57 protein-coding genes (1 of these 57 running past the window's edge) are annotated in these 57,671 nt (G+C 30.1%); 36 read left to right on the forward strand and 21 right to left on the reverse strand.

The window, feature by feature from the left end; translation table 11 throughout:
• The 6 genes from MHN29_RS17460 to MHN29_RS17485 form a co-directional block, all read right to left on the reverse strand.
• Positions 1 to 964, reverse strand: a 964-nt coding sequence (locus MHN29_RS17460; protein WP_235276273.1) for a hypothetical protein, incomplete at its 3' end; no start/stop codon positions are given.
• Between the two features lie 940 nt (positions 965 to 1,904).
• Positions 1,905 to 2,519 (reverse strand): YigZ family protein, encoded by a 615-nt coding sequence (locus MHN29_RS17465; RefSeq protein WP_235273665.1) that lies wholly within the window; start codon positions 2,517 to 2,519, stop codon positions 1,905 to 1,907.
• Entirely contained in the window at positions 2,519 to 3,382 is an 864-nt protein-coding gene (locus MHN29_RS17470; RefSeq protein ID WP_235273666.1) for an EamA/RhaT family transporter, read from the reverse strand. Before MHN29_RS17470 ends, MHN29_RS17465 begins: the two co-directional genes overlap by 1 nt.
• 1 nt (position 3,383) lies before the next feature.
• On the reverse strand, positions 3,384 to 3,992 hold the full coding sequence (locus MHN29_RS17475) for an HAD-IA family hydrolase (protein ID WP_235273667.1): 609 nt from the start codon (positions 3,990 to 3,992) through the stop codon (positions 3,384 to 3,386).
• Positions 3,985 to 5,037, reverse strand: coding sequence for a bifunctional diaminohydroxyphosphoribosylaminopyrimidine deaminase/5-amino-6-(5-phosphoribosylamino)uracil reductase RibD (gene ribD / locus MHN29_RS17480; RefSeq protein ID WP_235273668.1), 1,053 nt, complete (start codon positions 5,035 to 5,037; stop codon positions 3,985 to 3,987). The genes MHN29_RS17475 and ribD overlap by 8 nt, the downstream gene beginning before the upstream one ends.
• Positions 5,038 to 5,043: 6 nt before the next feature.
• Positions 5,044 to 5,523 carry an LEA type 2 family protein gene (locus tag MHN29_RS17485; protein WP_235273669.1) on the reverse strand — a complete coding sequence of 160 codons (480 nt, stop codon included), beginning with the start codon at positions 5,521 to 5,523 and terminating at the stop codon, positions 5,044 to 5,046.
• 38 nt (positions 5,524 to 5,561) lie between these two features.
• Between MHN29_RS17485 and MHN29_RS17490 the strand changes: the two genes are divergently transcribed.
• The 6 genes from MHN29_RS17490 to MHN29_RS17510 all read left to right on the forward strand — a co-directional run bounded on the left by MHN29_RS17490 (position 5,562) and on the right by MHN29_RS17510 (position 8,563).
• Positions 5,562 to 6,053, forward strand: coding sequence for a GNAT family N-acetyltransferase (locus MHN29_RS17490; protein ID WP_235273670.1), 492 nt, complete (start codon positions 5,562 to 5,564; stop codon positions 6,051 to 6,053).
• The gene (locus MHN29_RS18390) at positions 6,050 to 6,625 is read left to right on the forward strand and encodes a YIP1 family protein (protein WP_150898799.1); all 576 of its coding nucleotides are present in this window, start codon (positions 6,050 to 6,052) and stop codon (positions 6,623 to 6,625) included. Before MHN29_RS17490 ends, MHN29_RS18390 begins: the two co-directional genes overlap by 4 nt.
• Positions 6,626 to 6,636: 11 nt before the next feature.
• Complete coding sequence (prmC, locus tag MHN29_RS17495) at positions 6,637 to 7,518, forward strand: peptide chain release factor N(5)-glutamine methyltransferase (RefSeq protein WP_235273671.1); 882 nt, start codon at positions 6,637 to 6,639, stop codon at positions 7,516 to 7,518.
• A 71-nt stretch (positions 7,519 to 7,589) separates the two neighbouring features.
• Positions 7,590 to 7,937, forward strand: a complete 348-nt coding sequence (locus MHN29_RS17500; RefSeq protein WP_235273672.1) for a hypothetical protein — start codon at positions 7,590 to 7,592, stop codon at positions 7,935 to 7,937.
• 22 nt (positions 7,938 to 7,959) lie between these two features.
• Positions 7,960 to 8,334, forward strand: coding sequence for a hypothetical protein (locus MHN29_RS17505; protein WP_150898803.1), 375 nt, complete (start codon positions 7,960 to 7,962; stop codon positions 8,332 to 8,334).
• Positions 8,321 to 8,563: a hypothetical protein gene (locus tag MHN29_RS17510; RefSeq protein ID WP_235273673.1), complete on the forward strand. Its 243-nt coding sequence runs from the start codon at positions 8,321 to 8,323 to the stop codon at positions 8,561 to 8,563. The genes MHN29_RS17505 and MHN29_RS17510 overlap by 14 nt, the downstream gene beginning before the upstream one ends.
• 77 nt (positions 8,564 to 8,640) lie before the next feature.
• Here MHN29_RS17510 and MHN29_RS17515 read toward each other — a convergent pair whose 3' ends face one another.
• Positions 8,641 to 10,122, reverse strand: a complete 1,482-nt coding sequence (locus MHN29_RS17515; RefSeq protein WP_235273674.1) for a PLP-dependent aminotransferase family protein — start codon at positions 10,120 to 10,122, stop codon at positions 8,641 to 8,643.
• Positions 10,123 to 10,202: 80 nt separating this feature from the next.
• On the opposite strand from MHN29_RS17515, the gene MHN29_RS17520 reads away from it, so the two are divergent.
• From MHN29_RS17520 to MHN29_RS17585, 14 genes are all read left to right on the forward strand, one after another.
• A complete protein-coding gene (locus tag MHN29_RS17520; protein WP_235273675.1) occupies positions 10,203 to 10,721 on the forward strand; it encodes a DinB family protein in 519 nt (172 codons plus the stop codon).
• Complete coding sequence (locus tag MHN29_RS17525; RefSeq protein ID WP_235273676.1) at positions 10,721 to 11,011, forward strand: DUF1272 domain-containing protein; 291 nt, start codon at positions 10,721 to 10,723, stop codon at positions 11,009 to 11,011. Before MHN29_RS17520 ends, MHN29_RS17525 begins: the two co-directional genes overlap by 1 nt.
• Positions 10,989 to 11,534: an N-acetyltransferase gene (locus MHN29_RS17530; RefSeq protein WP_235273677.1), complete on the forward strand. Its 546-nt coding sequence runs from the start codon at positions 10,989 to 10,991 to the stop codon at positions 11,532 to 11,534. The genes MHN29_RS17525 and MHN29_RS17530 overlap by 23 nt, the downstream gene beginning before the upstream one ends.
• Positions 11,531 to 12,190 carry a pyridoxamine 5'-phosphate oxidase family protein gene (locus MHN29_RS17535; RefSeq protein ID WP_235273678.1) on the forward strand — a complete coding sequence of 220 codons (660 nt, stop codon included), beginning with the start codon at positions 11,531 to 11,533 and terminating at the stop codon, positions 12,188 to 12,190. The genes MHN29_RS17530 and MHN29_RS17535 overlap by 4 nt, the downstream gene beginning before the upstream one ends.
• Before the next feature lie 39 nt (positions 12,191 to 12,229).
• Positions 12,230 to 12,697 carry a CAP domain-containing protein gene (locus tag MHN29_RS17540; RefSeq protein ID WP_235273679.1) on the forward strand — a complete coding sequence of 156 codons (468 nt, stop codon included), beginning with the start codon at positions 12,230 to 12,232 and terminating at the stop codon, positions 12,695 to 12,697.
• A gap of 22 nt (positions 12,698 to 12,719) precedes the next feature.
• On the forward strand, positions 12,720 to 13,619 hold the full coding sequence (locus MHN29_RS17545) for a RimK family alpha-L-glutamate ligase (RefSeq protein ID WP_235273680.1): 900 nt from the start codon (positions 12,720 to 12,722) through the stop codon (positions 13,617 to 13,619).
• A gap of 2 nt (positions 13,620 to 13,621) precedes the next feature.
• On the forward strand, positions 13,622 to 14,308 hold the full coding sequence (locus MHN29_RS17550; RefSeq protein ID WP_235273681.1) for a hypothetical protein: 687 nt from the start codon (positions 13,622 to 13,624) through the stop codon (positions 14,306 to 14,308).
• A 61-nt stretch (positions 14,309 to 14,369) separates the two neighbouring features.
• Positions 14,370 to 15,548: an RsmD family RNA methyltransferase gene (locus tag MHN29_RS17555; RefSeq protein ID WP_235273682.1), complete on the forward strand. Its 1,179-nt coding sequence runs from the start codon at positions 14,370 to 14,372 to the stop codon at positions 15,546 to 15,548.
• A gap of 162 nt (positions 15,549 to 15,710) precedes the next feature.
• Positions 15,711 to 16,511: a formate dehydrogenase accessory sulfurtransferase FdhD gene (gene fdhD, locus MHN29_RS17560; protein ID WP_235273683.1), complete on the forward strand. Its 801-nt coding sequence runs from the start codon at positions 15,711 to 15,713 to the stop codon at positions 16,509 to 16,511.
• On the forward strand, positions 16,504 to 18,798 hold the full coding sequence (locus MHN29_RS17565; protein ID WP_235273684.1) for an FdhF/YdeP family oxidoreductase: 2,295 nt from the start codon (positions 16,504 to 16,506) through the stop codon (positions 18,796 to 18,798). Before fdhD ends, MHN29_RS17565 begins: the two co-directional genes overlap by 8 nt.
• A 54-nt stretch (positions 18,799 to 18,852) precedes the next feature.
• A complete protein-coding gene (locus MHN29_RS17570) occupies positions 18,853 to 19,521 on the forward strand; it encodes an SPOR domain-containing protein (RefSeq protein WP_235273685.1) in 669 nt (222 codons plus the stop codon).
• 15 nt (positions 19,522 to 19,536) lie between these two features.
• The gene (locus MHN29_RS17575; RefSeq protein WP_235273686.1) at positions 19,537 to 21,051 is read left to right on the forward strand and encodes a hypothetical protein; all 1,515 of its coding nucleotides are present in this window, start codon (positions 19,537 to 19,539) and stop codon (positions 21,049 to 21,051) included.
• 168 nt (positions 21,052 to 21,219) lie between these two features.
• Complete coding sequence (locus tag MHN29_RS17580) at positions 21,220 to 22,047, forward strand: M57 family metalloprotease (RefSeq protein WP_235273687.1); 828 nt, start codon at positions 21,220 to 21,222, stop codon at positions 22,045 to 22,047.
• A 104-nt stretch (positions 22,048 to 22,151) separates the two neighbouring features.
• Positions 22,152 to 23,864 (forward strand): AraC family transcriptional regulator, encoded by a 1,713-nt coding sequence (locus MHN29_RS17585; RefSeq protein WP_235273688.1) that lies wholly within the window; start codon positions 22,152 to 22,154, stop codon positions 23,862 to 23,864.
• 8 nt (positions 23,865 to 23,872) lie between these two features.
• Here MHN29_RS17585 and MHN29_RS17590 read toward each other — a convergent pair whose 3' ends face one another.
• Positions 23,873 to 24,070, reverse strand: coding sequence for a hypothetical protein (locus MHN29_RS17590; protein ID WP_235273689.1), 198 nt, complete (start codon positions 24,068 to 24,070; stop codon positions 23,873 to 23,875).
• A gap of 275 nt (positions 24,071 to 24,345) precedes the next feature.
• Here MHN29_RS17590 and MHN29_RS17595 point away from each other — a divergent pair, with 275 nt between their 5' ends.
• The 4 genes from MHN29_RS17595 to MHN29_RS17610 all read left to right on the forward strand — a co-directional run bounded on the left by MHN29_RS17595 (position 24,346) and on the right by MHN29_RS17610 (position 26,500).
• Entirely contained in the window at positions 24,346 to 24,552 is a 207-nt protein-coding gene (locus tag MHN29_RS17595) for a hypothetical protein (protein WP_235273690.1), read from the forward strand.
• Between the two features lie 149 nt (positions 24,553 to 24,701).
• On the forward strand, positions 24,702 to 24,935 hold the full coding sequence (locus MHN29_RS17600; protein WP_235273691.1) for a hypothetical protein: 234 nt from the start codon (positions 24,702 to 24,704) through the stop codon (positions 24,933 to 24,935).
• A 67-nt stretch (positions 24,936 to 25,002) separates the two neighbouring features.
• Positions 25,003 to 26,235 carry a radical SAM protein gene (locus MHN29_RS17605; protein ID WP_255689120.1) on the forward strand — a complete coding sequence of 411 codons (1,233 nt, stop codon included), beginning with the start codon at positions 25,003 to 25,005 and terminating at the stop codon, positions 26,233 to 26,235.
• A gap of 91 nt (positions 26,236 to 26,326) precedes the next feature.
• Positions 26,327 to 26,500, forward strand: coding sequence for a hypothetical protein (locus MHN29_RS17610; RefSeq protein ID WP_235273693.1), 174 nt, complete (start codon positions 26,327 to 26,329; stop codon positions 26,498 to 26,500).
• Positions 26,501 to 26,561: 61 nt separating this feature from the next.
• Here MHN29_RS17610 and lon read toward each other — a convergent pair whose 3' ends face one another.
• A complete protein-coding gene (lon, locus tag MHN29_RS17615; protein WP_235273694.1) occupies positions 26,562 to 29,015 on the reverse strand; it encodes an endopeptidase La in 2,454 nt (817 codons plus the stop codon).
• A 227-nt stretch (positions 29,016 to 29,242) separates the two neighbouring features.
• On the opposite strand from lon, the gene MHN29_RS17620 reads away from it, so the two are divergent.
• Positions 29,243 to 29,926, forward strand: a complete 684-nt coding sequence (locus MHN29_RS17620) for a lipopolysaccharide assembly protein LapB (RefSeq protein WP_235273695.1) — start codon at positions 29,243 to 29,245, stop codon at positions 29,924 to 29,926.
• A gap of 1 nt (position 29,927) precedes the next feature.
• Here the strand turns inward: MHN29_RS17620 and MHN29_RS17625 are convergent, their stop codons facing one another.
• The 4 genes from MHN29_RS17625 to pheT are packed head-to-tail and all read right to left on the reverse strand — an operon-like array spanning position 29,928 to position 35,202.
• On the reverse strand, positions 29,928 to 30,542 hold the full coding sequence (locus MHN29_RS17625; RefSeq protein WP_235273696.1) for a LysE family translocator: 615 nt from the start codon (positions 30,540 to 30,542) through the stop codon (positions 29,928 to 29,930).
• A 3-nt stretch (positions 30,543 to 30,545) separates the two neighbouring features.
• A complete protein-coding gene (locus MHN29_RS17630; protein ID WP_235273697.1) occupies positions 30,546 to 31,580 on the reverse strand; it encodes a quinone-dependent dihydroorotate dehydrogenase in 1,035 nt (344 codons plus the stop codon).
• 6 nt (positions 31,581 to 31,586) lie between these two features.
• Positions 31,587 to 32,729, reverse strand: a complete 1,143-nt coding sequence (locus MHN29_RS17635) for a lipopolysaccharide assembly protein LapB (RefSeq protein WP_235273698.1) — start codon at positions 32,727 to 32,729, stop codon at positions 31,587 to 31,589.
• Between the two features lie 46 nt (positions 32,730 to 32,775).
• Positions 32,776 to 35,202, reverse strand: coding sequence for a phenylalanine--tRNA ligase subunit beta (gene pheT, locus MHN29_RS17640; protein WP_235273699.1), 2,427 nt, complete (start codon positions 35,200 to 35,202; stop codon positions 32,776 to 32,778).
• 170 nt (positions 35,203 to 35,372) lie between these two features.
• Between pheT and MHN29_RS17645 the strand changes: the two genes are divergently transcribed.
• A complete protein-coding gene (locus tag MHN29_RS17645; RefSeq protein ID WP_235273700.1) occupies positions 35,373 to 37,934 on the forward strand; it encodes an endonuclease in 2,562 nt (853 codons plus the stop codon).
• Positions 37,935 to 38,115: 181 nt separating this feature from the next.
• The gene (locus tag MHN29_RS17650; RefSeq protein ID WP_235273701.1) at positions 38,116 to 40,959 is read left to right on the forward strand and encodes an endonuclease; all 2,844 of its coding nucleotides are present in this window, start codon (positions 38,116 to 38,118) and stop codon (positions 40,957 to 40,959) included.
• A gap of 61 nt (positions 40,960 to 41,020) precedes the next feature.
• Here MHN29_RS17650 and MHN29_RS17655 read toward each other — a convergent pair whose 3' ends face one another.
• Positions 41,021 to 41,323 (reverse strand): hypothetical protein, encoded by a 303-nt coding sequence (locus tag MHN29_RS17655; RefSeq protein WP_235273702.1) that lies wholly within the window; start codon positions 41,321 to 41,323, stop codon positions 41,021 to 41,023.
• Positions 41,324 to 41,426: 103 nt separating this feature from the next.
• Between MHN29_RS17655 and MHN29_RS17660 the strand changes: the two genes are divergently transcribed.
• The 7 genes from MHN29_RS17660 to MHN29_RS17690 all read left to right on the forward strand — a co-directional run bounded on the left by MHN29_RS17660 (position 41,427) and on the right by MHN29_RS17690 (position 48,429).
• Positions 41,427 to 42,056 carry a CoA pyrophosphatase gene (locus tag MHN29_RS17660; RefSeq protein WP_235273703.1) on the forward strand — a complete coding sequence of 210 codons (630 nt, stop codon included), beginning with the start codon at positions 41,427 to 41,429 and terminating at the stop codon, positions 42,054 to 42,056.
• A gap of 54 nt (positions 42,057 to 42,110) precedes the next feature.
• Entirely contained in the window at positions 42,111 to 42,935 is an 825-nt protein-coding gene (locus tag MHN29_RS17665) for a 1-acyl-sn-glycerol-3-phosphate acyltransferase (protein ID WP_150898832.1), read from the forward strand.
• A gap of 21 nt (positions 42,936 to 42,956) precedes the next feature.
• A complete protein-coding gene (locus tag MHN29_RS17670; RefSeq protein ID WP_235273704.1) occupies positions 42,957 to 44,048 on the forward strand; it encodes a M42 family metallopeptidase in 1,092 nt (363 codons plus the stop codon).
• A 37-nt stretch (positions 44,049 to 44,085) separates the two neighbouring features.
• Positions 44,086 to 44,625, forward strand: coding sequence for an NUDIX domain-containing protein (locus MHN29_RS17675; RefSeq protein ID WP_235273705.1), 540 nt, complete (start codon positions 44,086 to 44,088; stop codon positions 44,623 to 44,625).
• Between the two features lie 28 nt (positions 44,626 to 44,653).
• Positions 44,654 to 45,277 (forward strand): hypothetical protein, encoded by a 624-nt coding sequence (locus MHN29_RS17680; protein WP_235273706.1) that lies wholly within the window; start codon positions 44,654 to 44,656, stop codon positions 45,275 to 45,277.
• Positions 45,278 to 45,363: 86 nt separating this feature from the next.
• The gene (locus tag MHN29_RS17685) at positions 45,364 to 46,980 is read left to right on the forward strand and encodes a class I SAM-dependent methyltransferase (RefSeq protein WP_235273707.1); all 1,617 of its coding nucleotides are present in this window, start codon (positions 45,364 to 45,366) and stop codon (positions 46,978 to 46,980) included.
• 501 nt (positions 46,981 to 47,481) lie between these two features.
• The gene (locus MHN29_RS17690; protein WP_235273708.1) at positions 47,482 to 48,429 is read left to right on the forward strand and encodes a hypothetical protein; all 948 of its coding nucleotides are present in this window, start codon (positions 47,482 to 47,484) and stop codon (positions 48,427 to 48,429) included.
• On the opposite strand, the gene priA is transcribed toward MHN29_RS17690, so the two are convergent.
• On the reverse strand, positions 48,426 to 50,870 hold the full coding sequence (gene priA, locus MHN29_RS17695; RefSeq protein WP_235273709.1) for a primosomal protein N': 2,445 nt from the start codon (positions 50,868 to 50,870) through the stop codon (positions 48,426 to 48,428). The genes MHN29_RS17690 and priA overlap by 4 nt on opposite strands.
• Positions 50,870 to 51,580, reverse strand: coding sequence for a hypothetical protein (locus MHN29_RS17700; RefSeq protein ID WP_150898844.1), 711 nt, complete (start codon positions 51,578 to 51,580; stop codon positions 50,870 to 50,872). The genes priA and MHN29_RS17700 overlap by 1 nt, the downstream gene beginning before the upstream one ends.
• Before the next feature lie 57 nt (positions 51,581 to 51,637).
• On the opposite strand from MHN29_RS17700, the gene MHN29_RS17705 reads away from it, so the two are divergent.
• A complete protein-coding gene (locus tag MHN29_RS17705; protein ID WP_235273710.1) occupies positions 51,638 to 52,489 on the forward strand; it encodes an alpha/beta fold hydrolase in 852 nt (283 codons plus the stop codon).
• Between the two features lie 7 nt (positions 52,490 to 52,496).
• Here the strand turns inward: MHN29_RS17705 and MHN29_RS17710 are convergent, their stop codons facing one another.
• The 3 genes from MHN29_RS17710 to MHN29_RS17720 are packed head-to-tail and all read right to left on the reverse strand — an operon-like array spanning position 52,497 to position 54,914.
• Positions 52,497 to 52,715: a VF530 family DNA-binding protein gene (locus MHN29_RS17710; RefSeq protein ID WP_150898846.1), complete on the reverse strand. Its 219-nt coding sequence runs from the start codon at positions 52,713 to 52,715 to the stop codon at positions 52,497 to 52,499.
• 31 nt (positions 52,716 to 52,746) lie between these two features.
• Positions 52,747 to 53,292, reverse strand: coding sequence for a TlpA disulfide reductase family protein (locus tag MHN29_RS17715; RefSeq protein ID WP_235273711.1), 546 nt, complete (start codon positions 53,290 to 53,292; stop codon positions 52,747 to 52,749).
• Positions 53,292 to 54,914 (reverse strand): aminopeptidase P family protein, encoded by a 1,623-nt coding sequence (locus MHN29_RS17720; RefSeq protein ID WP_235273712.1) that lies wholly within the window; start codon positions 54,912 to 54,914, stop codon positions 53,292 to 53,294. The genes MHN29_RS17715 and MHN29_RS17720 overlap by 1 nt, the downstream gene beginning before the upstream one ends.
• A gap of 163 nt (positions 54,915 to 55,077) precedes the next feature.
• Here MHN29_RS17720 and gcvT point away from each other — a divergent pair, with 163 nt between their 5' ends.
• On the forward strand, positions 55,078 to 56,160 hold the full coding sequence (gcvT, locus tag MHN29_RS17725) for a glycine cleavage system aminomethyltransferase GcvT (RefSeq protein WP_235273713.1): 1,083 nt from the start codon (positions 55,078 to 55,080) through the stop codon (positions 56,158 to 56,160).
• Positions 56,161 to 56,232: 72 nt separating this feature from the next.
• Here the strand turns inward: gcvT and MHN29_RS17730 are convergent, their stop codons facing one another.
• Positions 56,233 to 57,357, reverse strand: coding sequence for an efflux RND transporter periplasmic adaptor subunit (locus MHN29_RS17730; protein WP_235273714.1), 1,125 nt, complete (start codon positions 57,355 to 57,357; stop codon positions 56,233 to 56,235).
• A 37-nt stretch (positions 57,358 to 57,394) separates the two neighbouring features.
• On the reverse strand, positions 57,395 to 57,671 hold the final stretch of the coding sequence (locus MHN29_RS17735) for an ABC transporter permease (RefSeq protein ID WP_235273715.1). It continues 941 nt past the right edge of the window; only the last 277 of its 1,218 coding nucleotides appear in the window; its start codon lies beyond the right edge, outside the window; the stop codon is at positions 57,395 to 57,397.

Genomic DNA, 57,671 nt, shown 5'->3' on the forward strand with positions numbered 1-57,671 from the left:
ATTGCCAGTAATAAGTAATACCACCTGGCTGACTCCCTTTAGTTAACACTGTATTACCACAGTTTTTGGTTACCGTTGCTGCTGATGGAGTTGATGGAACTGTATTGATACTATAACTTACTGTTCTGACTGGACTCCAACATCCTGTACTGTTATTGCGTGCTCGTAAGTAATATACCGAACCACTGGTTCTGGTTATACTACTTGATGAGTTACTCGTTGATGTTCCACTTGCACTTGATTGCCAATACCATGTAATACCTCCTGGCTGACTTCCCTTGGTTAATACGGTACTTCCACAGTTTTTAGTTAACGTTGCTGCTGATGGAGTTGATGGAACTGTTTTAACAGTAACTTGTATAGATGATGAACTGGTACTCCATAATCCACTACTATTATTTCGTGCTCGTAAATAATATCGTCCTGAACTAGTTACCGTATAACCACTATATGAATTACTAGCTGTAGTTCCATTACTATTAGTTCCTTGCCAATACCAAGTAACTCCACTTGGTGGAGTCCCTCTTGATAAAACTACACCTCCACATTTATCTTGTGAAATTGTGGGCACTGAAGGTGTTGAGGGTACTACTGATTTTACTGTAACATTATTTATTCCCATAAACGATCGGGAACCTGATCGACCTCTATAGGTAATTTGTTTACTTCCTAAGCTAGTCCATTTTATCGTTGCTCGAGTTGCCGAACTATTAATTATTATTCCTCCTGAAACCTGCCATGTTCCTCTTTTTGGCAATCTACTCCCCATAGGTATTAATTTATAAGTATACGTACTATTTAAACCTACATTAGTTGGACCATTAATTCTGATTAATCTTATAAAACCTCTTAAGTATTTTCGTGATCCTACATCATTTAAATATCCTCTTTCTCTAAATTGCCCATAAATTACTCCTCCTAACAACAATAAGAGTAGTAATAATTGTTTTTCTAGTCTTTTCATAGCCTACTAGTTTTTATAATTATATGTTATCTCTTTTAATAGCTTTACTTCGTTGCTTTTTACAAATTTTAACTGGTAAAAACTCTCATATTAGTAATACAAGGAGAGGCTCTCTTTAGTCTGTAACACTTGTTACTCCTACTAATGAATCGTAAGCAAATGTGGTTATTTGTATATGTAAAAAAACACTTTTAAAGCTCACTTAATCAATACCTAAAACCTCTTTCCTTAGCATAAAATCCTTGATATCAGAATTTAATACTGTGATAACACAGTTGAATCAAGTTTTGTTTGTAAAATGTTATAATTGGTATAGTTACAAATAGGATTAAAAGCATTGTAACAATGCTTACTATAATAGATTTTTTCATAAGAATTATATTGAAGTTAGCAATTCACTTTCTTTTATCAAAACTAAGTTAAAACACTAATTATCAACACACAAAAACCTGTAGTTTTAAATAATCGCTAGAAGTTTTAAATTATCCCTAATAGTTTTAATTCATATGAAATAACTTTTTTCTTGTCATCTTCGTTTTAAAAATTAGCTGTTTTTTTTGCATAAAAAAACTACCTTAATTTCCATTAAAGTAGTTTTTATATTTAAAGCTAACCTAAACTAAATCTCCTGTCAAATAGTAAAGGAAAAAGTTCTTATCTACATCCTAATAATTTCACTCAATTCTCCATTTCAAACTTTATTATGAAGAAATTTTAATCCGCTATATCATTTACCATATAAGATATATGTTTTAACACCAGAAAGTTCATATCGATTATCTTTTTTTCTTCCAAATAAATATTTTAAGGTTCCATTATTAGTATACTTTTAGTTTAAAACCAAACTTATGCGTGATTACAATAAATTAGAATACCTAATCAAAGATATTTAGCATATTCAAAAAGAGTTTAAAAATCAAACGAAAAACAAACACTAAGTCTATTCTAGCCCTTCAATCTCCACCTTAAACAATGTATCAAAAATTTCAAATATGGTTTGTGATTCTTTTTTACGGACAGAAATAGTATACTCGCAATTCATTTCTAATTTTTGAGCCACGATAGTTAAATTTCTTTCTTTTATAATACGTTGAACTTTATTCATCATATCATATTCAAAAGTCAATTTATATCGAATATCTATTGTTTTCTCTATAATTTCTGATGCTTCTAAAGCAAATTGAGCTGAAGTTCGATAAGCATTTATTAAACCTCCTACTCCTAGTTTAGTTCCTCCAAAATAACGAACAGATACTATTAATATATTAGTTACTTCAAAGGCTTGAATTTGCCCATAAATTGGTTGTCCTGCCGAATTACTTGGTTCACCATCGTCATTAGCTCTAAATCTAATCTTTTCAGTACCAAGTTGCCAAGCATAACAAAAGTGACGTGCAGAATGATGTTTCTTTTTTACCCCCTCTAAAGCTTCTTTGATATCTTCTTCAGAAAATACAGGAAATGCATAACCAAAAAACTTACTGTTTCTATCTTTAAATAAGGTTTCCTCTGAAGGAACATCAATTGTTTTATATATGTCTTTAATCTCTTCCATTATGCCGAAGCTACTAATAAAATACTAATTATCGCTAATCCTATACCCACCCAATTCTTTTTAATCAATCTTTCCTTAAAAAATAACAAAGCAAAAACAGTAGTCAAAATTACAATTGACACATTGTTGATGGTAAATATAGTAGAACTCTCTAATCCTTTTGTTTGCAATGCTTTAATTAAAAACTCCATTGAATAATAATTTGGAATACCCAAAGCTATCCCTCCTATTAAGTTTTTCCAATGAAACTGAAACTTACCGTTAATCATTTGGATAATTACAAAGAAAGTTCCTAATATAAATGCACAACCGAATATTGTTCCTAAAAACATAGGTACTGTTCCGTCTGGTACAGATGTACTCTCTACATATTTCAATCCTGCATCAATACATCCAGAACCAACAAATAACAATAATGGAAATACTAAATTTTTAAACTTTACGGGTGAAGTATCACTTTTTGCTGATGATAAATAAACTGCTACTAAAGCCATCAAAATTCCCACAACCTTTACAAAACCAACACTTTCTTTATAAACAACAATTCCTACAATTATAGGAATAACTACCGACATTTTTCCTGCAACTGAAGCTACCGAAAGTCCGTTTTTCTGTGCTGTAAGCCCCATAACATTGAACACTGTTATGAATAAAAACCCTAAACAAAATGCTCCAAAAAACCACGGCTGTTCAGGTATTTCCACTACTGACATTGATATTTCGGAAGTAAATAAACCAAAAGATAAGGCTATAGCATAATTTACTACGATAGCTTGTAATGTATTAATCTTAAAAACATCAAATAGTTTAAAGATTACAAACAATAAACTAGAGACTAAAACACTTAATATTAAATAATCCACTTTAAAATTCTTTCCTCTTTAATAAATCAACTACATCTTCTTTTCCAGGAGCTAAATTCCAAACGTGTATTCCTAATTCTTTTGCTGCATTTGTATTTTCCTCTGTATCATCAATAAAAATTGTTTCAGATGGATTCAAATTATTTTCATTCAACACAAATTCATAAATATTCGCATTCGGTTTTCTAAAGTTTATTTCATGCGATAAATAAAATTGCTCAAAACAACTTTTAAATTCATTATATAATGTTGTTCCCCAATCGTTTTGAATCCACGAAATATGCAAATCGTTCGTATTACTTAATAAAAATATTCGGTATTTTTTTGAAGCAACAAGTTCTTTAAGAAACTCTAGCCTATGCAATGGAAAATCTAACAAAATTGCATTCCATGCATTTACTAAATCTTCTCTATTTAATTGCGGAAATTTTACTTGATAAAAATCAACAAATTCATCAGTAGAAATTAGCCCCATCTCATATTTATAATAGGTTTCTATCATATCTTGAGAAATATCAGTTACTCCTAATTTTGCTAATTCTCTGTAGGTTGCTTCCTTATCTAAATTGATGAATATATCACCAAAATCAAAAATGATGTTTTTAATCATTTAAATATATCTTTAACACATCGTTATCGATGCTTTCTTTATTTATTATTTTTCCTTTTATCTCTGGAGCCTTAACTCCATTTCTAAATTCTGTATTACCTATAAAAACTCTAGCTTCATCCCATAATTCAGCATCTATAAATGTTTGCAAAGTTTTTGTACCTCCTTCTACAATTACCGATTGTATATGGTGTTTTTGTAAAACTTCACATATCTGCTGAGCAATATTTGTTTTGAAATCTATTTCCTCGTAAATAACATTTTCTTTTTCTTCTGAAATCTGCCTCTCCTCTTCTCTAGTTTCTGTTACAAGAATAGTTTTCACGTTAGCATCAAACACATTTGCTTCTTGTGATATTCTCAAGTTTTTATCCAACACTATTCTTATAGGATTACGCCCCGTCCAACTGCGTACAGTTAACGAAGGATTATCAGCTATTACCGTATTAGTTCCAACCAAAATGGCATGTTCTTCACTTCTCCATTTATGAACTAATTGTTGTGAATATTTATTTGAAATCCAAACAGGTTTTTGTTCATCTTTGGTTAAAGGAGCTACAAAACTATCATTGGTTTCTGCCCATTTTAATATGATATACGGACGCTTTTTGTTTTGCACTGTAAAAAACCGTTTATGTTGCTCTTTACACTCTTTTTCTAATACTCCTACAGTTACAGAGCATCCTGCTTTTCTTAATCGCTCTACACCTTTTCCTGCTACCAAACTATTCGTATCTATACAACCAATTACCACATTAGGTATTTGACTTCTAACAATTAAATCTGCACAAGGTGGTGTTTTTCCATAATGCGAACATGGCTCTAGCGTTACATATATAGTGGCTTCCTTTAGTTGTTCTTTATTCTTAACTGCATGAATTGCATTTACTTCTGCATGATTTCCTCCATAAGCGCTTGTATATCCTTCACCTATGATACGGTCTTGATAAACAACCACTGCCCCTACAGATGGATTAGGGCGAGCAGTACCTATGCCTTTCTCTGCTAATTCTAAACAGCGTTTTATGTATTTTTCGTGATTCAAAAAAAGCTATAGTTTTATTTTAATATCTTCAGTTTTATCAATGGAATAAATATGTGAAAAGCCTAAGACTTTATATTTTATATCTCCTTTAAACTGAACTTTTACACTTTTACTTTTGCTTAGAAATGAATTAATCAATCCTCCTAAAATCCCACCACCTTCACTAGAAAATACTTTCTTAGTAGGAATAACAACTTTTAATGGAATTGCAAACTCCTTTCTTGCTGGAACTTTAAACACTTCTGAAGACACCTTAGCCATTTCATCTCCATTAACCAAAACTTTTATTTCATCTGTAGATATTTTCCCTCCAATATCGTTAGGATTTTTAAAAAAAGCATTTGCATTTAAATGTATTGTATCTGGTGTTATAGACATAATCTTTACATCATCAACCTTAATAAATACTGGTTTTTCTTTAACAGAACAACCAATAATAAGTAATACCACTACAAAAAACACCAATTTCTTCATACGAATTCTCATTTTTTAGCTAATTTGCAGTGCAAAAATAAGGTATTCCTATGACACCCTCTGATTTTATTATTCGAGAAATACAACCTAATGACAATCAACAAGTAGCACAAATAATCCGTGAAGTATTAATTGAACTTGGAGCTCCTAAAGTAGGCACTGCTTATGAAGACAAGGCTACCGATCAAATGTTTGAAACTTACGAAAAAGAAAATGCTTCTTATTTTGTAATTGAACATAATAACAAAATTGTTGGAGGCGCAGGTTTTGCAAAATTAGATGGTACTGAAGAGGCTATTTGTGAATTTCAAAAAATGTATTTCTTACCTATTACTAGAGGAAAAGGATTAGGAAGTAAACTAATAGATCATTGTTTGACCGAAGCTAAAAAACAAGGTTATACCCAGTGTTATTTAGAAACCATGCCTTACATGGAAGCTGCTAGAGCTTTGTATAAAAAAAATGGTTTTACAAATCTAGACAAGCCAATGGGAAATACAGGACATTACTCTTGTAATGTTTGGATGATTAAAAAGTTATGAAAACATTAATATTATTGATTTTATCTCCAAATAATGGAGCCATTAACTTTCAAAATAGATTTAGAGACGACCTTTATAAGGAAGGTATATTTTTAGCTTTCTTATACGGTATAATATATAGTTTCAATAGTGAATCAGTAGTACCGGATGATAAAACTCTCTTAATTTATTTTAAGCTTTTTGAAAAAATTATTCAGGTTTGTTTATGGTTATTAATTTCTACAACACTAAGTTTTGTTATCTATAAATTAGGATTGTTTTTAAAAGGAAATTCATACTACAAAGAAACATTTGCTCTATTAATGTATTCTTACTTTCCTATATTTTGCTATGTATTTATTTTGAATTTGTTAAATCACCCACATTTATATAATTCTGAATTCTCCACATATTATTTTAAAACTCTTCTCTTTATTATAAGTTGGTTTATTTCCTTAAGGACTTTATTGATAGGATTTAAAGAAATCTATAATATTAGTTTGAAAAAAGCAATTATCGTAATACTTCCAATACTAATTCCATTTTTTAGCTTAATAGTATTCCAATTATATTTACGCAACTTTTACCTTTAAGAAATTACACTTTGAATACATTAAAAACATATAAAACCTATTTTTCAAAACAACTTTCATTTATATATCCTAAAACAGAAATTGACACCTTTTTTACCTATTTGGTTGAAGAGTATTTGGAACTACAGAGAATTGATATAATCATGAAACCAGATTTTGAAATTCCTGCAGAAAAAGAAACAGTTTTAAATAATGCCTTAGAAAGACTTTTAAATGAAGAACCTATACAATACATTATTGGGCATACTGAGTTTTTTGGATTACTATTTAAAGTAAACAATCACACACTAATTCCTCGCCCTGAAACCGAAGAACTTGTAGAATGGATTATTCAAGAGGTCAATTCTATGAGAAAAGAGTTCGATTCTGATAAAAAGCTATCAATTTTAGACATTGGAACCGGTTCAGGATGCATTCCTATTAGTTTAAAAAAGAATTTATCTAATGTTGATGTTACAAGCATAGATATTTCTGAAAAAGCATTAGAAACAGCCAAACAAAATGCTAAACTTAATCAGGTAGATATTGAGTTTATTGAAAAAGACATCCTTAACACCAATTCTTTACCTAAACAATACGACATTATTGTTTCTAACCCTCCTTATATTAGAAATTTAGAAAAAGTAGAGATTAAAAACAACGTCTTACAAAACGAACCTCATTTGGCTTTATTTGTTGATGATGATAACCCTTTAGTTTTTTATGAAAAGATAGCTGATTTAGCTAAAATCCATTTAACTGATAATGGACTTTTATTCTTTGAAATAAATCAATATTTAGGTCAAGAAACTTTAAAAATGTTAGAGGATAAAAAGTTCACAACTAATGAGCTTAGAAAGGATATTTTTAACAATGATAGAATGATTAAAATATCCAAAAAAAACGACTTATAAAAGCGAATTTCATTTTTTTTATAATCTTAATTTTCTGTATATTAGCTAATAAGACAAAAGATTAAGAAAAATTGGATTTACAAAAACTACTTACGGATACAAACAGCAAAGCTATTTTTTTAATAGATCATGAAGGGCAAATAGTAGACTTTTTCCCAAAGGAAAATGAACTAATAGACCTTAAAGAAAAAATAGCAGCTTTTGATGCTGTTATCTTTAATATGTCCGAAAACTTTTTTAATCTGTTCTTCAATACAGAATTAAACGAAATAATTTTAAAATCTACTAATGAAACGCTCTTACTTTTTAAACACGAAGAGTATGTTTTATGTTTTTTGACAGACAAAGCCACCAACATTGGATTACTAAGTTTAATGTTAAAAAAACAAATGAAAAACACTCAAAAATTAATTATTTAAAAACACTTAAGTCCCCCAGACCATGGAACAAATTTTAAAAGATTTAATCAAAAACGTAAAAGAAAACATCCCTGGATTTATTGCAATTAGTGTTGCAGAAATGTCAACAGGAGAATCATTAATGTCTGATTCAGTTGATCCAGATTTTGACCCAGCATTAGCATCTGCTTTTAACGTATCTATCATTAACTCCAAAAGAGAAGCTATTAAAACTCTTGGTTTAGACGAAAACCTAAGAGACATCCATTTTAAATTAGACAACCACATTCACGTTATTAATATGTCACCAGGTGGTGATTACTTTATTTACCTGGCAGTAGATAGCAAAAAAGCAAATTTAGCTTTAACTAGAACTATGCTAAACAAATATAAAATCGAGTTAAATGCAGTCTTATAAAGCCATCAACATTCAGCAAACCAATACTGATGATGAATTCAAAAGCTTTATTAAATCATTTCAACAAGAGTATCAACTAAAAGTTTTAAATAACAGTACAACTTCTAGTGAACAGCAAAAAAAATCAGAAGAAAATTCTACGAGTTTATTAAGCTTGTTATTTAAAGAATATGATAGTATTAATGATTTAATGAAGGATTTTTCACATCAACTTAAAAATGCCATTTAAAACTTAAATTAAGTTTAACTTACAAAGCATTAAAATATAATTATATCAAAACCACAATAAAAGCGCAATAAATAACATTATTGTGCTTTTAACTTTTTAAAAACCAAAACTAATTTATCAATCAAGTCATATATTTCTTTTTCATTATAACTCGCAAACCCCATTCTTATAGAATTATGTCCTGTTTTTGCTATATCATATCGATACCACTCTCCTATCTCTAACTGATATTTATGTCCTTCTTCATAAACCTGTTTCCATGAATATTTTTTATTCAAGCGAATCCACACAGCCATACCTCCTTTTGGTATTTCAAATTGAAAACAGTCTGATAACTTCTCCTTTAACAAACCACAAAATAAATCTCGACGTGCTTTATAAATCTTCAATACTTTTCTAATATGTCTATCCAAATCTCCCGACTTAATAAAATCGGCAAAAGTAAGTTCTAATAATGCATCACCTTGTCTATCTACAAAACCACGCAATTTAGAAGCTTCATCAACAAACTCTTTTGAAGCAATTAAATAACCTATTCTAAACACCGGAGCTACAGTTTTACATACAGAGCCTATATAAATTACATTCCCATTAACATCATGACTTGCTAAAGGTAAAATTGGCGCATGATTATAATTAAAATCGTAATCATAATCGTCTTCAATTATCGCAAACTTATATTTTTTAGCTAAGTTTAATAAATGAATCCTCCTTTCTGCTGATAACGTAACCGTTGTTGGATGATGATGATGTGATGTTACATACACAGCTTTAATCTGCTGTTTTTTACACTGTTTTTCAATTTCTTCAGTTACAATACCATTTTCATCTACCAATACACGCAGCAAATTTGCTTTTTGATGTAAAAAAGTTACATCAGCTGAGACATAATTAGTTTCGCCAACTATAATATTATCTCCTTCTTTTAATAATAGTTTCGACGATAACCAAATTCCCATTTGGCTACCACGAGTAATTAAAATATTCTCTTTTGAAATCTGCAATCCTCTCGTCTCATTCAAATAACCAACTAGTATTTCTCTTAGCTTATTATTTCCAAAAGTTGAACCATAGCCAAATTCTTTATAAACACTTTGTTTTGACGCTATTCTTCTATACGTTCTAACTATTTCTTCTATCGGAGTTAATCTTTCATCAGAAGTTCCATCGTTTATATATATCATATCTGATGATTCTCTTCCCCTTTTTGACAGCAACTCATTGTTTTCATAAAAAGAAAACCCTGTCTTCAACTTTTCTTTCTTAATACTTTCTTTTACAATACTAGTTGTATTTAACAAAGGAAGATTACCATGTACAAATGTTCCTTTTTTCGGAATGCTTTCAACCCAACCTTGCAATGCCAATTCTTCATAACAAGCTACAATTGTTTTTCGATGCACATTCAACAATTCAGCAAAACTTCTTGTTCCTAATAATTTTGTGCCAGATGAAAGATTTCCTTCCTTTATAAAAACAATAAATTGATTTGCTAATTGCAAATACAAAGGCTCTTTTATATCTCTATTAATTTTGAAACTAGTTTTATACGGAAACATCTGGACTACAAACTCTTTTTATTCTGGACTAATATAATAGTCCATAAAAATAGTATTTTTGGATAACAAAACAACAAAACATGCTTAAACAAGATTTAAAAACTACTGAATACAACGAATACTTTTCTAGATACATCAATAAGGTTACTGATAATACAGACCTTTCAAAAGGCTTTGAAGAAGATAAGAATATGGTCATTAATTTCTTTTCTTCCATACCAGAAGATAAATTAGAGTATCGCTATCAACCAGAAAAATGGAGCATTAAAGAAGTATTACAACACATTATAGATACTGAACGAATTTTTATGTATCGATTCTTACGAATTGCCAGAAACGATAAAACTGCTTTAGCTGGCTTTGATCAAAACATATACATTTCTCCGTCGCAAGCTAACAACAAATCATTAGAAGAATTAATTCATGAATTTACTACAACTCGTTTGTATTCAATAAACCTGATAAATAGTATTTCAGAAAATAACTTACAAAACATTGGAACTGCCAGTGAATCTCAAATATCAGCTAGAGCTTGTGCTTTTGTTTTATTAGGACATAGCATTTGGCATATAGAAATTATCAAAGAACGCTATTTATAATGTTAGAAATTAGACCAAATTGCGAGCATTGCAATAAAGATTTACCTAATACATCAACCGAGGCTATGATTTGCTCTTTTGAATGCACTTATTGTAAAACTTGCGCTTTAGAAATTTTTGAAAATGTTTGCCCAAGTTGCTCGGGAAATTTTATGGAAAGACCTATTCGACCTTTAAAAATGATTGAAAAATATCCTGCTTCATCTAATCGTATTTTCAAGCCAAAAGAAATCTCAAAAACAAAAATAAACTCAGAAAAATTTAAAAATGTTAAACCAGAAAGAAGATAAAACAATACATATTAGGAAAGCAACAGAAACCGATGTTGAAGTTTTAGCTTTACTTGGGAGAATAACTTACAGTGAATCTCACGGTCATTTTATTAATGATAAAAATGACCTATTAGCCTACAATAATAAAGCATTTTCTATCGCAAAAATTAAAGAAGATATAGATAACGATAACAACTTATTCTACATCTTATATATAAACAACTTACCTGTTGGATATGCAAAATTAGTACTTAATGCAACACATGAAAGTATAACGTCTACCAATAATTGTAGACTAGAAAGAATATACATTTTAAATGATTTTATTCCTTTAAAAATTGGACAACAACTTTTAACCTTCATCGAATCGAAAGCTAAAGAATTACAATTAGACACTATATGGCTATCTGTTTACATCAAAAACGAAAGAGCCATACGTTTTTATGAAAGAAATGAATTTAAAGATACAGGGAGATTAGATTTCTTAGTTAATGGCAATGCTTACGAAAACTTCGTTTTATCTAAAAAAATTAAATCATGAAAGAATATTCAAAATCAAAACTAAACAGAGTAAAAAGGGGGCAAAATAGAGCTACTTACGATGTTGAAAAAATTAACACTATTTTAGATGCTGGTTTTATCGGTTATGTAAGTTATGTTTATCAAGGAGGAGCTATTACACTTCCAATGGCTTACGGAAGAAAAGACAACAAAATATACCTGCATGGTTCACAAGCCAACAGAATGCTATTAGCTCTTCTAGAAGCTAAAGAAATGAGCATGACCGTAATGCATTTAGATGCCTTAGTCTTGGCGCGTTCTGGATTACATCATTCAGTAAATTATAGATCAGCAACTCTTTTTGGGTCGGTTAAAAAAGTTACAAATCCTGAAGAAAAAGATGCTGCTTTATTTTGTTTTATGGAACATATGATGAAAGGTCGATGGGATGGAATACGTCCAATGTATCAAGAAGAATTAGACAGAACTATGGTTGTAGAAATGACTATTGAAACAGCTTCTGCTAAAATTAGAGATGTTGGAGTAGCTGATGAACCAGAAGATTACAATTTAAACGTTTGGGCTGGCTTGGTACCTATTAAACAAATAGCCCTACCTCCTATTTCTGATGAAAAATTAAAAGAAGGAATTGAAATTCCTCAGCACGTTACAAATTATTATAATCAAAATAAATAGTACATTAGCCGACTTTATTAACCCCTTTAAAATTTAACCATGTTGTTAAAAAAATCCCTAATAGCCCTATTTGTAACCTTATTTTTCATTTCATGTAGCGACAATGACTCTGAAAACCTAATCTCTGGAGAAAACGCCACGATTACACAACAAATCCATAAACTTGTTAATCAACATAGAGCTAGTATAGGTAAATCTGAACTTACTCTTAATAACGAAGTTTCAGTAATAGCTCTAAAACACACAAAATATATGATTGGGATTAGCAAAATTAATCATGATATGTTTGATGACCGATTCAAAGAAATGCAAAATTTAGACAATGCAAAAAGCGCTGCAGAAAATGTAGCTTCTCATCAAAAAACAGCTGAAGAAGTTGTTAACGCTTGGCTAAATAGTAGTGGACACAGAAAAAACATTGAAGGTAACTATACCCATACAGGAATAGGCGTTGAAAAAAATAGTGCTGGACATTACTATTTTACACAATTATTCTATTCTAAATAATTTTATAAAATCATTTAGCATTATGAAAACTTACGATGTTGTTATTCTTACAGATAGTAAACACTTAAAACCTGTTGAAAATAACAACATCGTAAAAAATGTAATTGACGAAGACAACTACATTAAAATTGCTTTAGAAAAACTTAATTTAAAAGTACTTCGGTTACCTTGGAATGATAAAAACTTTGATTGGTCTCAAACTAAATATATACTGTTTAGATCTACTTGGGATTATCATAAACACTTTCAAGAATTTTCAGATTGGTTAAATAAAGTTAGTAAGCAAACCATCTTATTAAACTCTGAAAGTATAATTAGATGGAATATCGACAAGCATTATTTAGTAGATTTGCAAAAACGAGGAGTTCATATATGCGAATCTTACTTTATAGAAATAGGTGAAACTAAAAACCTAAAAAGTCTAGCTACTCAATTTAACTTATCGGAATTTGTTTTAAAACCATGTGTTTCAGGTGGTGGAAGACACACTTATAAAATTAATTCAAAAAACATAGAACAATACGAAGAAACATTCTCTCAACTAATAAAAGAAGAGGCAATGATACTTCAACCTTTTCAACAAAATATTATTGACAAAGGAGAAATTTCTCTTGTAGTAATTAATGGAAGGTTTACACATGCTATTTTAAAGACAGCAAAAAAAGGAGACTTTCGAGTACAAGACGACTTTGGAGGTACTATTGAAAACTACACACCAACTCAGGAAGAAATTAATTTTGCTGAAAAAGCTATAAAAGCTTGCAAAGAAGAACCTATTTATGCTAGAGTAGATATTTTTACAGATAATAATGGTAAATTAGCTATCGCTGAATTAGAGCTTGTAGAGCCAGAATTATGGTTTAGAAAACAACCAGAAGCAGCAAACAAACTAGCAGAAGGAATTAAACAACTACTAAGTTAAACATGAAGAAGTTTTTAAAAATTTTCGGAACAATAATTTTACTTTTAATTATTGGACTTACTATTTTTTACTACGTAAACAACGAAGGTTTACCTGAAGGAAAAAGCAACAAAGAAGCTGATGTTTTAGCTAATAAAATGCTAAAAGCATTAAACTATGAAACATATAAAAATACTCGTTTTTTAGAATGGAGCTTTAGAGGTAAACATTTTTATAAATGGGACAAACAAAAAAATATTGTTGAAATTTCTTGGGATAAGAATAAGGTTATTTTACACACAAAAAACCAAGCAAACAGTAGTGTATTTATCGACAACAAACAAGTTGACGCTCCAAAAACATTAAAAAAGGCTATTGATTATTTTAACAACGATAGTTTTTGGTTAGTTGCACCTTACAAAGTTTTTGAAGCTGGTATAGAGCGCAAAATAGTACAGCACGAAAATAAGGATGCTCTTATGATTACATATACAACTGGAGGATCAACTCCTGGTGATTCTTATTTATGGATTTTAGATGATAACTATAAACCCATTGCATATAAAATGTGGGTATCTATTATACCTACAGGAGGCATGGAAGCCTCTTGGAATGATTGGACAACCACTCAATCTGGAGCTATTTTACCTACTAAACATGAACTCTCAATTGGAACATTATATATGGGAGATGTAAAAGGATATAACTAACCCTTTTTATCATTATAAAGTTTCAAAAATATTAGTAATACTATAAGATTCTTATTTTACAGTGAACAAAGCTATTTTACAACCAGATGTTCAATTATACATCCAACAAAATTTAAAAACTGATATTAATAAACTGATTTTAAAAGGAAGTCCTTTTAACAATATTACTATCCAAGAATTAGCTAATCAGATTGTAGCCAAACAAAAATCTGAAAAGAAATTACCTACTTGGTTTAATACTCAGAACATCTATTACCCGGAAAAATTAAGTATAGAACAAACATCATCTGAAATAACCGCCGAGTATAAATCGAATCTGGTTTCTGGAGATACTATCATTGATCTTACTGGTGGATTTGGAGTCGATTGTTTAGCTTTTTCTAAAAATTTTAAAAAGGTTATTCATTGCGAAATTAACGAACAATTATCTGCAATAGTAAAATACAATTATGATAAACTAGGTATTACAAATATTCAAACTATAGCTCAAAACGGAATTGATTTTTTAAAACAGTTTAACGAAAAACTAAACTGTATTTATATTGATCCTTCTAGAAGACACGACATAAAAGGAAAAGTATTTTTACTTAAAGACTGCCTTCCTAATGTCCCAGAAAACATTGATTTCTTATTTACAAAAGCCAATAAAATACTCATTAAAAATTCACCAATATTAGACATTACATCTACTATTAATGAATTAAAATTTGTAAAAGAAATTCATATTATTTCACTAAAAAATGAAGTGAAAGAATTATTATTCCTACTAGAAAAAAACCATAAAGAATCAATTCAAATAAAAACACATAACCTACTGAATAACAATATTCAATGTTTTGATTTTATTTACAAAAACCAATCTACAGAAACCTATTCTTCACCACAGAATTACCTATATGAGCCAAACGCTTCAATTTTGAAATCTGGAGGATTTACAGAGGTTTCTTATCAATTAAAAATTAATAAACTACAACAACATTCTCACCTATATACTTCTGAAGAATTAGTAGAAAATTTCCCTGGTAGAATATTTAAAATAAATAATGTTTACCCTTACAATAAAAAGAAAGTCAAAAAATTTATAAAAACAGAAAAAGCTAATATCACCACTCGAAATTTCCCTAAAACAGTAGCTCAAATACGACTAGAAACTAAAATTAAAGATGGCGGTGACACCTATCTATTTTTCACAAAAAACCTTAACAACGAACTAATTATAATAGATTGTAGCAAAGAGTAATCAAACTACTACAATATATTTTTCTTTTTTTCGTTGTGCATTAAAGAAGGTTACCCTATCTGGGTGTGTTTTGTTTATAAGGGGTGATAAAACATACCGAAAGGCCTTGGCCTCAAACAAGGCTTTTCAATTCACTTACTTTTAAGTACATTTGTTTACAGCATGAAACAAGCAAGTACCTATCAATCCATAAAATTATCCAACAATCAAGTATCTGAAATTGAAGATAGTCTTGTTATTGAAGCTCCTCTTCAGATAAATATTAATTCAGAATCTTACACAGTTGTTATGAGAACTCCTGGAGATGATAAAGAACTTATTAGAGGCTTATTATATGCTGAAGATATTTACAAAAAAACTTCAGATTTAAAAATAGAAACGATTGAAGAAAACAAAGACTTTTCATCAATTTTAAATGTTTTTATCCCAAAAGAAAAACTAGGTAAAGGGTACTTAAATAAACGCACTTTACTTTCTGTTTCATCCTGTGGAATTTGCGGAAAAAAAGAAATAAAAGATTTAAAAACAGAAGATAAACCTCTTACTAAAAAACACAAAGAATCACTTCACATAAAAGACTCAATGTATTTGAAAATGAACAATATGCAGAAATTATTTTCAATTACAGGCGGTAGTCATGCTTGTGCACTTTTTGACAGAAAACAAAACCTTTTAACCATAAAGGAAGACATAGGTAGACATAACGCAGTAGATAAGTGTATTGGTGATTTATTAAATAAAAATCTTTTAAAATCGACCAATTACATGCTAGTAAGCGGACGTGTTTCTTACGAAATAGTTTCCAAAGCTTTTCTAGCAAAAATACCTATAATAATTGCTGTTTCAGCTTGCTCATCTTTGGCCGTAGATTTTGCCAAGGAATTTGGTATTTGCTTAATCGGTTTTAGCCGAAACAACAAAATGACAATATATTCTAATCCTCAATATATAAATTATGAGTGATAAAAAAATACACGCTCAACCACCGGAAGAGCTAACAGGAATTAAACTAATTGATATTCCAAAAAAAGCAGTTGGAACCAAAGCTATAAAATCTGCTTTAAATCATGTTTTTTCAGAAACTGGAGTTAGTAAGGGAATTAGCCTACTTCAAAATCTTAACCAAATAAATGGTTTTGATTGTCCAGGTTGCGCATGGCCAGATCCAGATGAAAAGAGAGCTTTTCTTGCTGAATACTGTGAAAATGGAGCTAAGGCAGTTGCTGAAGAAGCTACAAAAAACAGGGTATCTCCCCTATTCTTTGCTACACATTCAGTTCAAGAAATGTCTGAATGGTCTGATTATAAAATTGGAAAAAGTGGTCGCATTACGCACCCTATGATTTTAAGAGAAGGATCGAATAATTATGAAGAAATATCTTGGGAAGAAGCTTTTAACCTCATAGGTAAAGAATTAAATAGCTTAAACTCTCCAGATGAAGCTATATTTTATACTTCTGGAAGAACCAGCAATGAAGCTGCTTACTTATACCAATTATTTGTTCGTCAATTTGGTACAAATAACCTACCAGATTGCTCTAATATGTGTCACGAAAGTAGCGGAAGTGCTCTATCTGAAACACTTGGAATTGGTAAAGGATCTGTAACCTTAGACGATTTTAATCATGCTGATTTAGTTATTGTAATGGGGCAAAACCCAGGAACCAATCACCCAAGAATGCTTACAGCATTAAGAGATACCAAAAAAAATGGTGGAAAAATAATGACTATTAATCCATTACCTGAAGTTGGATTAATGAATTATGTTGATCCTCAAAACCCTTTAAAATGGTTAGGTTCTGGTGACAAATTAACTGACTTGTTTCTTCAAGTAAAAATAAATGGAGATGTAGCTTTATTGAAAATCATTTTAAAATTGATGAAAGAAAAAGAAAACAAAGAACCAAACACTGTTTTCAATCATCAATTTATAAAAGAAAAAACGCATGGTGTAGATGAATTTTTAAATGATTTAGACAACTATACCGTAGAAGAGTTGCTACCTCAAACTGGCTTATCTATTGAAACCATTAAAGAAGCTACAGAGTTAATTATAAATAACGATAAGATTATAATCTGTTGGGCAATGGGATTAACTCAACATAAAAATGCTGTAGACAATATTAGAGAATTAGTCAATCTACTTCTTTTAAAAGGTAGTATTGGTAAAAAAGGGGCTGGTACCTGTCCTGTTCGTGGGCATTCCAATGTACAAGGAGATAGAACCATGGGAATTTGGGAAAAGCCAAAAGATTCATTTTTAGATAATCTAGAAAAAGAATTTAACTTCAAAGCTCCTCGCAAACATGGTTATGATGTAGTTGCAGCTATTGAAGCGATGCATAAAAAAGAAGCTAAAGTATTCATTGGTATGGGCGGTAACTTTATTTCAGCCACACCAGATACTGAATACACAGCTGAAGCGTTGAGAAATTGTAATTTAACCGTTCAAGTTTCAACAAAACTAAATAGAAGTCACTTAGTTCATGGAAAACAAGCCTTAATACTTCCTTGTTTAGGACGATCTGAAAAGGATATTCAAGCTAGTGGAGAACAATTTGTTTCTGTAGAAAATTCTATGGGAGTTGTACATCAATCTAACGGTCATTTACCACCATCATCTTCAGAATTACTTAGCGAACCAGCTATTGTAGCAGGAATTGCCGAAACTACTTTAAAAAACTCTACTACTGAATGGAAATCATTAGTTACTAACTACGATTTAATTCGAAATAAAATTGAAGCTACCATTCCTGGTTTTGACAATTATAATAAACGAGTTAGAAATAAAGGTGGGTTTTATCTTCCAAACAACGCAAGAGATAATAACTTTACTCCTACAGCAACAGGAAAAGCTAACTTTACTTTAAACTTACCTTCAGATGTAGCTTTAGATAGCAATCAATTTATGTTAATGACTATTCGTACTCATGACCAATACAATACCACTATTTATGGATTAAACGACCGTTATAGAGGAGTTTTAAATGAGCGCAGAGTTATTTTTATGAATCCAGATGACATGAAAAACCAAGGTTTATCTAAACTTGACAAGGTAAATTTAGTAAGTCATTTTAAAGGAGAAAGAAGAATTGCAAACGGATTTTTAGTTATACCATATAGCATACCAAGACAGTGTACAGCTACATATTTTCCTGAAGCTAATGTTTTAGTTCCAATACAAAGTAAAGCTAGAATTAGCCATACTCCAGCCTCTAAAACAGTAATAATAACTGTTGAAAAAGACTAATTAAAAAAGATTTGTATTTTAGTAAAATAATTTAACATTAATTAACCACCAATTATGCCTTTTATAGAAGAAGAAAAGTTTAAGTTAATGCAAGAAGACTTAGACAATTCAAAATTAAAAAGAGAAGAAGCTGAAAATGAATTAAGCCAAGTTCAAGAAGAATATGACTCTTTTAAAAAGAAGTCTAAAATTATTCCTATTGTCTTAGGCCTTTTATTAGGAGCTTCTTTAGCAGCTACTTATTATTTTTACACTAACAATGGTGGTAGCTCTTTTTCTTCTACTGACGAAATAGCTACTATAAAGAAAAATGAAGCTCTTAGAGTATTAGACAGTGTTAAAAGAGCACAAGCTAGAGCTAAAAGAAAAGCTAGAGCTCAAGCTAAATCTGGAGATGCAGTTAATACCAATAACGATGAATCTACCAGTAACAGTTCTTTAGACATTAGCAAAGCTGCTTCTGATGTGTCAAAAAAGACTTCTGGAAAAACTATATATTCAGTACAAATAGGTGTTTTTTCTAAAAGAAATCACCCTCTATTATCTTCAAAAACAATTCCTTCAACAGTTACAAGTTCTGATGGATATTTTAAATATTCTATAGGTTTATTTTCTACTTTAAAAGAAGCTAAAAAACTACAAAGAGAATTAGTAAAAGTTGGATTTGATGATGCATTTGTAGCTTCATACATAAACGGTAAACGTCAAAAAATACACAATTAAAACAAAACATATTTAATGCTAAATAAAATTAGTAAAAGAGCACTCATATTAGGCTTAATAATGAGTGTTCATTTTTTTTATGCCCAAACTAACATACCAACTAAAGAAACTCAAAAAGGTTTTGGGCAATTAGATTTTTTATCTATAAAAATGCCTGGAAATGAAGAAAATATGGATTTTACAGGGCTTCATTATAATTTAAAACTTAATGATTGGAGTTATGCAGGACTTGGATTTTATGGAGCTGTTGGCGGAATTAGAGGTGGTTTTTTCACTTTAGGAATCAATGCTGGTATTCAACAAAAAATAACAAAAAACTTATTTTTAGATACTGGTTTCCATTTCGGTGGTGGTGGTGGTGCTGCTGCTCCTGATGGCGGTGGAGCTTTTATTTTACCTCACTTTAACTTAGGTTATGATTTCAAATATTTTTCTGCTACTGCCGGTTATAGTTATATCAACTTTTTTGATAAAGGTGACATCAATAGCAGTCAGCTTAATGTTGCTGTACAAATTCCTTTATCTTTTGATTTTGCTAGCTTTAAAGAAAGAGAACAATCTTTTTCAATAGAAAATCTTACCAATACTTCGTGGGATCAAAAAAGAAACAGAGCTTCTTTATTAGTTCATCTTAACAATCTTTCTGTTACTAAAGGAAATCTTAAAGGAAAAACCATACGCTTAGCTGGTTTTGAATTTAATTCTTATTTGAATGATAATATTTTCTTTTTTGTAAAAGCTGATGGAGCTTACCATGGAATTAAAGCAGGTTATATGGACATCTTATTAGGAGGAGGTTATCATTTATCTATGAATAAAAATAGAACTAATATTTTAGCTAAATTCGGTGTTGGTGCCGGAGGAGGTGGCGGTGTAGATACCAAAGGAGGTTTTTTAATTTATCCTGACATCTCTATTGAACAAAAATTATTTGATAACATTTATGGATCAATAAATAAAGGATATTTAATGAGTCCTGACGGACACTTCACTTCCTCTACTCTAGGCTTTGGTCTTAAATATTATATTGACAAAGACGGTATAAAATCTGAAGAGAATAGTTTTTCTACAGCCAAACTTAAAGGTTTAGAAACAATTGTAAAACATGATTTATATTTCAATGCAGCTAGAGATACAGGAATAAATCAAGATATGCATCAGATATCTTTACAAATTAACTTTTTCTTCAATAAATATATCTATGGTGCTGGACAAACTTCCTTTGCTAATTTTGGTGACGCTGGAGCATATGCTGAAGGAATTGTTGGTTTAGGAGTACAATCAAACTCTTTCTTTAACAATACTACTTCTGTATTTTTACAAGCATTAGCAGGAGCAGCTGGTGGAGGTGGAATTAGTACAGGACAAGGTTTAATAATTAAACCAAGTGCTGGTGTTAATTACAAACTAACAGACAAACTTAATTTACGAGCAGGATTAGGATATGTTAAAGCTCGTGGAGGAAGCTTAAGTAGTTCTTACCTAAATTTCGGAATCAGCTACAATTTCTCTTACTTAAGTGCTAAATAAAAACCTAAAAAACTTAATATTCTTCAAATTAACACATAAATAGTAATCATATATCTAAAAAAAACCGATTATATTTTGATTTACATCAAAATATAATCGGTTTTAATATTTCATTTTTGACGCATAGAAATTTCTAGCAATTAATTATTAATCAAACTAATTAAAAAAATGAAAAAAATCACCCTTCAAATTTTATCATTATTAGCTATAACAACCTTAATAACAAGCTGTAGTGATAATGAAACTTCTTTAAATCAAGATACACAAATACCAAAACAAATCTTAACTAAATTAAAAGACTTTAACATTAACACAAACAATGTTACTCTATCAAAACAACACTTACCTGATGGCACTTCGAGAGATAGATATCTTGTAGAAGGCGACATATACTTAAGTCATGAGCAAATTATGAACTTTGAAAAAGTCGGTCAACATTTAGGCAAAAACTATAGAACAAGTAATTTAGTAGACAGAGGTACTATTATTAATATAATGGGATATAATGCTAATGATGGTTATGGTTTATCTTCAAGAGAACAAACGGCATTAAGAATGGCTGTAGAAAACTATAACGAACTTAATTTAGATATTCAATTTAATTTAACTTTTGGTACAAATTATTCTCCTCAAGACATGCTTGTTTACGTAGATGCAAATGCTGTTGGCGCTGGAGGATCAGCTGGCTTTCCTTCTAATGGAAAACCTTATAAATGGGTAGAAATTCACGGTTTAGGAAATTTTAGTCTTGATGTAATTGAGCATGTAATTACACATGAAATTGGTCATTCTGTTGGGTTTAGACATACCGATTGGCAAACTAGACGAAGTTGTGGACAAAATGTAAACGAAGGACAAGCTGGTGTTGGTGCTATACCTATACCTGGTACAACAGCTGGTTATGATCCAACCTCTTTAATGCTAGCATGTTTCAGTAGTAATTCTTCTGGGGAATTTAACCAAAATGACAGAATTGCCTTAAACTACCTGTATTAATTATAATTTCTATATAAATTTTATCTTTATAAAAGAGACTTTGTTTTAAACTAGTCTCTTTTTTTTATATTTTGCAGTAAATAATCAATTGTCCCTCAACCCTTATGCTAAAATATATCTCTACACTATTCTTAGTATTCTTCTACTCTATTCTTTTGTTTTCTCAAACCAACACAATTTTAAATGAAAATGAATTAATAGATTTAAAAAAGAAATTTTATTTAAATAGAAAAATCGGAATAGACAGTACTTTATTTTACATGAATAAACTTGTTAAAACCAACAACACCCCCTATAAAACTTTTGCATATTCCGCCATTGAATATATAAAAACAAGAGAAAAACAAATTGTAGATATTAATTTTTTTAAAGATAGTATCTCTAAATATCTACCCAAAATTTCTTTAAAAAAAGAGAATTATAATATCTTATTTGATATTCACATACTTTTAGGAAATACTAAAAAACGAAGAGGACTTACTAAACAAGCTTTAAATGATTATATAAAAGCAGAAACCTATGCTATTGAAGCAAAAGATATAGAACGAATCATTAAAATAAAAGGAAATATAGCTCTTATATACCAAGACATGGAAGAGCTCAATGAAGCTCTATTAAAAATTAAAGAAAAACACCTCTTATTAGAAATAAGTAAAGAAAAATTAGGTAGTAAGTTTCAAATCAACAAACTTAAAACCTCTCTTAATATTGGTGCTATTTATGCTACAATGTATAAAAACGACACTTTAAAAAAACAGTATGCAGATTCATCTTTACACTATTACAATTCTTCACTAAACACTAAGAACCTTAAAGAAAACTCTTATTATCAAGGAAGAATTTATTACGGCTTGGGAACTATTTACTCTTTAAAAAAGGAATACTCCAAAGCTAATCTTTATCTTGAAAAGAGTTTAGAGATTTTTCATAAATACAAATCATATTCTTATTTATATAAAGGCTATTACAATATTGCTGTTAATTATTATATGGCTAAGGATTTTAAAAAAGCTAAAAACAACTTTCTAAAATCACTTCAAATAAAAAATGACACACTATTGGATTATAATTATATGCATGCAAACAATTATTTATCTAAAATCTACTTAAATCAAAAAAAAGTAGACTCTGCTAATTATTACTTAAATACCTTTTTAAATGCATACAATAAAATATCTACCAGAGAAAAGGAACAATTTAAAGAAGCTTATAAAACTGCCAAGGAAATTAATTTTACAAAAAAAATTAATGCCCTTAACAAAGATAATAACGAAAGAGCTTTTTACTACAATATCATTGTTATTAGTTTAATTCTAATATTAGGATTTACAAGCTTTTTTGTTTTCAAAAATATAAGAGAAAAAAAGAAAGCCAAAGCACGTTTAAACGATTTGTTAACTAGAGTTTCTCAAAAAGAAAAAGATACTACTACAACTAGTGAATTAAAAATAAAAGATGAACAACACCAACAAATTATTAAAGGTTTATCTAAAATTGAAGAAAAATTATATTTTTTAAAAGATGATTTTAATCTATATAATGCTGCAAAAAAAATTGGTACTAACACCACTTATCTTTCTAAAGTAATAAAAGAATACAAAAAAATGAGTTTTAGCGAATACACTAATGAGCTCAGAATTAATTATATTACTAAAAAACTAAGTGAAGACAAAAAAGTTAGAGCTTACACAACCCAAGCCATTGGTGAAATTGGAGGTTATAAAAATGCTAAATCCTTTACTCGAATTTTTAAAAAACACACAGGAATAACTCCTTATCAATTCATTGAAAAAATTGACAAGGAAGTTATTTTTTAAAATAACATTTAAACCGTTAATACAGGTTCAAAACAATAATTTTTCTTTTTATCCCATTCACTTCCTGGAGGCGGTGGCGGGAAACAATCCTCTTCTCCATCTGTATCTGGGCCTCCTCCTAACTTAGATCCCTTTGCCATAATATTTCGTTGTTCAATTCTAGTAAGTTCATAAGACTCTAAAGTGCTAATTGATAATAATTTCATGATTAATTAATTTAAGTTAGTTCAATTTATATTTTTTTAACTCCAATTTTGCTAAATTCTAAAACTCAATTACAAAAACAACTCAAACCTTTACAAAACAACATTTTAACTATTGTTTTCTTTGTCATAATTTTTAAATAGTACCTACCTTTTTTATAAATCACAACCTTCTTTTCTTCCTTTATCATATTTAACCTTCAATATTTGTAATTCAATGAGAAACCTGAAAAGCATTAAAAATAGAGTAAGGAATAACTAAATCAAATCAACTAATTATGATAAAATCAATTTCAAATCTTGGTATTATTTTAAACAAAGCAAATCAAAAGTCTATTAACGGAGGTGGTCCGGGATCTCCCTTTTGGTGTAAGAATAGAGACAACTGGGGACCTAACCCTGTTGCTTGTACCCAAAATGAAATACCTGCATACAATTTTTCTTTAGGATACTGCGTGTGCATGCCTACAAAAGTAGATATGTAAGTAAGAGTTACCGAAACATATTTTCACGATAACTCTTCATTAAAATAATAAAATACTAGTAACCTACAAATATCTATAGGAAGCTGAAAATATAGATATTCAATCAATAAACAACCTTAGAGTAAGCATACTAACTAAATTTTAATACAATGAAAAAAACATTTTTTTTATCTAAAGGAATTGAAAAATTTTCAAACTTAGAAATTAATGATTTATCACCTATTAGAGGAGGTGCTGTAGGCATACCTTCTGATGATATTATTTATATTCCTACTGGTGGTGGTGGTAGACGTTGTCCTGATGGATTAGTTTGGAGTGACAGATTAGGCAAATGCGTTAAGATACTAGAAGCTGATCCAGTTCATGATTTCATAAGAAATTAATCTTTATTTCTCAAGGAGGTTATTAAACATCATAACCTCCTTGTTATCTTTTAACCAACTATAAATTATGGATTTCAATTCTTTAGCTATAAAAGTTGCCAGCAGATGTAATCTCAATTGCTCATATTGCTTTATGTACAATTTAGGAGATACAACTTATAAAAAACAACCTAAGTTTATGTCTACTAAAATTGTTGATAACATTATTAACAAAACCAAAAAATACATACAAGAGTACAATAAAAAAGAGTTCTCTTTTCTTTTTCATGGAGGAGAGCCTCTACTTGCTCCAAAACAATTTTTTATAGACTTTGTATCTAAAGTTAAAGAAATTCAAAATGAACTCGATGATGTAGTTTTTTCTTTTGATTTACAAACCAATGGTGTTTTACTTGATGAGAGCTGGATTCATTTATTTAAAGAATTAAACATTTCTCCAAGCGTTAGTGTAGACGGCACTAAAAAAGCTCATGATATGTTTAGAGTAGACCACAAAGGAAATGGAAGTTATGATAATGTTTTTAAGGGAGTTTCTCTTTTGAAAAGTGAAATGAACTTTGCTGACATTGCATGTGTGATTAACACAAAAGAAACACCTCTAGAAGTATACAACAGTTTTAAAAAAATGAGAGCAAGTTATGTAAACTTCTTAATACCTGATTATACTCATAACAGCTACCCTTATGACAAAGAAAAAACAATAATGGGCGATTGGTTAATCGAATTATTCAATATATGGATTAGCGACCAAGATCGATATAAAATACCAATGTTTTTAGGATTGTTAAACTCTTTAACAATGCTTAATGAAAGTTCTAAAAATGAATCTACTGTATTAGTTATAGAAACTAACGGAGAAATTGAAGCTATTGACTCTTTAAAAGCTTGCGGTCATGGCTTTACAAAAACTGGTTTTAACATTAAAGAAAACAGCTTTCAAGATATTGAAAAAACTACTTTAGGGAAGCTATATTTTAACAACATTGAAGCCAAATTATGTAAACAATGCCAAGAGTGTCCTTTAAATGTAATTTGCAAAGGTGGTAGATTGGTACATCGATACAGCAAAGAAAATGGATTCAACAATCCATCAGTTTACTGTAAAGACTTAATTAAACTTATAGCACATATACAAGGGTACTTTATTTCTTGTTTTCCAGATTTACATGAAAAAGAAAACGTAGAAAAAATTAATCCTATAGAAATTATTAACTATCTAGATTCAACCGATTTTAACAAAAACTTCTATTACAAAAAAGAATTAGAATCTTTTTCAGAGAAAAATATGATAATCGCATAAACCTACTAAAAAACTTTCTTTAAAAAATTCTAATAAAATGCGGAACCTGAAAAGCATAATATAGAGTAAGGACAAATAAAAACGATTAACCATGTTAAAATCAATTTCAAATTTAGGTACTATCCTAAAAAAAGATGAACAACGAACTATTAACGGAGGACAAAAACAATGTCCTCGTGGCTGGGTTTTAGATTGTGACTATTACGGTTGCTGGTGTATAAATCCAAACGAAAGAGATGATGATCATTTAGGACCAAGTGTATAAAACAATAGGACTTAAACTTTAATAGTTTAAGTCCTATTTTATATATTATTCAGGTATAATTCTATATTTTTTTAGCATTTTTTACTTTTTGCTTCGTAAGGGCAATATTAATTACTTCACTCATTTCAGTAACATAATGGAAAGTTAAGCCTTTTAAATAACTAGCTTTAATTTCATCAATGTCTTTTTTGTTGTCAGCACAAAGAATTATTTCTTTAATATTTGCTCTTTTTGCAGCTAATATTTTTTCTTTAATCCCTCCAACAGGCAATACCTTACCACGTAAAGTAATTTCTCCTGTCATTGCTATTTTATTTTTTACTTTTCTCTGAGTGAATACAGACACTAACGAAGTTAACATTGTAATACCTGCACTTGGTCCATCTTTAGGAGTTGCTCCTTCTGGTACATGAATATGAACATCGTATTTATCTAAAACCTCAGGTTTAATTCCAAACTCTTCAGCATTAGCTTTTATATACTTCATCGCTATGGTAGAAGACTCTTTCATAACTGTACCTAAATTACCCGTAATAGATAAGTTTCCTTTTCCTTTCGATAAAATAGATTCTATAAATAAAATATCACCACCAACACTTGTCCAAGCTAAACCTGTAACTACACCAGCTACATCATTATTTTCATATTTATCGCGTTCTAAACGAGCAGGTCCTAAAATAGTTTCAATATCTTCATCTGTTAGAGAAACATTATACTCCTCCTCCATCGCTATTGATTTTGCTGCAAAACGTACTACTTTCGCTACTTGCTTTTCAAGACCACGAACACCAGATTCTCTTGTATACCCTTCTACAATTTTTTCTATTTGCTTTTTACCAACCGTTAAATGCTCAGTTGATAATCCATGCTCTTTTAATTGCTTAGGGAATAAATATTTTTTCGCGATTTCAACCTTCTCTTCAATAGTATACCCTGTTACATTGATAAGCTCCATACGATCTCGTAGTGCCCAAGGTATTTGTCCTAAATTATTAGCAGTAGCAATAAATAACACTTTAGAAAGATCATAACCAACCTCTAAGTAATTATCATAAAACTCTGTATTTTGTTCAGGATCTAACACCTCTAACATTGCAGAAGATGGGTCTCCTTGATGACTTTGGCTTAATTTATCTATTTCATCTAATACAAATACAGGATTTGAAGTACCAGCTTTTTTAAGGTTTTGAATTAAACGACCTGGCATAGCTCCAATATAAGTTTTACGATGTCCTCTAATTTCAGCTTCATCACGTAAACCACCTAATGACATACGTACATACTTACGACCTAAAGCTTCAGCAACTGATTTACCTAACGAAGTTTTTCCAACACCTGGAGGACCGTATAAACAAATTATTGGTGACTTCATGTCTCCACGTAATTTTAATACAGCTAAATGTTCAATAATACGTTCTTTAACTTTTTCAAGTCCAAAGTGATCTCTATCTAATATTTTTTGAGCTTTTTTCAAGTCAAATTTATCCTCAGAATATTCTCCCCAAGGTAACTCTAACATCAACTCTAAATAATTACGTTGCACACCATATTCAGCCATTTGAGGATTCATTCTTCTTAAACGATTTATTTCCTTCTCAAATGTTTCAGCAACATTTTTATTCCATTTCTTAGACTTTGCCTTTGTTTTCATTTCTTCCAACTCTTGGTCGTGAGAAACTCCACCTAACTCGTCTTGAATTGTTTTTAATTGCTGATGTAAATAATATTCACGTTGTTGTTGATCTAAATCTGATCTTGTTTTTGACTGAATATCATTACGTAATTGTAACTTTTGAAGCTCTTTATCTAAGTTTTTTAAAGTTAAAAGCGCTCTTTCTTTTAAGTTATCTTTTTCAAGTAAAACTTGTTTATTAGAAACACTCAATTCCATATTAGATGAAATAAAGTTCACTAAAAATGAATTTGATTGAATGTTCTTAATTGCAAAAGAAGCTTCTGAAGGTAACATTGGATTTTCTTTAATTACCTCTAATGCTAAATCCTTAATAGAATCAATTATTGCATTAAACTCCTTTTCATCATCAATATCTCTTTCCTCTTTTGCCTCTCTAACTTTTGCTTTTAAGTATGGAGTATCTTGCGTAATCTCATCAATTTCAAAGCGTTTTTTTCCTTGTATAATAACAGTTGTGTTACCATCAGGCATTTTAAGAACTCTTAAAATTTGTGCAACTACACCTGTTTTATGAATATCATCTATACCTGGATTCTCTACATCACTATTTTTTTGCGCTACTACTCCTACAATTTTATCTCCTTCATTAGCATCTTTAATTAATTGAATAGACTTATCTCTTCCAGCAGTTATAGGGATTACCACACCTGGAAATAACACTGTATTTCTTAAAGGTAAAATTGGCAATTCAGAAGGTACTTCTTCTTTATTTATTATTTCTTCATCCTCTGGAGTTAACAAAGGAATTAATTCAGAATTTTCATTAAAAGCATCCTGAAGCGACAAGTTGTCTAAATGTATTATTTTGGGTTTACTCATAATCTTTTATATCTGTCATAGTGGCATTTTTCTATTAGTACACTTAATACAAAAAACACTACAAAAACCTTAACTATCTAATAAACAACACTATACATGTTGCTTTTTTGTTTTCTTTTCTTATATAGGTCAATTCTTATGCCAACTAATTCTTTATAAGAAACTTGTAACTATTTCCTTAATGAGTCGTCATATTATTATATTTTTACAAAAAGCTATACCAAACAATGAAAACTAAACTATTTTTTATTTCCTTATTACTACTACTAACCAACTGTACTTCAAATAAAAACTCTGAAGAGTTTATTAAGAATGCCTCTGGTCGTTATTTTTTTAATGCTGATGAAACTATAGAAGTAAAATTTATCGAAGGAAAATTATTTCTAACATGGCGTGGACAAAATTTAGAACCTCTAAAAGTTAATGATAGCACTTTTTATGCTCGTGAATTAAATGAAAAGTTGATATTCAATACGTCACAGAACAAAATTGAATTAGCAAAAAAACGTGAACATCATGATAAGGTTTACATTTTCAACAAACTTAAAGAAGGTGAAAAAACTCCAAGCGAATACCTAGCTGAAAATAACTTTGAAGCCGCTTTAAAAGGATATAAAGCTATTAAGGAAAAAGATAGCTTAAACCCTGTTATTAGAGAAAGAAGTTTGAATCGTTTAGGATATCGTTATTTATCAAACAAAGAATTTGAAAAAGCTCTTAATGTTTTTAAAATCAATATTGAATTATACCCTAAAAGTTCTAATACTTACGACAGTACTGGTGATGCTTATTTAAAAATGAAAGACACTGTAAAAGCTACAGAATACTACAAAAAATCATTAGCTATCAATCCAGAAAATAGAAGTTCTAAAAGAGCTTTAGAAAGACTTACTAAAAAGGAAGAAGATTAATTTACAATAAAATTAAAACCGCAATTCCAACAAAAACAATAATTTGTGCCCATTTTAGGTAAACCCCTATTTGGGCATTCTTTTTTATAGATTCTGAAATTGTACCTGCTAAAACGGCTATTGTTGAAAATATTACAAACGATGTTAGTATAAACAAACCTCCTAAAACATAGAACTGTAATACATTTGAAAGACTATCTGAAAACAAAAATTGTGGAAAAAAAGCCAAAAAGAAAATAGTGACTTTCGGGTTTAAAACATTCATCCAAAACCCTTTTTTAAACAATTCAAAAGTTGTCTTTTTTTCTACATTTTCAGTTGAAAACGCAATTTTAGCATCGCTTCCATATACTTGATAAGCTAAATACAAAAGATACCCCGCTCCCAATAGTTTAATAATAAAAAACAATTTTGGGTTTTGATTTATAATTTCTGAAACTCCAAAGGCTACTAAAGTAGTATGAATTATACAACCAGTCATTAATCCAGCTACAGTTGCTAATCCATATTTTTTACCATTTACGATACTTTGTGTTAAAACAAATATATTATCTGGTCCTGGTGAAAAAGCTAGTGTTCCAGTAGCTAAAACAAAAGAGATGAGGGTTTCAATCATTTATTAACTTTTTGCTAAAATAGCTTTATTGATTCTCTTTACCAAGCTTGGTCCTTCATAAATAAAACCTGTATAAATTTGAACTAAATCTGCACCAGCATCAAGTTTTTCTAAAGCATCTTTTTCTGAATGAATACCTCCTACTCCAATTATTGGAAATGCTTTATTTGAATTGTCTGCTAAATATTTTATAACTCTAGTGCTTCTTTCTTTTACTGGCTGACCACTCAAACCTCCATTACCAATTTCTTCCAATCGTTCTTTTGGGGCTTTTAGCCCTTCTCTATTTACAGAAGTATTTGAAGCTATAACTCCATCAATTTTGGTTTCTGCAACTAACTCTATAATTTCATCCAATTGTTGATTGTTTAAATCTGGGGCTATTTTTAATAATATAGGTCTTTGAACAGATTCTTGATTGTTCAACTTTTGAACTTCAGTAATTAATTCTTTTAAATAATCTACATCATCTAGTTTTGCATGGCTTCCTACATTTGGACAACTCACATTTAATACGAAGTAATCTACATAAGGGTGCAATCCTCTAAAGCACTCCACATAATCCTCTGTATAATCTTCTGGAGCCGTATTGGTATTTTTTCCAATATTACCTCCAAGAATAATTTTCCCTTTGTTCTTTTTTAATTGCTCTATTGCAGTAGTTAATCCTTCATTATTAAACCCCATTCGGTTAATAATTCCTTGATCATCTTTTAAACGAAACAATCGCTTTTTCGGGTTTCCTGCCTGGCCTTTAGGAGTAACAGTTCCTATTTCTACAAATCCAAAACCAAAATCGGCTAACTCATTATACAACACTGCATTTTTATCAAAACCAGCAGCAAGTCCTACAGGGTTTTTAAAAGTTAATCCAAATAGATTCCTTTCCAATTTTTTATCATTTACTTGATATAATCCCCTAAACAAAGAAGACATTAATGGTATTTTGGATAAAAACTTTACCAATGAAAAAGTAAAATGATGAATCTTTTCTGGATCGAAAAGAAAAAATATAGGACGGATGATTAATTTATACATAAATACTTATTTTGACCACTTTATAATTTCTTTATTTTTTTGAAACTCTGGATAATTCTCTCCAATAGAATTAAATAATATATCTTTTGGTAACTCAAAATCATTTACCATAATATCCAAAACCTCAATAGCTTTTTTAACATTATTAGATTCAATATATATTGATAGTAAACTATCGTAAGCGTCTATAAAATTTGGATACTCTTCTAGTACTTCTTTAAATTTATCTTCTGATTTTTTATATTCTAACTTTAAAAAATAAATATTACCTCTGATAAAATTTAGAAAACTATCACCTCCTATTGCTTTATCTAAATTATCTACAGCTTTTAAAGCTTCATCATATTTTTTTCCTAATATATAACCATCAATGGAAACTAAATATAAACTTACATCATTTGGAAATTGTTTTTCATAAGTCTCAATTGCTTTAGCGTATTTAGCTTCATCTAAATTAGCTAGAATTAACAAATTAGATAATTGATAAATCTTTTTCTTTTTACCCTCTTCACTTAAAGTTTTATATAAATCATGCGCTTCTTGTAATTTACCTTCTGATCTAAGGTTTCTAATTTTTTGAATTTTTAATAAATCATGCATTGAATCATTATTGCTTCCTTTAGATAAACTTTTCAAAAAACCTCCTTTATACAAAACACCTTTGTAAATAGACCCAAAAGTATCGCTTAAATATTCACCAGTTAACGATACATACGTATCAACTATCCTAATTTCTCCATCTATTTCTTTAATTAAATGTTTATGATAGTTTAACCCATTACCATATAGTCTAAATAATAAATAATATTCTCCTTCTTTATCTTTAACTATATTTAAATAATCATACGATGCATCTTTTTCAATCTCTTTTAAAACAATATTACCAAAATCAAAACTAGCAGTAAAACCTTCATAAAAACTTTTATTAAAGTTTTTAACTTTTTTATTGTTTGATTCTATCAAAAACCTATCACATAGACTTTTTTTACTGTAAATCTTATTAAGATATTCTTTATTTAAATTTGTTAAAGTTTCATCTATTTTCATACCAATAGAATCTAACCTAACTTCAAATGATTCTTTTTCTTGAGCTTTTAGAAAAAAGCTAATTGTTATAAATAGGACTAATAAAATTTTCTTCTTTTGCATAATATATTTTTATAAAAAAAGCCCCAATACAATTGGAGCTTCTGAATTATCTTAAAACAGCTTCTAAATTCTTTTCGAATGTTTGCTGTAATTTTTTCATGATTTTATCAATTTGCTTGTCAGCCAACGTTTTATTTTCGTCTTGTAAAACAAAACTTACTGCATATGATTTTTTACCTTCTGGTAATTTATCTCCTTCATATACATCAAATAAATCGACTTCTTTTAATAATTTCTTCTCTGATTGAAAAGCCAAATTATATAATTCTTTAAATTCTACTTTAGAATCTAACAATAAAGCTAAGTCACGTTTAACAGCTGGGAATTTTGGTAAATCAGTCACTTTAATTTTCTTTTTTCCTACAAAAGTTAAAATGTTTTGCCAGTTAAAATCTGCAAATAACACTTCTTGTTTTATAGAAAATTCTTTCAAAATTCCTCTCTTAACAACACCAAACTCTACCAGTTTAGTTTTTCCTAAACTTAATACGATACCTTCTGAGAATATATCAGTTTTTACTGGAGTTGTTTTTAATTTATCTAATCCTAAGCGACTTAAAATATTTGTTACAATTCCTTTTAAGTAAAAGAAATCTGAAGTTTGTGTTGCTGTTTTCCAGCTCTCTTTTGTCCTATTACCAGTAACAAATAATGTTAAATGTTTATCTTCTTGATACCCGCTTTCAAATTTATGATACGTTTTACCGAACTCATAAAATTTCAACGCGTTATTTTTTCTATTAATATTGTAAGCAACAGATTCTAAACCACTAAATAATAATGATTGGCGCATTACCTTTAAATCATTACTTAATGGATTTAACATCTCTACATTATATGCAGGATTTAAATTCTCTGATAAATCAACATAATCAGCTTTAGTCAAAGAATTTGCCATTGTTTCATTAAATCCTAATGACGTTAATTGGTTTGCAACAATATTTTCAATTTTTACTTCTTTATCACTATCAAAAGAAATAGAAGTATTTAATTTATGTGAGAATTCAACATTATTATATCCGTAAACTCTTAAAATTTCTTCAATAATATCTGCTTCACGCTGAACATCTACTCGATAAGATGGAATTGTTAATCCTAAACCTCCAGCAGTTTCACTGTTAATTTTTATCTCTAAAGATGCTAAGATATTTTTAATAGTTTCCTTTGGAATTTCCTGCCCTATTAATCTATAAGCGTTTTCATACGATAAGAATACCTGAAAATCTTCAATCTTTTCTGGATAAAAATCTAAAACATCTGATGACATTTTTCCACCAGCATATTCTTCAATTAATAAAGCTGCACGTTTTAATGCATATTTGGTTAAATTGATATCTATTCCTCTTTCAAAACGGAAAGAAGCATCAGTATTTAACGCGTGTCTCTTAGCTGTTTTACGAACAGAAACTGGATTAAAGTAAGCACTCTCTAAAAAGATAGTGGTAGTGTGCTCAGTTACACCTGATTTGATCCCTCCAAAAACTCCACCAATACATAATGGATTATCATCGGCATCACAAATCATAATATCTTCTGAAGACAACTCTCTTTCAACTTCATCTAAAGTAGTAAACTTTGTACCTTGTTCTAAAGTTTTAACAACTACTTTACTACCTTTAATTTTATTCGCATCAAAAGCATGTAATGGCTGTCCTAATTCATGTAAAACATAGTTTGTAATATCTACTACATTATTCTTAGGAGCTATTCCTATTGCTTTTAATCTATTTTGAATCCATTTTGGAGATTCCTTTACTTCTATATCTGTAATTGTAATTCCACAATAACGAGGAACTAAATTTTTATCTTCTATTTCAATATCGATTTTCTGAGTACGCTCATCAACATGAAAATCTGATACTGAAGGTGAAATTAGCTCTAAGTTTGTTCCTTGTTGAATTAATCCTGCGCGTAAATCACGAGCAACACCAAAATGGCTCATTGCATCAGCACGGTTTGGAGTTAATCCAATTTCAAAAACATGATCAGTTTCAATATTAAAAACTTCAGAACAAGGAGTTCCAGGAACTAAAGCTTCATCTAAAACCATAATTCCATCATGACCTTTACCTAAACCTAACTCGTCTTCGGCACAAATCATTCCATGACTCTCTTCTCCTCTAATTTTTCCTTTCTTTATTTTAAAGCCTTCACCTTTTTCATCATACAAAGTTGTTCCAACAGTAGCTACTGGTACTTTTTGTCCTGCATCTACATTTGGTGCTCCACAAACTATTTGTACTGGATTACCATCTCCTAAATCAACAGTAGTAACTTTTAACTTATCTGCATTAGGATGTTTAATACATGTTTTAACTTCGCCTACAACTACTCCTTTTAAACTTCCTTTTATGCTTTCAACAGTTTCAATTCCTTCTACTTCAAGACCTAAATCTGTTAATAGTTCTCCTGTTTTTTCTGCTTCCCAGTCAGTTTGTAAAAATTGTCGTAACCAATTGTATGATATCTTCATAATCAATCTCTAATTTAAGCCCGCAAATTTACATAAATTTAAGGAATAAATCGAATTCCTTTTTCATAGCATTTACTTTACTGACTGTTAACGTTTTGGTAACATTGAAGCTTTTTTATTATTGTTTTTTTGCATCCCCCTCTTAAATTAAATAATCATAACTTTTTTAAATGAAAAAATTATTACCCTTCATTTTGCTGATAGCTTCTATATCAGTATTTTCTCAAGTGCCTTCTTATTACAACGACGTTAATTTAAATCAGTCAGGCACCTCTTTAAAAAATGCATTATCAACTAAAATAATTAGTACACATACAACAAATTTATCATACACTCCAGGTATTTGGAACGCTTTAAAACAATCTGATTTAGATCCAAATAACAACTCTAAAGTAGTTTTAATATATGGTTACAGTGATACTGATGGAAATTATGTAACAGACAGAACTCGTAGTAAAGACGCAAATGGTGGTTCTGCTGGAACTCAATGGAACAGAGAGCATGTTTATCCTAAATCGTTAGGGAATCCTAATTTAGGAACTTCTGGTGCTGGTGCAGATGCACATCATGTTAGACCAGCAGATATTTCTTTTAACTCTCAGAGAAGTAGTAAAAAATTTGTTGCTGGCTCAGGAAATGCTGGTAATGCATCTGGTGGATGGTATCCTGGTGACGAATGGAAAGGTGATGTAGCTCGTATGATGATGTATATGTATTTACGCTACGGAAACCAATGTTTACCAAGTAACGTAGCTATTGGTACAGCAAACTCTTCAGATAGTAATATGATTAACCTATTATTACAATGGAATGCTGAAGACCCAGTATCTGACTTTGAAAAGCAACGTAACCCTATTATCCAAGGATTACAAGGAAATCGTAATCCTTTTATAGATAATCCTGCCTTTGCTACTAAAATTTGGGGAGGTCCTCAAGCTGAAGATTTATTTGGAAATGGTGGTGGATCATCAGATACACAAGCTCCAAGTGCTCCTTCTAACTTAACTACTTCTAATGTTACTGAAAACTCTGTGAATTTATCGTGGAATGTTGCTACTGATAATGTAGGTGTAGTTGGTTATGATATTTATAATGGATCAGTAAAAATAAGTACAACAACAAATACTACTTATTCAGTTACTGGTTTAACTGCTTCAACAGCGTATTCTTTTTCTGTAAAAGCTAAAGATGCTGCAAATAATATTTCTACGGCTAGTAATACAGTAAACATAACTACTTCTTCTACTCCATCTTCTGGAAATGCTTCTGACTTATTAATTTCTGAGTATGTTGAAGGTTCATCAAATAACAAAGCTTTAGAATTAGCAAACTATACTGGAGCTACTATAAACTTATCAGAATATTCTTTAAAGAAAGCTTCTAATGGAGGTGGATGGACTAGTACTTTAAATTTAACTGGTCAGTTAACCAATGGAAAAGTATATGTAATTGCTCATAGCAGCGCTACAACTTCTATTAAAAATAAAGCTCAGTTAACCAATACTAGTGTTTTATCTTTTAATGGTAATGATGCTATTGGATTATTTAAAGGTAATACTTTAATAGATTTAATTGGTAATCCAACTAGCTCATCTACTTTTGCTCAAGACAAAACTTTACAAAGAAAATCTACCATTACATCTCCTAACTCAAGTTATACCTCTTCTGAGTGGAATACTTTATCTAAAGATACTTTTAGTGGTTTAGGAAACCATACTATTGAAGGAGGAACTCCTCCTGATACTCAAGCTCCAACGGCTCCATCTAATTTAGCTGTATCATCAGTAACACAAACTTCAGCAAGTTTATCTTGGACAGCTGCTACTGATAATACTGCAGTAACTGGGTATGATATTTATAGAGGAACAACCAAAATAGGAACAACTACAAATACTAGTTATTCAGTTACTGGACTAACAGCTGCAACTAATTATACATTTTCTGTAAAGGCTAAAGATGCTGCTGGTAATATTTCTGCATCTAGTAATGTAGTTGGTATTACTACCAAGTCTATTACAGTTACTTACTGCGATTCTAAAGGAAATAATTCTAGTTACGAATATATAGATAATGTTGCCATTGGAGGTATATCAAATGCTACTTCTTCAAATTCAGGTTATGGAAACTTTACTTCTCAAACTGCTAATTTAAGCTACGGTAGCAATACAATTATTGTTAGTGCTGGTTTTGCAAGTACCTCTTATACTGAGTTTTGGAAAGTATGGATTGACTTTAACAAAAACGGAACTTTTGAAAGCAATGAAGAAGTTGTAAGTGGTTCTTCTTCTAGTGCAGGAAATTTATCTTATAGTTTTACAGTTCCTTCTTCTGCATTATCAGGAAAAACAAGAATGCGTGTTTCTATGAAATGGAACTCTGCTCCTACTCCTTGTGAAACAATCCCTTATGGAGAAGTTGAAGATTATTCCGTTAATATTGGTGTAAGCGCTAAAAACATTAATCAATCTATTATAGCTGACGGAAAATTAGGTAATGAAGCTCCTATTTTTAGTGCCAATGTATCACCAAACCCAGCTGTAAACTTTATAAAATTACAATTGGGTGATAACAGAAACGCTAACTACAAAATAACCAACACTATAGGTCAAAAAGTATTATCTGGAAAAGTTAGCCATGCTACAATCAATATAGCGAATTTACATAACGGATTATATATTATTGAAGTGAATGATGGACAACGTTCATTCACTAAAAAATTCATTAAAAAATAACTTTCACCACTCAAAAAAATTAAAGTCTTGTCATGAAAATGACAAGACTTTTAACTATAAAATACGTTATTTTCAATAAAAACTGTTGATAACTTATTAATCCTTAACATTTAGGTAACATAAAAACATGTTAAAAAAGTGTTAATTTTGCCAAACCTAACATAACGTTAAATCCCAAACAATGAAAAAACTATTACCCTTCGTTTTTCTGATAGCGTCGTTATCAGTTTTCTCCCAACAAATACCTTCTTATTATAATGATGTTAACTTAAACCAAACAGGTAGTGCATTAAAAGATGCTTTAGCTGTCAAAATTATTGGTTCGCATACATCTATTTTAAGTTACACACCAGGTGTTTGGAACGCATTAAAACAAACAGACATAGATCCAACAGACAATACTAAAGTAGTATTGATTTATGGTTGGAATGATTCTGATTCTGATATTACTAACGATCGTACTCGTGGAAAAGACAACCACGGTGGAGGATCAGGCGTATGGAATCGTGAGCATGTATACTCAAAATCTTTAGCTAACCCTAACTTAGGAACAAGTGGTCCTGGTGCAGATGCACATAACTTAAGACCATGTGACGCTCAAAGAAACTCATCACGTAGTAACCGTAAGTTTGCTTCCGGTTCTGGTAACTCTGGTGCTACAGCACAAGGTAACTGGTATCCAGGTGACGAGTGGAAAGGTGATGTAGCTCGTATGATGATGTACATGTATTTACGTTACGGAAACCAATCTTTACCAACTGGTGTTGGTGTTGGTAACACTGTAGCTACAGATCCAAACATGATCGATTTATTCTTACAATGGAATGCTGAAGATCCAGTATCAGATTTAGAAAAACAACGTAACCCTGTATTAGAGCAATTACAAGGAAATCGTAATCCTTTTATAGACAATCCTGCATTTGCTACTCAAATTTGGGGAGGTCCACAAGCGGAAGATTTATTTGGAAACGGTGGAAATACAGATACACAAGCGCCAACTGCTCCTTCTGGATTAGTAGCTTCAAACATTACACAAACTACAGCTGATTTAGCTTGGACTGCATCTACTGATAACACAGCCGTAACTGGATACAATATCTATAACGGAAGTACACAGGTAGCAACAACAACAAGTACAAGTATAACAGTTACTGGTTTATCAGCTGGTACTTCATATAATTTCACTGTAAAGGCATATGATGCAGCAGCAAATGTTTCTGCAGCAAGTAGTCCTGTTATGGTAACTACAACAACTGGTGGTTCAGGTGGAAATGGAACTGCAACTGAATTATTATTCTCTGAATATGTTGAAGGTTCTTCTTATAACAAAGCTATTGAAATAGCAAACTTTACTGGAGCAACAGTAGATTTAAGTGGATACTCTATTAAAAAAGCAACTAACGGTGGTGGTACATGGTCTAATACCTTAACATTAACTGGTCAATTAAATAATGGTGATGTTTTTGTTATTGCACACAGTAGTGCTTCAACTACAGTAAAAAACAAAGCTCAATTAACTAATAGTTCAGTAATGAACTTTAATGGTAATGATGCTGTAGCTTTATTTAAAGGAAGTACTCTAATCGATATCATTGGAGATCAAAACAATAGTGCTAACTTTGGAAAAGACCAAACATTCCAAAGAAAATCATCTGTAAAATCGCCAAATACAACTTATACAACCGCTGAATGGAATACTTTAGCTAAAGATACATTTAGTGGATTAGGTAGTCATACTATCGATGGAGGTTCTTCTGCTGACACTACAGCTCCAAGTGCACCTTCTAACTTAGTTACTTCTAACTTAACACAAACTACTGTGAATTTAGCATGGACAGCTTCTACGGATAATGTTGGAGTTACTGGATACGAAGTATATCAAAACGACTCAAAAATAGCAACTGTAACAACTGTATCTTATGCTGTAACTGGTTTATCAGCCGATACTGCTTATAACTATTCTATTAAAGCAATAGATGCTGCTGGTAATATTTCTGCACTAAGTAATAAAGTATTTATTACAACATTACCAACTCCAGATACTACAGCACCATCTGCTCCAAGTAGTTTAACAGCTTCAAGCGTAACACAAACTTCTGTAAATTTAGCATGGACTGCATCTACTGATAATGTTGGTGTAAGTGGTTATGATGTATTCAGAGGGAGTACTAAAATAACAACTGTAACTACTACAAATTATACTGTTTCAAATTTAACAGCAGCTACAAACTATACTTTTTCTGTAAAAGCAAAAGATCAAGCTGGTAATATTTCTTCAGCAAGTAATGTAATTGGAGTTACTACTAAATCTCCTACAATTACTTACTGTGATTCTAAAGGAAGTAATGTAAACTATGAATATATAGACAATGTAGCTATCGGAGGGGTTTCAAACGTAACATCTGCTAATGGAGGTTATGGTGACTTTACTTCACAAACTGCTAATATTGCTGTAGGAAGTAATACAATTGTTGTAAGTGCTGGTTTTGCAAGTTCTTCTTATACTGAGTATTGGAAAGTATGGATTGACTTCAACCAAAATGGAACATTTGAATCTTCTGAAGAAGTAGTTTCTGGTTCTTCTTCAAGTGCAGGAAATTTATCTTATAACTTTACTGTTCCTACATCTGCTACTTTAGGTACAACAAGAATGCGTGTTTCTATGAAATGGAATTCAGCACCTACTCCTTGTGAAACCATTTCTTATGGAGAAGTAGAAGACTATACAGTTAACATTAGCAACTTTTCTAAATCTATGACCACTGTTCAAATTGATGGACAATTAGGTAATGAAGAACCTATCTTTGATGCTAAAGTATACCCTAACCCATCTACAGATTATATCGTATTAAAATTAGCTGACGGTAGAGAGGCTAACTATAAAATTACAAATTATGTAGGTCAAACTGTAATGCAGGGTAAAATTGACAGACAAATAGACATACGTGACTTAAATACAGGAATGTATATTATAGAAGTAAATGATAACCAAAGATCATTTACCAAGAAGTTTATGAAAAAGTAATTTGTTTAATTATTTAATTTCGAAAAAGGCAGCTCTTCTATAGGCTGCCTTTTTATTTTTATTATACTTCTATTGTTTTCTTAGGCTCATTTGAAGATTTAAACACATAGGTATACAACCACATAAGTGTAAACGTTGGTATAATATCTAAACCTGGCATAGCCTCTTCTATAAAAGTAACTGCAGCTGCAATCTTTCCTTTATTTCCTTTGTACATTTTTGATATCAAATATGCAGAAACAGGAGCCCAAACAACATCAAAGAAATCCCCTAATATAGGTATTACATAAGATGATGATAAAAGTCCCATAGCATCAAAAATTAAACTCAATACTAATTTTTGATATTTATTTTTTCTATTCATTCTTATAATTTTATTCTAATTGGTTTTAAATCAAAATTCAAGCCAAATTATTTACGTTTCACCTTGTAAATTAATATGTTTGTTCTAAAAATACTAAAAGCGAATGGTTTTTTCTGATTTTATAAATCAAATAGAAGAGTTACAAAACAAACCTTTAGGCGGATTAACTTCACAATTTAAGCTCGCTCCTAAACTGAGAACTCAATTTTCTCAAGAGTTAATAGACAGTAAAAACCCAAGAAAAGCAGCTGTTTTAGCTTTGTTTTACCCAGATGACAACAATCAAACTCGGTTTTTGTTAACGGAAAGGGCAAGTTATAACGGTACCCATTCTGCACAAGTTAGTTTTCCTGGTGGAAAAATTGAAAAAAATGATAAGAACCTTCAAGAAACTGCGTTAAGAGAAACCTTTGAAGAAGTAGGAATTGCTTCTAAAACAATTAGAGTAATTAGACAACTTTCAGACTCTTACATCCCTCCTAGTAACTTTTTAGTAACTCCATTTTTAGGCTTACTTTCTGAAAAACCGAAGTTTACTCCTAACAATGAAGTTGCAAATCTTATAGAAGTTTTGACTAGCGATTTATTAAATGATGACAATTTAACCTCAAAAGAAATGGAAACTTCTTATATGAAAAATATAGACGTACCATGCTTTAAATTAAACGATTACATTGTTTGGGGAGCTACTGCAATGATGTTATCAGAAATTAAAGATTTATTAAAACAGTAAATATTTTCTTTTTCTTTTGTAATTTAGCTTTTACACTAATAAAATCAACTATAAATGCCTTTATTTAAAAGGAATCCTTTTGGACATATATTATTCATTAAAAGGTTTCTTATACAAACACTTGGTGTAATATCACACAGTAGATATCGAAAATTTAATCAATTACAAATTGAAGGATCTGAAATATTAAGAAACCTTCCTGACAAGAACGTTCTTTTTATTTCAAATCATCAAACATATTTTGCAGACGTAGCAGCCATGTTCCATGTATTCAATGCAGCCCTAAAAGGACGTGATGATAATATTAGGAATGTAGGTTATTTATGGAATCCTAAACTAAATATTTATTATGTAGCGGCAGGAGAAACCATGCGTGCTGGTTTGTTGCCAAAAATATTTGCTTATGTAGGTTCTGTTTCCGTAGAAAGAACATGGAGAAGTTCTGGTAAAGATATTAAACGACAAGTAAAAATGTCTGATATCTCAAACATAGGTAAGGCCTTAGATGATGGTTGGGTAATTACTTTTCCACAAGGTACCACTACTCCATTTAAACCAATTAGAAGAGGTACAGCTCATATTATAAAAACCTTTAAACCAACAGTAGTTCCTATTGTTATTGATGGTTTTAGACGTTCTTTTGATAAAAAAGGACTGATGATTAAAAAACGTAATGTTTTACAATCTATGGTTATAAAAGAGCCTTTAGAAATAGATTATGAAAATGAAGAAGTAGCTAGTATTGTAGAAAAAATTGAATATGCAATAGAACAGCATCCTTCATTTTTAAAAGTATTAACTCCAAAACAGTTACAAGAACAAGAAGAGTTTATTGAAAGTCGTCGTTTTTGGGGATCAGATGTTAAAAAAGAAGAATAAAAATCATAATTTCAAGATATTATGTCAGAAAATAAATCAATTTTAAATGAGAAATCAATTGATTTCTTAGAAAAATACTTAAACAATGCTGCTCCAACTGGATATGAATGGGAAGGGCAAAAAATTTGGATGGATTACTTAAAACCATATGTAGATGAGTTTATTACTGACACTTATGGTACTGCGGTTGGAGTTATAAATCCAGATGCAAAATATAAAGTTGTTATTGAAGGTCATGCTGATGAAATTTCATGGTATGTAAATTATATTTCTGACAACGGATTAATTTATGTAATACGCAATGGAGGAAGTGATCACCAAATAGCTCCAAGTAAAATAGTAAACATTCATACCAAAAACGGTATTGTAAAAGGAGTTTTTGGATGGCCAGCTATTCATACACGTAATAGAGCTAAAGAAGAAGCTCCAAAGCCAGATAATATCTTTATCGATACAGGTTGTGCAACTAAAGAAGAAGTTGAAAAATTAGGTATCCATGTAGGTTGCGTAATTACCTATCCAGACGAATTCCATATTTTAAACGGAAATAAATTTGTTTGCCGTGCTTTAGACAATCGTATGGGAGGATTTATGATTGCTGAAGTTGCTCGTTTACTTCACGAAAACAAAAAGAAATTACCTTTCGGTTTATACGTAACAAACTCTGTACAGGAAGAAATTGGTTTACGTGGTGCAGAAATGATTACCCAAACAATTAAGCCTAATGTAGCTATTGTAACAGATGTTACTCATGATACTACTACCCCAATGATTGACAAGAAAAAAGAAGGTCATTTAGAAATGGGGAAAGGACCTGTAGTAGCTTATGCTCCTGCTGTACAACAAAAATTACGTGATTTAATTACAGAAACAGCTGAAGAAAAAGAAATTCCTTTCCAACGTTCGGCCTTATCGAGAGCAACTGGTACAGATACCGATGCTTTTGCATATAGTAACGGAGGAGTTGCTTCTGCATTAATATCATTACCATTACGTTATATGCATACTACTGTAGAAATGGTACACAGAGAAGATGTAGAAAATGTAATTAAAATGATTTACGAAACATTATTAAAAATAGAAAACGGAGAAGATTTCTCTTATTTCAAATAAAATTATAATCCCGCTTTACGCGGGATTTTTTACTTCTATGGATGAATTAATTGATATTGTTGACGAATTTGGAAACTATACAGGTAAAACTTGTTTAAAATCCGAAGCTCACAAATTTGGCTACTTCCACCCTACTGTTCATATTTGGATATATACTTCAGATCAACAAATACTATTACAAAAGCGCGCTTTAACAAAAAAGGTTTTTCCTGGACTCTGGGATATTTCTGTTGCTGGGCATGTTGCTGCTGGAGAAAACATAGAAGAAGCTGCCCTTAGAGAGGTTTATGAAGAAATTGGTTTTTCAATCTCTTCAGAAAGTTTGTGCAAAATAGGAACTAGAAAACACATGGTAAATCATGCTAACGGTATTATAGATAATGAGTTTCATCATGTATATATAACTAAACTTACAGTGCCTATCCATCAATTAAAAATTCAGGAAGAAGAAGTTGATGAGCTTAAACTATTTGAATTAAAAACTTTACTCAAAACAAAAGAACTTAGCAATACATTACTCCCTCAATATCATGATTATTATAGTTTTGTTTACGATGAAATCTTAAAAAATATTTAGTATATTAAAAAGGTATAAAACCATACTAATGAAACGGTTAACATTTTATTTATTCATTATACTATTATTACCTTCATGTGTTTCTAAGAAATACTTAAAAAAACAAGGCTACTCTAGTGATATAACCAGTATGGTTGAAAAAACGTATACTGTAGAAAATGGAGAAGAAAATTTAATCTCTACCAAAACACTTCATTTTACTAAAAATGGTCGAGTAAAAACATCAAAAACAATAGATAATAAAGGAAATACACTCGAAGAAACTGAAAAAAAGTTATGGTTTGAAAAACGAAGTTATCCAAACAAAGAACCTTACTATTGTAAAATGCGTTGGAAAACAAAACAACGAGAACGAATTAGTTGCTATACCCAAAAACAATACAAAAAAAATGAAATCATCGTTTACCATAATGATAATGGCCTTATTAATAAAATAGAAGATCGTTTTACAACTTTTTATACACATCAATACAAATACACTAATAAAGAGCTTTCAAAAATTATTATAACCGATAAAGATGGTAAACCTGTAGATATTATTCGTGTTAGTTGTAAAACTAAAGATTCTAGAGGCAATTGTATTAAACAAACAAAGGAATCAACAAAAACGGGAAAAATCTGGGTAAAAACAATCACACCAGTTTACAAGTAAAAAACTCAATACACCATACATATTAACTCCTTGTTTATAAGACACTTTTAAACTTATTTAATTATATTTAAGACAAAAAGTCTTATATGCTAACCAAACAAGAAAAAACCATCCTAAGAAGTCAATTGTTTAGACATTTAGATGGTATAGTTACATGTCCATCAGCTTATGTGTTATTTGAAAAAGGAATTACTGATTATATTTTAAAAAATAAATCAGTCACACTATCAGAAATAACTTCAGAATTTAAAGCTAATGAAGGATATTTAAATGTAGCTTTAAGAACTCTATGCTCTCAAGGTTGGCTTATTCAAACTGTAGACAATACTCAAAACAAAGTTCATTTTGAAACAAATGAAAACTCCAAAATAGCATTTTCACTTTTTCATTTATATAAAGAAGCTTTTAAATTACTACAGTTTTCGGAAGCTTATAGTGCTAGAAAATTTGAAAAAGAACCTTTTTTAAAACTAGAAGAGTTATATAAAAACTATAAAATTAAGTTTGGAATAAAAAATACAGAGAACAATAAAATTCTAGAACAAATCTTAACACATATAGAAGGAATTATTGTAGGACCAACTATAGTTTTGTTAGGAATGAGTGGGATGTTTCATAAATACTTTATGCAAACAAAATTCACGGCAGAAGAGTTTCATAGCGATGCAGAAAACTTTGGTCGCTTATTAAATATTCTTTCAGAATTAGGCTGGTTTAAAAAAAGTAACGGTTCTTATGAATTTACCGATAAAGGATTGTTTTTTGCCAGAAGAGCTAGTGCTTACGGAGTAACGGTTTCTTATATCCCTACACTTAGAAAACTAGATAAGCTTATTTTTGGAGACCCAAAAATGTTTGACACTCCAAGTATTCACAATGATGAAATTCATGTAGATAGAGAAATGAATGTTTGGGGAAGCGGTGGAGCTCATGCGGCATATTTTAGAGTTATTGATGAAATTGTAATTGATTTATTCAACAAACCAATTCATGAACAACCTAAAGGTATTTTAGATGTAGGCTGTGGAAATGGTGCATTCTTAAAACATTTGTTTAATGTAATAGAAAATCAAACCAATCGAGGAAAAGTTTTAGAAGACTATCCTCTATTGCTTATTGGTGTAGATTATAACGAAGCTGCATTAAAAATAACTAGAAAAAACTTGGTACAAGCCGATATTTGGGCAAAAGTAATTTGGGGTGATATTGGAAACCCTAAAGCTATGTCGGAAGACTTGCAAAATAAATACGGTATTAATCTCTCCGATTTATTAAATGTTCGTACGTTTTTAGATCATAATAGAATTTGGGAAACACCTAAACCGAATTCAAATCTTGCTATTACCTCTTCTACAGGTTCTTACGCTTACAAAGGAGAACGTTTAAACAATAACTATGTTATAGAATCATTAAAACAACATTTTAATAAATGGACACCTTTTATTAGTAAGTTCGGATTGTTATTAATAGAACTCCACACATCTAAACCTGAATTAGTTGCTCAAAATATTGGAAAAACAGCCGCTACTGCCTATGATGCTACACATGGATATTCAGATCAATATATTATAGAATTAGACGAATACATGAAAACTATGGAAAATATTGGGTTAGTTTCTGATAAAAATACCTTTAGAAAGTTTCCTAATTCAGATTTAGCAACGGTTTCAGTAAATCTGTTTAAACCTAAAGCGACTCTATAATATCTTAATTCCACTCACCATATCTTGTGACTTAAATTCACTCGAGCGAGTGAGTATTGCTCACTCGTACCTGTGAAAGATGCTCACCCGAACGTGTGATTGTTGCTCACTCGTACGAGTGAATAATACTAAGATAAAATATAAAATTTAGTAACTAACTCCTTTTTATACTAATTAAAATTCGGTAAATTTATCTTTTGAAATTGAAAAAGAAACATAAAAACAACGCTATAATCTTTACATTCTGATAAAGAAAACGGTTTAACAGTTTTAGGTAGTTATCAAATTTTAGAAGATAATAAAAAAATGTGTGCAGTTATGGGGCTTATGGAACATGAGATTTATAAAAAGTATCTATAATAAAACGGATCCACATATTAAAATCATTAATAAAAACTTACGATATTTTACTAAAATAAAAGAATTAATAAATTATATACTCCAAAACATATTAGAAAAGTAACGAAATACTTATAATGGGGTTAATAACTAAAAAACTAAATGGAAAAGAAAGATGGAAAATATCTTGAGCAACTTGTTGAGTTAATTGAAAAATCAATAGATTCTGATGCTATTATTGAACGAGATGTACAAATGCCTCTTTTAAACTCTTTGGGAGGATATAAAACTCAATGCGATATTGTTATTACTAAGGGAGTAGCTCCAAGAATAACAAAAACTATTATTGAAGTTCAAGACAGAAACAGCAAAGTAAAACCAAATGATTTTAGGGGTTGGATTCAAAAGCTAGAAGAAGTTGGTGCTCAACATTTAATCTGTGTATCCAAACAAGAGTTTCCAGAAAGCATAAAGGAAAAAGCACGTTATTCAGGAAATAAAGTTAGTCTTATAAATTTAAGTAGCCTAGATACTGAAAGAATACCTATCAATTTTTTTAATTATAATTTTTATTATTCTACATTTCATTTAAAACAGTGGAACTTAATCAAAATAAACAACCTTTCAAACTCTAATACATTAAATTTAAAAAGTCTTTTTTCTAACCGTAAAATTAGTGCCAATGACAAAGTATTTTCTTACGATAAAAATATTTTTTTCAGTTTTAATGAACTAGCAAATATCTCAATAAAAGATAAAAACATTTTTAATCAAAAAGTAAATTCGACATTCTCTTCTTTTTTTGACAAAAACCGATCTTTATATTTATTCTACTCAGACACTTTTATAGAAATTAATTGTGAATTTAATTTTAGTTATGTTTTATTAAATGAGAACATTCCTACTTCTTTAATGTCATATGAGCAAGATGAATTTGGAGCTTTAGCTTGGATAATAAAAGCAGTTTATCGAAAAGATAAAAGGTTTGTTGAAATGAATATACCTGTTACTAAAAGAGGAGATAAATATATTTTAAAAAAAATGCTTCTTAAATATTCTGACAATCAATTGTTAAGCTTTGAAACAAAAGTAAGTAAAAACAATTGTTAATAAGCATCTACATCAATAATAAAACGGATAGGTCTAAAATCTTTTACAGCTTCAAAAGTATTTTTAACTTTCATCAACTGCTCTTTTGTTTTTCCTAAGGATTGTTTCGGTGGAATTTTTATCACTAAATTCTTAATATACTGATTTCGAATACGAGAAACTGCTGGCGCTGTTGGTCCTAAAACATTTTCTTGAAATATATTTTGTAATGACTTTGCTAACCAGTTTATACCACTATCTACCCTAGTATAATCTTTATGTTTCAAGGTAATTTTAATCAATCTGTAATAAGGAGGATAATGAAACTGCCATCTATCTTGTAATTGTTCCTTATACATTTCTGCATAGTTGGTTGTAGAAACTTGTTGTAATATTTGATGATATGGATTGTAGGTTTGTATAGCTACATTACCTTGTTTCTTTGTTCGTCCTGCCCTACCCGATACTTGTACCATTAACTGATATGCGCGTTCGTGTGCTCTAAAATCAGGGAAATTCAACATAGAATCCGCATTTAAAATACCAACCAATGATACGTTTTCAAAATCTAACCCTTTTGAAAGCATTTGAGTTCCTACCAAAATATCAATTTCTTGAGCCTCAAAAGCACCAATTATTTTTTGATATCCATACTTACCCCGAGTCGTGTCTAAATCCATTCTCCCAATATTATGATTTGGGAATAGTTCTTTTAACTCCAACTCAATCTGTTCCGTTCCAAAACCTTTAGTATCTAAGGTATTACTACCACAAGCTCCACAACTATGAGGCATTGCTCTTTGATAATGGCAATAATGACATTTTAATTCTTTTCGGAATTTGTGATAGGTTAAACTTACATCACAATTAGGGCACTGAGGAGATACTCCACAAGTAGTACACTCTACTACAGGCGAGAAACCTCTCCTATTTTGAAATAATATAACTTGCTCTTTTTCCTCTAAAGCTTCGTTCATCATTTTTAATAAACGATCGGAAAAATGCCCATTCATTTCCTTTTTTCGATGCTTCTCTTTAACATCAATCAGTTCAATTTTTGGCAATTGAATATTACCAAAACGTCTTGTTAACTCAACAAAACCATACTTATTTTGAGTAGCATTATAGTAACTTTCTAAAGATGGTGTTGCCGATCCTAATAATACTTTTGCTTTGTGCAAATGTCCTAAAACTACGGCTGCATCTCGTGCATTATATCTTGGTGAAGGTTCAAACTGTTTGTAAGAAGATTCATGTTCTTCATCAACTACAATTAATCCTAAATTTGAAAAAGGTAAAAAACCTGAAGAACGTGCTCCTAAAATTATTTGTGCTTTAGGTTTATTATCTAACACATTATTCCACACTTCTACACGTTCATTCATTGAATACTTTGAATGAAATACCGATATAAAGTTTCCAAAGTAATTTTGTAAACGAGTTATTATTTGGGTAGTCAAAGCTATTTCTGGCAGCAAAAACAATACTTGTTTTCCAGAAGCAATAACTTCCTTAATCAATTTTACATAAATCTCTGTTTTTCCTGAGCCTGTTACCCCATGCAATAAAGTAACATTTTGATTTTCAAAAGAAGTTTTTACTTTATTAAAAGCTTCTTCTTGAAACTCATTTAATGCTTTGGTTTCATTCGTTTCTCCTTGATAATTGATTCTATCTGTTTGTATTTGATAGAATTCTAAAATATCTTTTTCTACTAAAGCTTTTAAAACTGCAGAAGAAACTTCTGATTTTTCTTCTAATTCTTTTGCTTTTATTGGCTTTTTAGAAGCTGCTAATTGAAAATATGTAAGAACAGCTTCTCGTTGTTTTTTAGCTCTTGAAAGTTCTTCTAATAAACCTTGAAGTGCCTCATTAGAATTATATAAAGCATTTAATCGAACATATTTAACCAGCTTAGGTTTATATGTTTCGTAAATTTCTTCTTTAATGTAAACGGCACTTTTTTCAATCAGTCCATTAATAATGGGTAAAACTGTTTTCTTTCCTAGTATATCAGCAACTTGATGAATAGTTAATTGAGAATGATGTTGTAAAGCTTCAAAAATTAAAAACTCTTCATCTGTTAAAATATCTTCTTCAGTAAAAGATTCATTTTTATAAATAATAGTCTCACTTTCTAATAAAAATGCAGAAGGTAATGCTGCTCTATATACATCTCCTAAAGAACACAAATAATAATTAGAAATCCACTGCCAATGCTTTAATTGTAACTCATTTACAATAGGCTTATCGTCTAATATTTGATGAATATCTTTTGCTTCGTACAGTTCTGGCGCTTTCTGATGTATATCAAATACCAAGGCTGTATAAATTTTACTTTTTCCAAAAGATACTGCTACCCGCATTCCTTTTTTAAGGAATGAAAACTCAGCTTCTGTTACCAAGTAAGTAAAGGTTTTTTGTAGAGGTATGGGTAATATGACGTCGATGAAATATGACATTATTCTATTATTTCTAAAGGTGTTGGAGGCGGTGGTGGATTGTAAAAATTTGTAGAATTTCCTTTATCATCAACAAATGGAATACCTTCGTTCAATATAACTTTTAATGGATATAGTTTTTTAAGTGAATCTATATTCTGCTTATTAAAACTTATTATAAAATTATAATATGATTTTGAAATAGTATCTATCTTGTTATTTAAACTTGTTTTAGAATTATTAAGCTCCCCTAAAAATTCTAAAAATACTAAACTTGTATATGGTGTATCAGCAAATTCAGGATTATTTCTATTATTAAAAAATTGCCTCCTTAACATTTTTTCAAAATTAACCTTATTAAAACTATACTTTATTCTATTATGATAAAATAAACTATCCGTAAAATAATCGATAAATAATATATTTTTAAATTTTATGAACCCACAAACTGCCTTACCACAAACTATAATTTGCCTTATTGAAAAAGGAATATCATTTTTTGATGTTTTTATAAAATATCTCGTTTTTGTACTATGATAATTACTACAAAAAACAGAAGTTAATGATTCAAAACTCTTTACCGTATCTAAATCAAAAACAAAAGTAGAATCTGTATTTTTTTGAGCAGGAAAAACATCTTCCATTGTTAAAACTCTTTCTTTTGGAGTTTTTGAACAGGAAAGTATCACTACTAATAAAACAGGTATTATAAATACTTGAAGCTTTTTCATCTAATATCAAAACTACACAAAAATCACTACATTGTAAACAGAAAAATCAGTGTATTTATGACTTCATTAGAATGGAAAAACAAAGGAAAATTCTTAACAGTTAATAATCAACAAGTTTTTGTGATAGATGAAGGCACATCTGATAATACTCTTGTTATACTACATGGATATCCTACCTCCTCTTTTGATTACTACAAAGCACTCCCCTATTTAACTAAACATTATAGAGTAATTATTCATGATCATCTAGGTTTTGGTTTTTCTGACAAGCCTTTAAATTACTCTTATTCTTTAATTGAACAAGCGGATATAGCTCTTTTGCTATGGGAAAAATTAAATCTGGAAAATGTAACTCTCTTAGCACATGATTATGGAACTAGTGTAGCTACAGAAATTATTGCTCGAAGTAATCAACATCAATTAAAAATTACAATTGATAAACTTATTTTATGCAATGGTAGCATGCATATTGAATTAGCTAAACTAAGAACTATTCAGAAATTACTAAAGAACAAACTAACTGGTAAATGGGTTGCTAAATTAGCCAATCAAGCTATTTTCAATAGAAATATTCGAAACATTTATTTTGATAAATCTAAAGTAACCCAACAAGAGCTAAATGAAATGTGGTTACAAATTAATTATAACAATGGTAGAAATATAATCCACTTATTAAGCAATTATATAAACGAACGTTATTTCTTTTGGAATCGTTGGATTGGTGCATTAATTAAGACTGAAATTCCTACCAAAATAGTTTGGGCTACACACGATCCTATTGCTGTTAAAGCTATTGGTGAACAACTGCATAAAGAAATTCCTAATAACAAATTAGTATGGTTAGAAAACACAGGACATTTCCCTATGCTTGAAAATCCAAAAGAATGGAGTGAACTGGTTTTAAGCTAATAAAGTTTTAGCTAATCATTTTTAAATATAATTTTTCAACTTTTGCTCTTGCCCAAGGAGTTGTTCTTAAAAACTTTAAACTCGATTTATACGTTGGATTCTTTTTAAAAACATTAATGTTTAACATCTCTCCCATTTCCTCCCAACCATATTCTAAATATAGTTCTTCTAGCATTGTTGCTAATTTTATTCCGTGTAATGGGTTATTTGGTTGCTCTTGACTCATATTTGATTTAAAGATTGCAAAAATAATAGTTTTACTCAGTCAATCTATCTAATAACTCTCTAACTTTTGTACTATTCCAATCTGCTGGTCCTTTTTTCATCATGGCAATAGCTCCTTTTTTATCTACTATAAACGTAGCTGGTATTGTTTGGCTATTAAACTCTACTGGTCTTTTACTTAAAGGACTATATGTAGGTAATTTGTAATTGTTTTTCTTATAAAAATCAGAGATAGTACTCCAATCTTCGTTACTCACAAAAATAAATTCAACCTTATCTTTATAATCATTGTATAATTTCTGAATACTTGGCATTTCAGCTCTACAAGGAGGACACCAAGTAGCCCAAAAACTAACAAAAACTACTTTGTTTTTTACGTTATTAAAATCTATGCTTTCAGTATTTAAACCTTTTAAATTCCAATTGTATGTTTTTAAATGTTCTCTCTTTTCTGCTTTGATGGTAGATGGAGAAAAAGATATTAATCTAATAAAATACACCTTAGTAGGTGGATAAATTAACAATCCAATAATGATAACAAATACAATGTTTGATATTGATTTTTTGGTAAATTTCATTAATCTAAATTTGGCAATACAAAATCGTTTAACACACTTTTCTTTGCCATCATTTTTTCAATTGCTTTTACAGTTCTCGGTGCTTCTTCTGATAAGTTTACAGGACCATTTTTAGTTATTAAAATATCATCCTCAATACGAACAGCAATTCCCCACCATTTCTTATCACACTTACTCCCTTCTGGTATATAAATACCTGGTTCTACAGTAATAACCATATTTTCTTGAAACTTTCCATAAGTTCCTGGGTCATGTACATCTAATCCAATATGATGCGATGTACCATGAGGAAAATACATATGTTTCTCATCTAATGATTTGATAATTCCTAAATCTAATAAACCTTGATTAATAACTTGTTTTGCTTCTTGACCTGGTTGCCAAAATTGGTTTCCAACTTTAGAAACTGCTATACCAGCATCTTGAGCTTTTAAAACAATATTATAAATTGCTTTTTGCTCTGGAGAAAATTTACCATTAGCAGGAATAGTTCTAGTTACATCGGCGGTATAACCTCTATATTCAGCTCCTAAATCCATTAATACTAACTCGTCGTTTACTCTAGTTTTATTATTTTCTATATAATGTAAAATACATCCATTATTTCCTGCTCCAACTATTGATGGATATCCTTCATATTCTGCTCCGTACTTTTTATATACAAACTCATGAATTCCTTGAATTTCTGTTTCAGACATTTCAGGTTTCATAGCTTTCATCATTTCAATTTGTCCTATTGCTGAAATACGAATTGCTTTGGTTAACAACTTCATTTCTTCTGGTGTTTTTACTTCTCTCATTTCTGCAAATCGAGTTGGTAAAAACTGAAGATCAATATTAGATTTCAAATTAAGCTTTACAGCTGCTTTCTCTTGAAATTCTTTTTTAAGCTTGTTGTTTGTAGCATTTTTATACCCCATTAATAATTCATCATTCTTAAAACTTGGGTAGTATGTAATTGCTTTTCCTATTACTTGAGCAACATTAGCGCTATTTTCTATAGGTGTAGATTTTATTAACTCATACACATACCTTTTTTCTTTTGATAAAAGTGATGATGCACTATATCCCGATTTATTTTTAAACTCATTAACAAGGTCATATATTTCAGCTTTATTTCTTTCTGAGTTTCTATAATCGTCTTTAAATTTTTCTATAAAAACCTTATCAAACTTTTTAAAATTTAATTTATCAGAAATAAAATCTTCTGCATTTTTAGCTATCTTAAAACCTAATTCTTTTTTTGCTCCTTCTATTCCTAATCTTTTACCATTCCACATTTCTGCTCTAAGGTCATTCTTTTGTACGTATAAAACTTCATTATAAGTCTTTCCGCTAGCATCCGTTTGATTTTCTGAAAACAATACTAAAACCGCATTGGGCTCACGATATCCTGTTAAATAATAAAAATTTGGATCTTGATGAAAAACGTAATCAACATCATTTGCTCTATTTCTAATTGGATTAGCAAAAACTACTGCTACTGAATTTTTAGGCATTTTAGAGCGTAATATCTCTCTTCTATTTTTATGAAAATCTCCTGATAAATAATCAGTCGGAGTTTGAGCTATTAAAGCATTAAGAGTTCCTAATAAACAAACAAATAGTATTTTCTTTAACATTTTTTAAGTTTTATTACACTCAAATGTAACATTCTTTCACTGATAACAAGGAAATATTAACATATTTTTAGGTAATAATTCATTGAAATATTAAACAAAATCTGACTATTTGTTTCTCAATTTTTCAATACTTTAGCGATACTTTAAAACAAACAATTTTAAAATGAAAAATACTGCTTTAACACATATTCATGAAGGCTTAGGAGCAAAACTAGTTCCTTTTGCTGGTTATAACATGCCTGTACAATATGAAGGTGTAAATATTGAACACGAAACTGTAAGAAAAGGTGTTGGTGTTTTTGATGTAAGTCACATGGGTGAGTTTTTCTTAAAAGGAGAAAATGCTTTGGCTTTAATTCAAAAAATATCATCTAATGATGCTTCAAAATTAGTGCCTGGTAAAGCGCAGTATAGTTGTATGCCAAACGCTGATGGTGGAATTGTTGATGATTTAATCATTTACATGATTAGCGAAAACGAATATATGCTAGTTGTAAATGCTTCTAATATTGAAAAAGATTGGAATTGGATTTCTCAACATAACGATTTAAATGTTGAAATGGAAGATCGTTCTGACGATTGGTCTTTATTAGCAATCCAAGGTCCTAAAGCTGCTGAAGCAATGCAATCGTTAACTTCTGTGGATTTATCTGCTATTAAGTTTTATACTTTTGAAATTACTGATTTTGCTGGTTTACCAAATGTTATTGTTTCTGCTACTGGATATACAGGTTCTGGTGGGTTTGAAATTTACGTTAAGAACGAAGATGTAGAAGCTGTATGGAATAAAGTTTTTGAAGCTGGTGCTGACTGGGGAATTAAGCCTATTGGTTTAGCTGCTCGTGATACTTTACGTTTAGAAATGGGATACTGTTTATATGGTAATGATATTGACGATACTACTTCTCCTCTTGAAGCTGGTTTAGGATGGATTACTAAGTTTACAAAAGACTTTGTAAATGCTGAAGCTTTAAAAGCTCAAAAAGAAGCTGGAGTTACTAGAAAACTAGTTGCTTTTGAACTAACTGAACGTGGTATTCCTCGTCATGATTATGATATTGTGGATGCTAAAGGAAATAAAATAGGAAGAGTTACCTCTGGTACAATGAGTCCTTCTTTAGGTAAAGGAATTGGTTTAGGTTATGTTCCTAAGGAATTATCAAAAGTTGATTCTGAAATTTTCATTCAAGTACGTAAAAAGCAAATACCTGCTAAAGTTGTTAAATTGCCTTTTTATAAAGGATAATTTTAATCCATACAATAAAAAAAGCAGCTCACTGAGCTGCTTTTTTTATGAATAGATTTTATGTGATTCTTTTTAGAAGTCATCATCATCATTATTGTTGTTCTTATCCTTTTTTGAAATTTTATTCCAAATTTTAATCTCATCTGCATCAGTTACTCCTTCTAAGATTTCAACATTTACTCCATCAGACAATCCTAATTTAAGGTCTTTTCTTTCAAACTTTTGATCTCCTACCTTAATTTCTACATAAGGTTTTTCTGTTTTTCTATCAAACTGTAATAATGCTTCTTTTATAGATAAAACACTATCTTTTTTTGCTAAAACAATTTCAGCATTTGCACTATATCCTGCTCTAATAAAATATTTATCATCTAAAGATACGTCCGCTTTAATTTTAAATTGTACTGCTCCTCCTTCATCTGTTCCTTTAGGCGCAATAAAACTTAATACAGCTGGAAACTTTTTATCCTCTATTGCTCCAATAGCAACATCAATGTTAGTTCCTTTAATTAGTTTTCCTACTTCTGACTCATCTACTTTTCCTTCGAAAATCATTTTCGTCATATCAGCAATACGAGCAATTGTAGTTCCTGCGTTAAAATCGTTAGTTTGTGTAACTTGATATCCTTTTTTAACTGGAATCTCTACAATCATACCAGATGTTGTTGCTCTAATACTAGTGTTAGCTGCATTTCCTAATCCAGATGTTGTTCCTTTTCTAATAATATCCATATCAGAACGTGCATTTGATAATGCTTGTTTTGCGTTATTGTAATTCAATTCTGAATTTTCAAATGCTTGACGAGAAATTACTCCTCTATCAAATAATTTTTTATTTCTATCAAACTGAACTTTTGCATTTTCAAATGACAACTTCGCATTTTTAACACTACCATTTGCTCTATTTAAAGAAGCTACATTTGGTACTACTCTAACTGTTGCAATTAAATCTCCAGTTTTTACAATAGCTCCTTCTTCTACAAGTATTTTATCTACAATTCCTGTAATTTGAGGTTTTATTTCAACTTCTTCTAAAGGAATTACTTTTCCTGTAGCAACACTCTTTTTTACAATTGTAGCTTTGAATGCTTTTTCTGTTTCATATTCAATTGGGGATGCGCTATTCTTTTTCCCAAACCATATTAACACTACTACTAATGCTAACGCTATTCCGCCAAAAATGATTATTTTTTTCATTGGTATTTATTTATATTCTTGTTAATCGATTTTATTGTTACTCTTCTCTTAATGCTTCTATTGGTTGAATTATAGTGGCCATATAGGCTGGTATAAATCCAATTAATGTTCCTAACACTATTAATACTGTATATGCTATTAAAACTATAGGAATATCAACAGTTGGATTGGTTAGTAAATCTAATTTATCTATAATCATCAGTACTCCTCCTCCGGCTATAATTCCTAATGAGCCTGCTAATAATGTTAAAAATACTGACTCTAATATAATTTGTTGTCTAATTTTTCCTGGTGTTGCACCTAAAGCCCTTCTA

It is taken from the genome of Tenacibaculum sp. Cn5-46 (assembly GCF_022347705.1).
Lineage (GTDB): Bacteria > Bacteroidota > Bacteroidia > Flavobacteriales > Flavobacteriaceae > Polaribacter > Polaribacter aiptasiae.

Coding starts and splice junctions, on each gene's coding strand:
- MHN29_RS17465 (WP_235273665.1), bottom strand. CDS start 2,519: ATGGAAGAGATTAAAGACATATATAAAACAATTGATGTTCCTTCAGAG.
- MHN29_RS17475 (WP_235273667.1), bottom strand. CDS start 3,992: ATGATTAAAAACATCATTTTTGATTTTGGTGATATATTCATCAATTTA.
- MHN29_RS17485 (WP_235273669.1), bottom strand. CDS start 5,523: ATGAGAATTCGTATGAAGAAATTGGTGTTTTTTGTAGTGGTATTACTT.
- MHN29_RS17490 (WP_235273670.1), top strand. CDS start 5,562: ATGACACCCTCTGATTTTATTATTCGAGAAATACAACCTAATGACAAT.
- MHN29_RS18390 (WP_150898799.1), top strand. CDS start 6,050: ATGAAAACATTAATATTATTGATTTTATCTCCAAATAATGGAGCCATT.
- MHN29_RS17505 (WP_150898803.1), top strand. CDS start 7,960: ATGGAACAAATTTTAAAAGATTTAATCAAAAACGTAAAAGAAAACATC.
- MHN29_RS17510 (WP_235273673.1), top strand. CDS start 8,321: ATGCAGTCTTATAAAGCCATCAACATTCAGCAAACCAATACTGATGAT.
- MHN29_RS17515 (WP_235273674.1), bottom strand. CDS start 10,122: ATGTTTCCGTATAAAACTAGTTTCAAAATTAATAGAGATATAAAAGAG.
- MHN29_RS17520 (WP_235273675.1), top strand. CDS start 10,203: ATGCTTAAACAAGATTTAAAAACTACTGAATACAACGAATACTTTTCT.
- MHN29_RS17525 (WP_235273676.1), top strand. CDS start 10,721: ATGTTAGAAATTAGACCAAATTGCGAGCATTGCAATAAAGATTTACCT.
- MHN29_RS17530 (WP_235273677.1), top strand. CDS start 10,989: ATGTTAAACCAGAAAGAAGATAAAACAATACATATTAGGAAAGCAACA.
- MHN29_RS17535 (WP_235273678.1), top strand. CDS start 11,531: ATGAAAGAATATTCAAAATCAAAACTAAACAGAGTAAAAAGGGGGCAA.
- MHN29_RS17540 (WP_235273679.1), top strand. CDS start 12,230: ATGTTGTTAAAAAAATCCCTAATAGCCCTATTTGTAACCTTATTTTTC.
- MHN29_RS17545 (WP_235273680.1), top strand. CDS start 12,720: ATGAAAACTTACGATGTTGTTATTCTTACAGATAGTAAACACTTAAAA.
- MHN29_RS17550 (WP_235273681.1), top strand. CDS start 13,622: ATGAAGAAGTTTTTAAAAATTTTCGGAACAATAATTTTACTTTTAATT.
- fdhD (WP_235273683.1), top strand. CDS start 15,711: ATGAAACAAGCAAGTACCTATCAATCCATAAAATTATCCAACAATCAA.
- MHN29_RS17565 (WP_235273684.1), top strand. CDS start 16,504: ATGAGTGATAAAAAAATACACGCTCAACCACCGGAAGAGCTAACAGGA.
- MHN29_RS17570 (WP_235273685.1), top strand. CDS start 18,853: ATGCCTTTTATAGAAGAAGAAAAGTTTAAGTTAATGCAAGAAGACTTA.
- MHN29_RS17575 (WP_235273686.1), top strand. CDS start 19,537: ATGCTAAATAAAATTAGTAAAAGAGCACTCATATTAGGCTTAATAATG.
- MHN29_RS17580 (WP_235273687.1), top strand. CDS start 21,220: ATGAAAAAAATCACCCTTCAAATTTTATCATTATTAGCTATAACAACC.
- MHN29_RS17585 (WP_235273688.1), top strand. CDS start 22,152: ATGCTAAAATATATCTCTACACTATTCTTAGTATTCTTCTACTCTATT.
- MHN29_RS17590 (WP_235273689.1), bottom strand. CDS start 24,070: ATGAAATTATTATCAATTAGCACTTTAGAGTCTTATGAACTTACTAGA.
- MHN29_RS17595 (WP_235273690.1), top strand. CDS start 24,346: ATGATAAAATCAATTTCAAATCTTGGTATTATTTTAAACAAAGCAAAT.
- MHN29_RS17600 (WP_235273691.1), top strand. CDS start 24,702: ATGAAAAAAACATTTTTTTTATCTAAAGGAATTGAAAAATTTTCAAAC.
- MHN29_RS17605 (WP_255689120.1), top strand. CDS start 25,003: ATGGATTTCAATTCTTTAGCTATAAAAGTTGCCAGCAGATGTAATCTC.
- MHN29_RS17610 (WP_235273693.1), top strand. CDS start 26,327: ATGTTAAAATCAATTTCAAATTTAGGTACTATCCTAAAAAAAGATGAA.
- lon (WP_235273694.1), bottom strand. CDS start 29,015: ATGAGTAAACCCAAAATAATACATTTAGACAACTTGTCGCTTCAGGAT.
- MHN29_RS17620 (WP_235273695.1), top strand. CDS start 29,243: ATGAAAACTAAACTATTTTTTATTTCCTTATTACTACTACTAACCAAC.
- MHN29_RS17625 (WP_235273696.1), bottom strand. CDS start 30,542: ATGATTGAAACCCTCATCTCTTTTGTTTTAGCTACTGGAACACTAGCT.
- MHN29_RS17630 (WP_235273697.1), bottom strand. CDS start 31,580: ATGTATAAATTAATCATCCGTCCTATATTTTTTCTTTTCGATCCAGAA.
- MHN29_RS17635 (WP_235273698.1), bottom strand. CDS start 32,729: ATGCAAAAGAAGAAAATTTTATTAGTCCTATTTATAACAATTAGCTTT.
- pheT (WP_235273699.1), bottom strand. CDS start 35,202: ATGAAGATATCATACAATTGGTTACGACAATTTTTACAAACTGACTGG.
- MHN29_RS17645 (WP_235273700.1), top strand. CDS start 35,373: ATGAAAAAATTATTACCCTTCATTTTGCTGATAGCTTCTATATCAGTA.
- MHN29_RS17650 (WP_235273701.1), top strand. CDS start 38,116: ATGAAAAAACTATTACCCTTCGTTTTTCTGATAGCGTCGTTATCAGTT.
- MHN29_RS17655 (WP_235273702.1), bottom strand. CDS start 41,323: ATGAATAGAAAAAATAAATATCAAAAATTAGTATTGAGTTTAATTTTT.
- MHN29_RS17660 (WP_235273703.1), top strand. CDS start 41,427: ATGGTTTTTTCTGATTTTATAAATCAAATAGAAGAGTTACAAAACAAA.
- MHN29_RS17665 (WP_150898832.1), top strand. CDS start 42,111: ATGCCTTTATTTAAAAGGAATCCTTTTGGACATATATTATTCATTAAA.
- MHN29_RS17670 (WP_235273704.1), top strand. CDS start 42,957: ATGTCAGAAAATAAATCAATTTTAAATGAGAAATCAATTGATTTCTTA.
- MHN29_RS17675 (WP_235273705.1), top strand. CDS start 44,086: ATGGATGAATTAATTGATATTGTTGACGAATTTGGAAACTATACAGGT.
- MHN29_RS17680 (WP_235273706.1), top strand. CDS start 44,654: ATGAAACGGTTAACATTTTATTTATTCATTATACTATTATTACCTTCA.
- MHN29_RS17685 (WP_235273707.1), top strand. CDS start 45,364: ATGCTAACCAAACAAGAAAAAACCATCCTAAGAAGTCAATTGTTTAGA.
- MHN29_RS17690 (WP_235273708.1), top strand. CDS start 47,482: ATGGAAAAGAAAGATGGAAAATATCTTGAGCAACTTGTTGAGTTAATT.
- priA (WP_235273709.1), bottom strand. CDS start 50,870: ATGTCATATTTCATCGACGTCATATTACCCATACCTCTACAAAAAACC.
- MHN29_RS17700 (WP_150898844.1), bottom strand. CDS start 51,580: ATGAAAAAGCTTCAAGTATTTATAATACCTGTTTTATTAGTAGTGATA.
- MHN29_RS17705 (WP_235273710.1), top strand. CDS start 51,638: ATGACTTCATTAGAATGGAAAAACAAAGGAAAATTCTTAACAGTTAAT.
- MHN29_RS17710 (WP_150898846.1), bottom strand. CDS start 52,715: ATGAGTCAAGAGCAACCAAATAACCCATTACACGGAATAAAATTAGCA.
- MHN29_RS17715 (WP_235273711.1), bottom strand. CDS start 53,292: ATGAAATTTACCAAAAAATCAATATCAAACATTGTATTTGTTATCATT.
- MHN29_RS17720 (WP_235273712.1), bottom strand. CDS start 54,914: ATGTTAAAGAAAATACTATTTGTTTGTTTATTAGGAACTCTTAATGCT.
- gcvT (WP_235273713.1), top strand. CDS start 55,078: ATGAAAAATACTGCTTTAACACATATTCATGAAGGCTTAGGAGCAAAA.
- MHN29_RS17730 (WP_235273714.1), bottom strand. CDS start 57,357: ATGAAAAAAATAATCATTTTTGGCGGAATAGCGTTAGCATTAGTAGTA.